Origin of the sequence: Mesorhizobium sp. CA16 (assembly GCF_020165175.1) — a bacterium.
Lineage (GTDB): Bacteria > Pseudomonadota > Alphaproteobacteria > Rhizobiales > Rhizobiaceae > Mesorhizobium.
The window spans coordinates 1-50898 of sequence record NZ_JAIUHP010000026.1; the positions used below are offsets into that span (position 1 = coordinate 1).

Consider the following 50898-nt stretch of genomic DNA (forward strand, 5'->3'; position numbering starts at 1 on the left):
GCCGTGCCAACGCCGTTGCCGAACGCCACAAAGCCACCGCCACTGCTTACCGCCCCGCCGTTCGAAATCGTTAGCGCTCCGGTGCCGGAGCCGCCGATTAAAAGCTCCAAGCCGGCGGTCCAGGTCGAGCCGGCGCCGCTTACCGTTACCGCGCCAGCAGAACCTAAGGAAAAGCCAATATAGCCTGAGTCGCCACTCACCCCACCGCCGTTCAAGACGTTCAGCGTGCCAGCGCCAGCAGACCCGACAGCGAGACTCAAGCTGTTTGTCCAGGTCGAGCCCGTGCCATCCACGGTCACCGCACCGATCGAGCCCGCTTGCGCGCCAATAGTTCCAGAGTCATTACTGACTGTGCCACCGTTCGAAATCGTCAGCGTGCCCGTGCCGAATTCGCCGACATCAAGGTCGCCGGTGTTGGTCCAGGTCGAGCCAGCGCCGTCGACCGTCGCCGTGCCAACGCCGTTGCCGAACGCCACAAAGCCACCGCCACTGCTTACCGCCCCGCCGTTCGAAATCGTTAGCGCACCGGTGCCGGAGCCGCCGACCAGAAGCTCCAAGCCGGCGGTCCAGGTCGAGCCCAGGCCGCTTACCGTCACAGCGCCAGCAGAACCTAAGGAAAAGCCAACATAGCCCGAGTCGCTAGTCACCCCAGCGCCGTTCGAGACATTCAGCGTGCCAGCGCCGGCATAGCCGACAGTGAGGCTCAAGTTGCTGGTCCAGGTCGAGCCGGCACCGTCGACGAACACCATGCCGGTCGAGCCGGCATTCGCGCCAATAACCCCAGAGCCGTTGCTGACGGCGCCGTGCGAGATCCCCAGCGTGCCCGTGCCCAAATCGCCGACGGTCAGCGATCCGCTGTTTGTCCAAGTAGAGCCCGCGTTGTCGACAAACACCATACCGGTCGAGCCTGCCTCCGCGCCAATAGTCCCAGAGACATTGTTGACCGTGCCGCCATGCGAGATCGCCAAGGTGCCTGTGCCTTGGTTGCCGACGAACAGGTCGAAATTGTTTGTCCAGCTCGAGCCTGAGCCATCGACGAACACCGTGCCGGTCGAGCCCGCCGAGTTGCCGACGTAGGCCGTGTCGTTGCTGACGGCGCCGCCTTGGCTGATCGCCAGGGCGCCTTTACCGAAATCGCCCACAATCAGCTTGGAGCTGTTTGTCCAGGTCGAACCGGCGCCATCGACCGTCGCCGTGCCGGTGGAGCCTTCATGCCAACCAATCGTACCGATCGCGGTGGTGGCTGAACCGGCGTTGGTGATTGTCAGATGGCCAATGCCGTTGTCGCCCACGGTCAGCGAGCCGCTGTTGGTCCAGGTGGAGCCGGCGCCGTCGATCGAGACCGTGCCGTTCGAAGCAATGCCCTTGCCGATGGACCCATCGGTGTCGCTGACCGTTCCGCCATTGGAAATGTTGAGCGTGCCGGTGCCGAAACGCGCAACCGCCAAGGTTGAGCTGTTGGTCCAGGTCGAACCCGCGCCGTCGACGGACAGGACCGCAACGGCGTCGTCGCTGTCGCCCAGGATGCCTCCTACATTGCTGATCAAGCCACCATTGAGAATGGAGACCGTCCCGGTGCCTTCGGCCCCGACATAGAAATCGTCGGCATGCAGCCATGCCGATCCCGCGCCGTCCACCATGACCGTACCGGTAGAGCCTGCGAATCGGGCAACGGCCCCTTGTGAATCACTGAGAGTTCCGCCGTTGGTGATTGTCAGCAAACCGACGTCACCGGCATTCCTCCCCACGAAAACCACGAGCCCGTTGGCGCTAAGCCCGCTTATCACGGTGGGGTTCGGCGTGAGCGTGCCGAGCGTAACCCAAGTAGCTGCGTCGGGCACCCCATTCGGAGTCCAGTTGCCGGGATCGGACCAATCGCTTGACGTTGCGCCGCTCCAGACCGCGTCCGCCGCCGCTGCCGGCAGCATCGCTCCCGCGGTGGCGATCATCAGCGCGAGCGAACTGACGCTGGCCATATGCTGAGGATTGCGTAAAGGATTGAGGTAACTCGTCAGCGCGGTCGAAGTTGGCGTGGCCTTGCGGCCGGCAAATGTATTCCGCAGCATTCAATCCCCTGAGATGACTGTTGTTTCGCCCTGAGGTCGATATGTCATTGGAGCCAGATACTGTCTTGGGCGGGACAGCACCGGAATTGGACTGGAGAGAAGTGCCATGGACTTTCTGCGCGTCGTGGTGGTTCTGCATCATCGATCGCGTTAGCGTCGCCCATTGCCTCGGCGCAGAGGGAACCTGAATCGCGTCGCCTGGCCATTGCCGGAGCCGTCCGCATCTATCTGGCGCTCGTCGGCGTGTAGCCGAAGCGACGGCGGAAGCAGCGATTGAAGTAGGACACGTCGCTGAAACCGCTCATCATCGCAATTTCGCTGACCCGCATACCGTCTTTGTGTCTTTGGGCGAGCATCTTATGTGCGCTTTGCAAGCGCAGCTCGAGCACACGCTCGGAGAAGCTGATACCCGTCTCCTGGAGGATGTCGTGGATATAGCGCGTCGACAGACGGAGTTCCTTTGCGATGCCCTGCGCGGAGATTTCTGGATCGGTGAAGCCGCTGCGAATTTTAGTCAGAATCGCTTGCGTCCGTACCGCACGTAGACCTCGCGCGTCCGCATTGTCGTCCGCCGTCACAGGTGCGGTAGGGGAAGCGGTGGCGGCGATCAGATCGGCAATATGATCGGCCACGAACTGCATGGTCAGTTGAGACTCGGCTTCTTTCTCATGGGCCAGAACGCCGACATAGGCACGAACAAGGGCGTTGATCATCATGGAGCTAGACACGGCCGTCATCAGGCGATCCTCAAACCCTGCACATCGCTGATGCACGCGTTCGCGATCGGTCTGCACGGCGATCAGGCCGCATTGTCCGTCGCTCACTCGGATGATTGACGGAGCGCTCTGCTCGACAAGAACGGACGCGCCTGGACTCAGATCGACGCTCCTTCCCGACTGGTCGACGCTGAGCGCGGAGTGTCCGGCATTGAGAAGCAACACGACATTGTTGGTACTCTGGGCCACAATGTCTTCAGTGGTTCTCGATATCGATTTGACAGTGCCGTGGATCGTGCCCACCGAAACGTCGCAAGTTCGAACAATCCTGAGTTCGCCTTCGAACGATCTGCCGACGGCCGGATCGGCACGCAGACGGGCGTAACCGGATGACAGCGTTGAGATCCACTGCTCTTTCTGGATTTGTTCGCCGCCGATCAGGTCGCTGGAATTGTAGATAATCCTGTGCAAGCATCCCTCATACTGCAAGCACGTTCCCCTGCCTGCATCGTAACAGCATCAAGACCTCAACCGGCGAGCCGATGAAAACACCGTCTTTCGTGACAAGGAAGCGCCCGCTAAAACCCGCAGTCTCAAAAAAATCGAACGCGACACTTTCCATTCCAGGAGTTACCAGCAACATTGAGCGGTCGGCGTTCAGCTGATTGAGCCCCTTAATCGAGCCCACCACGCTTGGCGTCACCCGAAAGTATGACGCCAGCAAAATCCTCCAGGCGGGATCGGTGTCCTTGCACCGGGCCGCTGTCAAAGTGCTGGTTTCATTTTTGCCCGCCATCCATCCTGTGAGGGGCGGGGCATGCCTGGATTAGGAGAAACGGTGGAAAGGCTTAGCAGCGAAGTCCTTTATTCGATTATCGGTGAAATTTATGATTGCGTTTTGAATCCGGAAGGCTGGACCGGAGTGATGACCCGGATCACCGAAGCTGTAGACGCTGCCTATACCACTGTCGCGCTGGCCAGCACTGCTGACAATCAGGGCCGTTTCGCGGCTCAATCAGCTTGGGATCCGGTGCAAATGCGCGCGCTCCAGGAGGATTATGACTTTGACGAAATTCCCGGATTGAAGGCCGCGGTCATTGGCGACATCGACACGCCTGTTGCGACGCTGTCGCATATGAGCGAGGCCGAGCTCCAGCAAACGCCGTTCTTCCAGAATTGGGCCGGACCGCAGGGATTGCGCGAGGCTTGCATCACCAAATTCGTTCACACGCCGGACCGGATTGGTCTCATGGGCTGCACCACGCGTGCCAACAGGGGTATCATAACCGTTGAAGAGCAGCGGTTCCTGGCATTGCTCTCGCCGCATCTGCGTCGCGCTTCCCTGATTGGAGATCTGCTCGATCAGACCCGCATTACCGCCAATTTCTATCGCGAAGCGCTCGACCATCTCGCCGTGCCTATCGTTTTTGCCGGCGCCGACGGAGCAATCCTCCATGCGAATGGGGCTGCCGACCGGATGTTTTCCGGGCAGGGTCCCATTCTTTCCAGGAAGGGCCTGCTCCAACCGCAGAATCCGGTGGTCGCCCGCGCTTTGGCGGAAGCATTAGCCAGCGCTGCCGGCGCAGATGCTTCGCTTGGCTCTCGCGGCATAGGGCTGCCCGTTTCAGCGCCGGGTCAACCGCCCGCCGTAGCCTATGTGTTGCCGCTGACCGAAGGAACTGCGCGCGCGGCTTTCCGGCCCGCCTGCGCTGCCGTCTTCGTATCGACCACGACGTCCTCTTCTCCGCTGCCGGAGGCCGTTCTCACGACGCTGTTCGATCTTACTCCCGCGGAGGCACGGGTCCTCCTGCGGATCGGCAGCGGATTGCCCGCGTCCAGGAGCGCCTCGTTGCTCGGCATCAGTGAAAACACGTTGAAGACCCATCTCAACCGGATATTCGCCAAGACCGGCACGAGGCGCCAAGCAGATCTCGTCAAACTGATTTCGGACATAGGCATGCCTTTCGTAACTGATCAGGCTGCCGCCCGCCGCTGAGCTGGCCGCGCCGAATTCCTCGTCGGCGCCGGGCGGTGCCAGGTAGAGTCTCACCCAACCGTTGCGTCCAGACCGGCAATCGACTGAGGCTGTATGGCCACACCGACCGGGAAAGCGTTGCGGCGCTCTCCAGGACAATTCAGGTGCGGTCCAGCCCAAGACGTCGCTGGCGAACAATGCAAAACCTCGACGACACCCGGATCGCCGCCGAGCATTTCGCGGCTGGGGAAGCAACATTGGGATAGCAAACAGTGAAAACGGTTCTTCTCGCCACGGCCTTCATTCTCGCGCCTGTCGGCATCGCGTCGGCGGCGGACATCAATGAAACCTTGCCCGTTGCCGCCGACTACGACTGGTCCGGCCTCTATGCTGGCGCTCACTTCGGTTACGTAGCGGCAAACTCCGATCTTACCGTCTTCAACTATGGCGGCGGGAGTGCCGATGTTGTCACCCCCATGGATTCGGACGGTTTTATTGGCGGCGTCCATATCGGCTTCAATCAGGAAATGGCAAACCGCTTCGTGCTCGGTGCCGAGGCTGACCTTGCGTACAGCAATGCAGAGGGACTGACGATGTTCGCCGGCGGCAGCACGTTGCTCAAGAGCGAACTCAAATGGTCGGGCTCGGCGCGGCTGCGGGCTGGCTATGCCTTCGATCGGACATTGCCTTACATCACTGGAGGCGTAGCAGCGGCAAAGTACGAAATCACCGGGACTACCGGCAGCGACAGCACGCTACTCCACGACGAAACCCATGTCGGCTGGACGGTTGGAGTTGGCATTGAGCACGCCTTCACCGAGAGGTGGATCGCTCGGGTCGAATATCGCTACTCCGACTTCGGCACTAAGGATCTCTCGGCATCGGATGGTATCAACACGGTGGCGGATGTCGATCTCCAGACGCACGATCTGCGGGTCGGCCTCAGCTACAAGTTCTGATCTGACAGACCGAACAAATCCCGGCCTCGCGCCGGGGTTTTGCTCGTGTCGTAAAGGCATTCACGCCGCCGACGCGGGCCGAGAAGATGATGCCGCGCGCTCGGCCCGTCGGCGCGACACCTGCCGCCGGCCAGGGCGGAGGCCGTCCCTGGCGTCGACCTCAGATCAGCTTCTCCAGCGTGATCGGCAGATCCCGCACCCTTTTCCCTGTCGCGTGGAACACTGCGTTGGCAATCGCCGGCGCGATGCCGACGATTGCCAGTTCGCCCACGCCCTTGCCCCCAAGGGCGGAGGAGTGCGGGTCGGGGATGCCGACCGAGATGGTCTGGATGTCTGGGATATCGGCATTGGTCGGCAGCATGTAGTCGGCGAAATTGCCGTTGACGATGCGGCCGTGGCGACGGTCGATGATGCCTTCCTCGAGCAGCGCCTGGCCGATGCCCATGATGATGCCCCCCTTCCACTGGCTTTCCGCCAGCTTCGGGTTGTAGAGCCGGCCTGAATCCAGCGCCGACACCACGCGCGACACGCGCACCGTGCCGAAATCCTCGTCGACGCGCACCTCGACGAAATGCGCGCACCAGGAATGGCGCGAATAGTCGCCCTCGGTGTGCGGGATCGACATGGCTATAGTGGTGTAGTTCTTGTAGCGCTCTTCCGGCGTCGTGCTGGCCGGCAGCGTGTCGCCCTTGGCTTCGATTTGGTCGCGGCCGATCGCCATCATGAAGTCAGCGATCGACAGGTCCGGCCCTTCGCCGCGCGGCGAGGCGATGCGGCCGTCCCTCACTTGCAGCGTGTTCGCCTGCAGCTGCTGGAACGGCGAGCGCGGGTCGGAAAGCGCCAGCCCGATCAGCTCGTCCAGCGCCTGGCCTGCCGCCTTGTGGACGGCGCCGGTCATGACGCCGGCAAGTCGCGAGCCGCCGGTGACGCCGGCGCGGGCGAAATGCGAGTCGCCGAGCTTCACCGACACCCGCTCCACCGGCACGCCAAGCGTCTCGGCGGCGGTCTGCGCCAGGATCGTGTAAGTGCCTTGGCCCATGTCGATAGACGAGCTTTCGACTTCGACCGAACCGTCGGAAAGCAGCTTCACCACCGCCTCGCCATGCGCGCGTCGCACCGGATAGGTGCCCGCCGCGACACCCCAGCCGATGAGCTGGCGGCCGTCGCGCATCGAGCGCGGCGCGTTGCTGCGCTTCGCCCAGCCGAACGCTTCCGCGCCGGCGGCAAAGGCCTCGCGCAACTGGCGTGTCGACCACGCCTTCTTCGCATGCGGGTCCTGCTCGGCATAATTGATCAGCCGCATCTCCAGCGGATCGATACCGAGCTCATAGGCAAGCTCGTCGATGGCGCTTTCGATACCGAAGGCGCTCGGGTTCTCGCCCGGCGCGCGTTTTGCGCCCGGCACCACCGTATTGACCCGCACCACATTCTGCTTCGAGGAGAAGTTGGGCGTGGCATACATGATCGAGGTGACCGACCCGAGCGGCTCAACCCACATGCCGTCGACCGCCGTCTCGTTGACGCCGCGATGCACGATCGATTGGATTTTGCCATCCCTGTCGGCGCCGATCGCAACGGTCTGACGCGTCGCCGCGCGACCGCCATAGGACGTAAAATTTTGCGGGCGGGTGAGCACCAGCTTCACCGGCCGGTCGAGCATCCTGGCGGCAGCCGCCGCCACCGCGCTGTGCGCCAGGGCCAGCGCCTTGGAGCCGAAACCGCCGCCGATATAGGGCGAGACCAGCCGCACATTCTCGAACGGCAGGCCGAACCACTCGGCATAGGTGCGCGCCATGCCATCGAGCCATTGGCTGGGCTCCCAGATGGTCAGCTCGTCGCCTTCCCAGCGCGCGATCAGCCCATGCGGCTCCATCGCGGCTTGGAATTCGCGCGGCGTGTTGTAGGCCGCGCAGATGCGCACAGGCGCTTCGGCGAAGGCGGCTTCAGCGTCGCCCCATTCCTTGGTCATGGCGTCGATCGGGATGCCGTCGCCCGCCTTGCCGTCGCTCAGGTCGACGATGGCCGGCGTCTCGTCATACCACACCTTGACCAGCGCCGCGGCGGCGACCGCCTGCTCGAATGTCTCGGCCACCACCGCCGCGACATGCTGGCCGGAAAAGGTGACCTCGCGCACGAGCGGCGCGTAGGTCGGCTGCGACGGCGGGTTGCCGAGCCAGTCCGATGCGCCCCTCAATTCCATGATGGTGTCGGGCGTCAGCACGGCGAGCACGCCGGGCGCGGTCTCGGCCGCGCGGGCGTCGATCGCCGTCACCTTGCCGGCGGCAATCGTTGCGCCGACCAGCACCGCATGCGTCAGCCCTTCGAGCTGCTGCTCGAAGGCATATTTCGCTGCGCCCGTGATCTTGGCCGGGCCGTCGACGCGCGACAGCCGCCCGCCGACCGCTTCGAGACGCGCGCTGTCGGACGCGGCGTGTTTCATGTCATGAACGGTCATGCCGTCTCTCCCAATTTGAGGATGGCGCGCGCGATCACGCGCGGCGCCAGCGCGATCTTGTAGTGGTTGGCGCCATGATCGACGGCGCCCTCCATGGCGAGCTCGCTCGCCTTGCGGATCGTGGCTTCGTCGAGCGGCGTGCCTTTCAGCGCCTCTTCGACGGCGCGCGCCCGCCACGGTTTCGTGGCGACGCCGCCAAGCGCGACGCGGATGTCGCGCACGGTGCGGCCGTCGCCTTCAAGCTCCAGTCCGACCGCCGCGCTTGCCGCAGCGAACTCATAGGACTGGCGGTCGCGCACCTTGATGTAGGTCGAGCGTCTGGCCGCGGCCGAGCCTGGGATCTCTATTGCGGTGATCACTTCGCCGGGGCGGATGTCGTGCTCCTGCTCGGCGGTGGCGCCCGGCGCAAGGAAGAAGTCCTCGACCTTCAGCTTGCGCCCGCCAAGATCGACCTCGGCGTCGAAGGCGACGAGCGCCACGGCGAGATCGCCCGGATAGGTGGCGATGCAGGCCTCGCTGACGCCGAGTACCGCATGGCTGCGCGTCGCCCCGCCGATCGCCGAGCAGCCGCTGCCGGGCGCGCGCTTGTTGCAGGCCGGGAAGTTTTGCGGATCGCGGAAATAGGGGCAGCGCGTGCGCTGCATCAGGTTGCCGCCGATGGTCGCCATGTTGCGCAACTGAGCAGAGGCCGCCTGCCACAGGGCTTCCGATACGGCCGGGAAGCAGCTCTTCACGGAGTTGTGGTCAGCGACATGGCTCATCCTGGCCAGCGCGCCGATCACGGCGCGGTCGGCGGTGACATCGATGGCGTTGAGCCCTTCGATGTGGCTGATGTCGATGACGGTCGAGGGTTCGGCGACGCCGCATTTGGCGAGGTCGATGAGCGTGGTGCCGCCTGCAAGCAGCATGGCGCCGGGAAGAGCGGCGGCATTGCGCGCGGCCTCGACGCTGTCGGCGCGTAGATAGGAAAAATCTCTCACGAGCGCAGCTCCTGTTCGGCTTGGCGAATGGCGGCGACGATGTGCGGATAGGCGCCGCAGCGACACAGGTTGCCGGCCATGTATTCGCGGATCTCCTCGTCGGAGCCGGCATGGCCCTCGCGGATGCAGGCCACCGCCGACATGATCTGTCCCGGCGTGCAATAGCCGCACTGGAAGGCGTCCTGCTCGAGGAACGCGGCCTGCACGGCATGCAGCGTGCCGTCCTCGCCGGCAAGGCCCTCGATAGTGGTGATCGAGCGCCCTTCGACTTGGGCCGCGAGCGTCAGGCAGGCCAGCACGCGCTCGCCGTCGACGTGCACGGTGCAGGCGCCGCACTGGCCCTGGTCGCAGCCTTTCTTGGTGCCGGTGAGGTGGAGCCGTTCGCGCAGCGCATCGAGGAGCGTCACGCGCGGTTCGATTTCCAGCGCTTGGGTCCGGCCATTGATGGTGAGATTGAGGGAAAGGGTGGTGGGACTGATGGTGACTTGGTCATTCATGGGGCGTCGGGCTCCGATTGCTGGACGCTTGAGCGGATGGAAATGGGGCTTGGGAGGACAGGGGCAAGGCGTGGAAGCTGCCAATCTCCCCCCTCGTGGGGGAGATGCCCGGCAGGGCAGAGGGGGGCGCGAAGGAACGAGGCGTTTTGCGATTTATGTTCGCGAAGAGAAATCTGCCGGAAGGGAGCGCTTGTTATCGATTGATATGACGGCGGGACAGCACCCCCCTCTGTCCTGCCGGACCCCGCAAGGGGGGAGATCAGCAGCCTCATCGCCGCGCTCCACCAACCAGGGTGCGCTTCCCGTCCTTCTCTACGTGACATACCGCTTCCCCTGGTTATATGATAAAAGCACTCCACAAAAACGGAGGCGCCTCCGTTTATTTACGTGGGGACTGGCCGGTCATGGTTCAACCCCCATATTGCGTTCGGTGGAGAAAAAAGTGCCTGACCGGGAAATGACCGCTGGAGCGAAGCGCGACGCGCAGGCGCCAAAGCCGCTGCGCGCCGATGCGCAACGCAACCGCGACAGGCTGGTCGAGGCGGCGGCGCAGGCTTTCGCCACCGATGGCGTCGACGCCTCGCTGGAGGAGATCGCCAGGCGGGCAGGGGTCGGCATCGGCACGCTTTATCGCCATTTCCCAACCCGCGAGCATCTGGTCGAGGTCGTCTATCGCCGCGAGGTGGAAGGACTTTGCCACGCCGCCGAGGAACTCGCCCGGGAGCACACTGCCGATGTCGCATTGGAGCTCTGGATGCAGCGCTTCGTCGACTATATCGCCACCAAGCGCGGCCTCGCCACCAGCCTGCGCCTGTTGCTCACCACCAACTCGACGCTGTTCTCCGACACGTCCGGCCGCGTCTCAGGCGCTATGCGAAGCCTGATCGAGGCCGCCGCCGCCTCGGGAAAAATCCGCGCCGACGTCGACGCCTCCGATGTGATGCATGCGCTGGGCGGCATCTACTCGGCGCCGAACACGCCAGACTGGCGCGAGCGGTCGGGGCGGCTGGTGAAGCTCTTGATGGATGGGCTGCGGTTCGGGGCGAGGGGCTGAGGCGCGGGAACTGCTAATCTCCCCCCTCGTGGGGGAGATGTCCGGCAGGACAGAGGGGGGCGCCGTAGAGTAGAAACGTTGGTGACCCAACCCTTAGCCTGGTTGCGACCATGCCGCATACACCTCTTCCGCCCACACATCGCAACAACGCGAAATCTATGCGCAAGGTCATGACCGACGCAGAGTTGAAGCTTTGGAATGAGCTTCGTGCCCATCGGCTGATGGCCTGGGTTTCCGAAGGCAGTCCCGATAGCTGGTTTTATTGTCGACTTCGCCTGTCCGGAGAAGAAGCTGGTCGTAGAAGTCGATGGCTCGCAGCATAGTGATGCAGGCCGTGCTAATGCCGACGAGATCAAAACCAAGCGCTTGGAGCAAGATGGCTGGATCGTTCCGTTCTACGTTTCTGGAATGACGACGTCATCCGTAACATCGACAACGTGTGCCAGCATATTGTTATAACGGCGGGACTGGCATCGGCGACCTGAGACGCTGGCGGGACAGCGCCCCCCTCTGTCCTGCCGGACATCTCCCCCACGAGGGGGGAGATCAGCAGCTTCGGCGCCGCGCCATCTTCCCTCTCCCTGACTGGCATTCCCCGACCCGTGGCCTACATAGTCGGCACCACCCTCCCTTCCAAAAGGAACCTCCCATGCCCGAACAGGTCAAATTGAACGACGGCGCCACCATCCCGCAGATCGGGCTGGGCGTCTGGCAGGTCGATCCGGAGATCACGGCCAAGGTTGTGCGCTGGGGCATCGAGGCCGGCTACCGGCTGATCGACACCGCCGAGGGTTATCGCAACGAGGAAGGCGTCGGCGAGGCGATCCGTGCTGCCGGCGTCCCGCGCGCCGAGCTGTTCATTACCTCCAAGCTGCGCAACGGCGCGCACCAGCGTGACGCGGCGCTGCGCGCCTTCGACGATACGATGCAGAAGCTGGGCATTGACCAGATCGACCTGTTCCTCATCCACTGGCCGGTGCCCAGCCAGAACAAATATGTCGAGGCCTGGAAGACGCTGGTCGAACTGCGGGAGGCCGGCCGTATCAAGTCTGTCGGCGTCTCGAACTTCAACCAGGACCATCTGGAGCGCATCATCGGCGAGACCGGCGTGACGCCGGTCGTCAACCAGATCGAATTGCATCCGCGCTTCCAGCAGCGTGACAAGCGCGATTTTCACGCCAGGCACAACATCCGTATCGAGAGCTGGAGCCCGCTGGGCAGCGGCCGGCTGCTGGCCGATCCGACGCTGGAGAAGATCGCGAAGAAGCACGGCAAGTCGGTGGCGCAGGTCATCATCCGCTGGCACCTGCAGGAGGGGCTGGTCGTCATTCCGAAGTCGATCCACCGGGAGCGCATCGCCGGCAATTTCGACATCTTCGGCTTCGAGCTGGACGCGGACGACATGCAGACCGTTCACGGTCTGGATTCGGCCGACGGCCGGACGGGACCCGATCCGGCCACGGCGGCGTTCCTGTTCTGAGGACTGCGCCCCTTTTGGCGCGGCGTCGGAACCGCCAATCTCCCCACGGATGGGGAAATGAGCAGTTCTGCCGACGACATGCCGCCGCTCATCCGGTGAGCGCAGAGATGGTCTTTCGGGATATCGATCCGGTGACGAAGCTTCGTATCTCGTCAACCAGACTGTCGCAATCTTCACCCCAGATCACGTGGTCTCTGCCGGCCAGCTCGACGTATCTGGCGCCTTGGATGTGGGTTGCCAAGTAACGCCCTTCCTCTGGGCGCACCCAGCGATCGCCCGTCCTCTGCACGATCAGCGTCGGCACGCGGATCGCCGGCAGGATGTCGCGAACGTCGACTTCGGTACCCCAGCGCCAGAGCGCGATTGCATCGGCGGGCGAGGCCGAATTCCTGAGATAGGCGGCGAACCATTCGCGTTCGACCATGTTTTCGGTCAGGCTCGGCGCTGCGTTGCTCATGTCGGCTGGCTTGCCCCATTGTCTCTCGACGGCCGCTACGTCGTCGTCCACCTGCGCCACAGTTCTGGCCCACGGATACTCTTTTGACCAAGTGCCCTTGGCGTAGGTTCCGTTAAGCACCAGCGCGGACGTACGCTCGGGATAGGTGGCGGCGAAAAGCATGCACATCGGACCGCCCTCCGAGCTGCCGAACAGCACCGCTCGTGTGGAGCCGACTGCGTCCAGCACCGCACGCACATCCTCCATGCGCTCTTCCAGCGTCGGCAGGCCGACATTGCGGTCGGATAGACCGGTGCCGCGTTTGTCGAATCGGATCAGGCGTGAAAAGGTGCCGAGCCGCTTGAGCACATGCGCGAAGCGCGGCGAGCCCCAGGCAAGGTCGAGATTGGAGACCCAGCCGGGCACGTATATGAGGTCAATCGGCCCTTCGCCGGTCACCTGATAGGCGATGTTGATTCCTGCCGATTTGACGTAGTGGGTGGTCGGCGGCATCGGCTCGCCGCCGGAAAGGCTCCCATCGGCATTTGCCCCCGAACCGGCCGCCGGCGCGGCGGCCGCAACCAGACGTGTCGAGTGAGGCGATGAACTCATCCGGCGTGTCCGCAGAGCCTCGTACAGTTGGCGCGTCTCCAATTCTGGCTGCAGCCCAAGATCTCTCTCCAGCGCCTCACGGCAGAGCTCATACTGTTTAAGAGCAAGGTTGATGCGGCCCTGCGCGGCATAGGCCCTCATCAATGCCCGGTGGATATCTTCGCGCAGAGGCTCCATTGCGAGCAGTCGCGCAGCCGTCCGCGCACAGGATGAAAGGTCGTTCGACGCGCTGTAATGCGCCACCAGCCTGTCCAGCGCTGCAACCGCGATCGTTCTCAGGCGCTCGCGTTCAATTCGAAGCCAATCTTCGAACGGCTCCTCTTTCACGCCAAGACCGTCGAGCAGGTCGCCGCGGTAGACGACGAGTGCCTGCTCGAGGTGTTCGGGCGAGGATCCTGTCGCAAGCGTCTCGAACCGGGCGACATCGAAGTCGATCTCGTCGAGATACAGGCCGACACTGGCGCCGTCTGTCAGAAACCGTCCGCTGCCGCACTTATGCATGGCCTTTCGGATGGCCGAAACGGCTTGCCTGAGGCTCATCCGGGCCTGGGTTTCGCCATTCAGGCTCCAGAGCAGGGCGGCCAGCTTCTCGCGCGATTGTGCCTGTCCGGCTTGCAGCGCGAGATAGGCCATCATCGCCCGTGCCTTGCGGCTCAAGGTTGGAGCAGCCGCGCCAGTACCGGCGAGATCAAATCCGCCCAGAAGATAAAGATGAGGCCCTTTCATTGAGTTCGGCCCCGGCCACGATTATGGCAATTCTTTCGCTTCGCCCCTGGTAATTCAACCGCTATCTGTCCCAAGCGGTCTTTTTCACGTTTCGATCACGCTGCCATCTCCAGCTTTATCACGGTCGCGCCAGAGAGTTGGCCGAACCTGAAACGTGGGAGAACCTCAATGCTGCCATTCAGCCCGACCGACTGGCCCTTCCGGCAAGATGACAGTTTCTACCGGCTCCAAGGCCTACCCGCAATTTTTCGTCACGACATCGCCCAGGCGCGGTACTTGGAGCAGCAGTTAGCGCAACGGTTGCCCGGTGCTCCCAGGATAAGTCTACCAATGCTCGTGAGCAGGCTTTTTGCCGTGGCAGCGTCGGCCCGTGCAGCGCTCTCTCGCCGGCATGCCGGGCGAGGACCCGCCTCCTTTCGGCTTTGAAAGCCGGCCTTCCGAGCCACGGCGGGCTTGACCTTAAATTCCCTCCCCGTCCACCAGCGGCACGTCATCTCCCTCCCACGGGCTGGGCATTGTCCCGCGTCCTGCGGTCGGCAGCGGCATCCAGCATCTGAGTTCCGGTTCTGCATATTCGACGATGCGGCCGGGCGAGGAGTCCGACGCCCGCCAGCCTTCCTCGCCGAACTGGTCGGCGCGCGACCAGTAGGCCATGTCCACCTCGGCCGGTCCCTGCTCGGAGGAACGCACCGTCACCAGGATGCGGCTGCCGTCCCGCGGCGCGCTCGCCATATTGCGCCACTGTTCGGTCTCGTCCATGCGATCTCCTCCTGCTGAACCAATTCCAGAAAACCGGCCGTCGCAATAGTCGCCGCCCGCCGGGAAGGGGTCAACCCGAACTTGGAGCGCGACAGGCAATTCATTCACAGCTAATATGTCATTGGCCGCAATCGGACAGACGACGATGGATGATGGATTGCTGTCTCCGGTGACCCGTCTCGGGCCGGTCCATCTCAAGGTGACCGACGTGCCGGCGGCCTTGAATGTTTGGCGCGACGCGCTTGGGTTGGCGCTGCTTGGCGAGGACGCCACCATGGCGAAGCTTGGCGCCGGCGGCCGGACGCTGATCGTGCTCCATGCCGGCGCGGAGGCACCGCTGCCGCAGAAGGCGCGCGATCTCTTCCACGTCGCCATCCATATCACCAGCCGCCGCGATCTCGCGCATACGGCCGCCCGCCTCAAGGCATCTGGCCTACGGTTCAGCGCCCAGGATCACCTGGTTTCGGAATCGCTTTATGTCTCCGACCCCTCCGGTAACGGCATCGAGATCTGCTTCGACACGCCGCAGCGCTTGCTGCGCCGCAACGTGTCGCCCAATGGCCGCGTGACTCTGATTGCCACCGACGGCAGCGGGCATTCGGGGCTCGAGCCGCTGGACGTATCGGGCTTGCTGCGCGACCTCGGCAATTCCGGCCATATCGAGCCGAAGATGGCGCAGGAAGCCTTTATCGGCCACATCCATTTGCGCGCCCGCGCGCCCGAGATGCTGATGAAATTCTATCTCGGGGTGCTCGGCTTCCGGCCGCATATCCAGTCCCGGACTTTCGGCATGTTCGACTGCGGCACGGCGCGCCGCGCCCATATGGTGGCCTTCAACATCTGGGCGCGCGACGAGCTGCGCGAGCCGCCGCCGGGTGCAGCCGGCCTCGACCATTTCACCATCGAGCTTGGCTCCGCGCAGGAGCTCGCCGCCGTGGAGCGCAGGCTCGAAGCGGCCGACATACCGGTGAAAAGGGACGGTCGCATTATCTCGACCGCCGATCCGGAAGGCAACCGCCTGCGGCTCGTGGTCCAGGGAGATTGATCGCAACGAAGGAGGAGGGGAAATGTCGCTCAAGGTGATTGGAACCGGCTTCGGCCGGACCGGGACGGATTCGATGCGCGAGGCGCTGACCATGCTGGGTTTCGGCCCTTGCCATCATATGTCGGAGGTGATGGCGCATGAGGAGCAGAAGCTGCTCTGGCGGGCGCTGGCCAAGGGCGCCGCGCCCGACTGGGACAAGCTCTTTGCTGGTTATAAATCCTGCGTCGACTGGCCCTCGGCGCATTACTGGCGCGAGCTGATCGAAATCTATCCGCAGGCGCGCGTCATCCTGACCTGGCGCTCGCCTGAAAGCTGGTGGGAGAGTTTCGAAAAAACCATCCTGCCGGCGATCGTCGGCAGCACGGACCAGGAGTCGCTCGGCATCTCGCTCATTTCGAAACAGGCTTTTGACGGCCGCCCGCAGGATCGCGCCCACGCGATCGCGATCTATCGGGACAATGTCGAGGCGGTGCTGAGTACCGTGCCGGCCGAACGTCTGCTGGTCCACAAGCTCGGCGACGGCTGGCCCCCGCTTTGCGCCCATCTAGGCGTTCCCGTGCCGGAAGAGCCTTATCCCGCCCGCAATTCGACCCAGGAGTTTCGGACGGCGCTGTCGCTGTAGGTGAGGGAGTAGGGGAGTAGGTCAAGAGTCTCAGGCCACGTAGACGCCGCGAACTCCCATCGCAAACTTACTCCCTACTCACTACTCCCCTCCCTCACACATGCACGTCGCCGAAGGACAGCTCGCCGTCATCGGCGCGGACCAGGAACGCCGCGGCGAGCAGCGCGAGGTAGCAGCCGGCCACGCCGCACACGACGACGACGCCGGGGATTGGGCCGAGCGTCGCCACCCGGAACGTGTCGACGAGCGAGGCGCCGAAGCCGAGGGGAGAGCCTTCGCGCGACAGGCTCGGCGTGGTGATCTTCAGGATCCAGGCAAGCAGCAGGATCGTGTACATGAAGATGTAGTTGCGGCGCAGCCGGCGGATCAGCGCCGCGCGCTGCGTGATCAGGAAACGCGGCGAGCGCAGGCCTTCGCCGAGGATCGCGAGCCAGTTGGAAGCATAGTCCGGCTGCGGCGAAAAGATCTGCGCGAAGTAGTAGCGCTCGAATTGCCGCACACGGGCGCGGTAGACGTCGAAGAAGCGGTAGCGCCTCGCCTCGATCCACAACAGCAGCGTGATCAGGAGCATGGCGAACAAAAGGACGCCATGATGCGCGCTGGGCGTCGACAGCGATACCGACAGCATCGCCGCCACCACCGTGATCGCCCAGTTGCTGGTGCGGTCGAGCCGGTCGCGCCAGCCCGCCATGCGCGCGATCTCGGCGCGATGGAAATGCGACAGCGTCGTGGTGAATTCAGGGGAGCTGAGCTTCAGCGCCAGCGTGTCGGAAGCGCGCGGCGGCGCGGCCTTCTCGGTGGATCTTGCCGGCGCAGCTGTCTCTGTCGGCCTTGCCACAGCTGCATCTGTGGATTTTGCGGCATTCGTCTGGGACATTCTGCCGGGCGCCTCCCACCGCCATGGCCGGTCCTCGCCTTGACATCGACCGGCCACACCCCTGTCGCTTCAACGTGCGGCCGGCCGGAATGTTCCCGCCTTTTCAGGCAGATAAGTCAGGTTGCAAGCGGGGGACACCACCATTCGCGCGCCGTGGAAAGGGCAGCACATCGGCCATCGGCCTGGCATGCTGGGCTGCCGCCACTGCCTCGATCACAAGGTCGAGCGCCGCAAGCGCCGCGCGGCTCGTTTCATCGTCGCCGCGCAGGTAGTGGCAGGCCCGGTCGAGGTGCAGGTGGGCGGCGGCAAAGTCGCTTTTCATTAGCTTCTCCTTATTGCCCGCCACGGCGCGAACATCGCCGAGTCGCTTTACCGGGAAGCAAAAATCCGCGGCGGCATTTGATTAGAATTGTAGGAAACGGCGCCCGAACTGCTGATCTCCCCCTTGTGGAGGGCAGAGGGGCGCCGTCTTGCTGCATGTCGCACGCCGGACCTGCAGATGTTAACGCTTCTGGCTGTGAAGCCGCGTTCCTTCGCGCCCCCCTCTGTCCTGCCGGACATCTCCCCCACGAGGGGGGAGATTGGCAGCTCCGACGCCGTGCAACCGAACCACCGGGCAAACCGTTATGACGCGAAATCGAGGGGAGACAGCTTGTCCAAAATACTCAATCGGCGCCGGTCGGTCGTGTTAGCCGCCGCTGCACTTCTGCTGATGCCCGTCGTCGCCTTCGCCGCCGAGAAGACCGGCATGTCCTCGGAAGGCATTTTCGTCGCCGAACTCATCCTGCTCCTTGTCGTCGGTCGCGGCATCGGCGAGGTTCTGGAAATACTGGGCCAGCCGGCGGTGATGGGACAGCTGATCGGCGGCATCCTGCTTGGGCCTTCGCTGCTTGGCTGGGTCTGGCCGGCGGCCGAGCGGCTGGTCTTTGCCGGTGACGCCTCGCAAAAGTCGATGATTAACGCCATCGCCCAGCTGGGCGTGTTGATGCTGCTCCTGCTCACCGGCATGGAAACGGATCTGCGGCTCGTGCGCCGCGTCGGCCGCGCCTGTTTTTCCATTTCGGCCGCCGGCGTGGCGGTGCCCTTCGCGCTCGGCTTCGTCGCCGCCCAGTTCATGCCGGCCACGCTGCTTGCCGCAGGCAGCGAACGAATCGTCGCCGGGCTGTTCCTCGGCACCGCGCTCTCCATCTCCTCGGTCAAGATCGTCGCCATGGTGGTGCGCGAGATGAACTTCATGCGCCGCGACCTCGGCCAGATCATCGTCTCGTCGGCCATCATCGAGGACACGATCGGCTGGGTGATCATCGCCATCACCATCGGCATCGCCACCCAGGGGCGGATCCAGATCGGCAACCTGGCCTTCACGGTTGCCGGCGTCGCCCTCTTCATGGCGTTTTCCTTCACGCTCGGGCGCCGCATCGTCTTCGACGCCATCCGCTGGACCAACGACACTTTCCGCTCCGAATATGCGGTCGTCACCGTCATCCTCGCCATCATGGGCGCCATGGCCTTGATCACCGATCTGATCGGCGTGCACACCGTGCTCGGCGCCTTCGTCGCAGGCATCTTGGTCGGCGAGTCGCCAATCCTGTCGCGCCACATCGAAGGGCAGCTGCGTGGCATCATCACCGCCCTTTTCATGCCGGTGTTTTTCGGCGTCGCCGGACTATCCGCAGACCTCACTGTGCTTCTCGATCCTCAGCTTGCGCTGCTGACGGTGGCGCTGGTCATCATCGCCAGCATCGGCAAGTTCGGCGGCGCCTTCATCGGCGCCGAGTTCGCGGGCATGAGCCGCGCCGAGGGCGTCGCGGTGGGCTGCGGCATGAACGCGCGCGGTTCCACGGAGGTCATTGTCGCCTCGATCGGCCTGTCGATGGGCGTGCTGTCGCACAACCTCTTCACCATGATCGTCACCATGGCGGTCATCACCACCTTGGCCATGCCGCCGACATTGCGCTGGGCGCTGCGCCGCCTGCCGATGGGCGAGGGCGAGCAGAAAAGACTGGAGCGCGAGGAGATCGACCAGCGCGGATTCGTCGCCAATCTGGAGCGGCTGCTGGTTGTGGTCGACGAGGGCGTCGTCGGACGCTTCGCCGCCTATCTCGCCGGCGTCATCGGCGCCGGCAAGCCGATGACGGTGCTGCATTCGAGCGGCGAGACCGATGCCGAACCGACCGAAGGGTTGCATCTGGAGGAAATCGAGAAAGGCGCCGAAGACAGCCGTGAGGCGGCGAAGCAAGGCGACGAGACGCCGGTGCGCGAGGCCCCGGTCACCCGCCGCCAGCATGAGGAGCTCTCGGCCGAAGCTGTCACCAAGGAGGCGCGCAAGGGCTACGGCATGCTGCTCGTCGGCCTCGGCCGCGCCGTCACTTCCAAAGGGGCCTTCTCGCATCGGCTGAACGAGGTCGCCGGCGCCTTCGACGGGCCGCTCTGCCTGGTGTTGAAGCCGGCCACCGCCGGCCGCCAGATGCCTCGGCTCGGCCCGCGATCGGGCAAGATACTGGTGCCGGTCAACGGCACGGCCGTTGCCCGGCGCGGCGCCGAGTTGGCTTTGGCCGTCGCCGCCGTCACCGGCGCGCCCGTCAAGACGCTCTATGTCGCACGGGCCGGCCGCGACGAGCTTCGCGACACCGTCTCCCACCGCCGCAGGGAAGCCGTGCTGAAGGACATTGTCGCGCTTGCCGACCGCTACGGCGTCGAGATCGAGACGGCGATCCGCAGCAGAGCCGCCGCCGCCGACGCCATCGCCCGCCAGGCCGGCCGCAACGTGGCGTTGATCGTCATGGGCGTGGCTCGGCGCCAGGGCGAGGAACTGATCTTCGGCGAGACGACGACGGCCGTCCTGCAGCGCAGCCCATGCCCGGTGGTGCTGATCTCCGACGAGCGGGTGAAGCGCGACGAGAGCGACCGCGAGGCGGTACGCACGGGCACGGGGACCGGGTGAGAGGACTGGCTAATCTCCCCCACAAGGGGGGAGACCATCAGCAGTTCTCAAGCCATCTGCAGTTTCTGCCGGCTCGGCTGCGGCGGGAAGGCAATCGCGATGCCGGCGGCGCCCAGCCCGATCAGCGCCGAGCCGATGAACAGCCAGCGATAGCTGGCAGTGGCGTCGTAGATCATGCCGCCGGCGAGCGGCCCGAGCGACATGCCGAGGCTGGAGAGCATCGTGGCCGCGCCGAGGACGGTGCCGATGATGCGCAGGCCGAAATATTCGCGCGCCAGCACCGCGTAAAGCGGCATCACGCCGCCATAGGTGGCGCCGAAGATGACGGCCAGAAGGTAAAACTGCTCGATCTGGCCGACGGTGAGATAAGCTGCGATCACCAGGCCTTGGATAGCAAGCCCGGCGACCAGCACAGGCTTGACGCCCAGCCGGTCGCCGAGCACGCCGTAGAGCACGCGCCCGCCAAGGCCGGCCAGCCCCTCGACGCTATAGATCGTCACGGCCGCCATCGGCGCCACGCCGCAGGACATGGCATAGCTCACCATGTGGAAGATCGGGCCCGAATGCGCCGCGCAGCAGGCGAAGAAGGTGAGGCCCAGCACGATGAATTGCGGCGAGCGCAGCGCCTGGCCGACGCTCATGCCGGGATCGTCGGTGACGGGCGCCGGCGTGCCGTCGCTGGCTGCGACCGCCGCCGGTGGCTGGCGCACCAGCAAGACGGCGGGCAACAAGAGCACCCAGGCCATGACGCCGATGTCGAACATGGCGGTGCGCCAGTCATAGGCCGTGATCAGCCAGCGGGCGAAGGGCGAGATCGTCATCGGCGCGACGCCCATGCCGGCCGAGACCAGCGAGACGGCAAGGCTTCGGTTGGTGTCGAACCAGGCGGTGGTGAGCGCGATCATCGGCGCGAAGAAGGCGCTGGCCGCCAGCCCGACGATGACACCGTAGCTGAGCTGGAAGACCAGCAGCGAGGTCGCCCGGCTCGCCACGACCAGCGACAGTCCAAGCAGCACCGCGCCCGCAAGCACCACGGGCCTGGCGCCGACCCGGTCATAGATCGCGCCCCAGGCGAAGCCGCCCAGACCCATCACCAGGAAATTCAAGGTCATGGCGCTGGAAATGCCGGTGCGCGACCAGTTCGTGTCGAGCGACATCGGCTCCAGAAAGATCGCCAGCGAAAACATGGCGCCGAGCGCCACGCAGGTCATCAGCGCGCCGGCCGCGACGATGACCCAACGATAAGAATGGTTCATGGTTTTCTCCATGCCATAAGGCATCCTGTTTGATGCGGCACGGTTTTTCCAGTCCACCGGGCCGCTTGCGTCCGAAGGACGCCGGAGCGAAGGCCGATCCTACAATCTGGTTGCATTTTTTATCCGGATTTTTTTTGAGGGCCGATTTCGTTGTCCCAGCCGCTGTCCCGCGAGTGGCTGAAGTGTCAGCAGCCGGCAGTACCCGTCATTGACCGCACACCCGTCCCATCTAGATTTACCCTCTCAACCAGGAGCATCCCATGGAACTCTATCGCGGCCGGCTCATCGATCACCTTCACCTGGTGGTGCGCGACATCGAGGCCAGCCGGCGCTTCTACAGCAGCCTGTTCGAAGTGCTGGGCATCCCGATCGGCGGCGGCGCTGAGGACCATTTCTGGGCCGACGAGCTGTTCGTCTCGACCCCCGACAGCCGTTCCGCCCAAGGCGTGCTCACCGGCCGTCACCATCTCGCCTTCCAGGCGAAGGACCGCGCCATGGTCGACGCCTTCTACCAGGCCGGGCTCGCCGCCGGCGGCAAGGACAATGGCGCGCCGGGCGAGCGCCCCTACCACCCCGGCTACTATGCCTGCTTCCTGCTCGATCCCGACGGCAACAACATCGAGGCGGTGTTTCATGGCCAGGCGAAGCGAAGTGCCGCCGCGGTGGAGATCAGTTTTTAGCGAGCAGCGGGCCGTCGCTGTCCCAGCCTGCCAGCTCGAGACCCTCGCGTATTCTTTCGCGGTCCTCGGATCGCTCGATGCGCGTTTCCTCGATGATTTGCGCGATGGTGAGGCCGGGCTCGAGGGCGCGTCCTTCACGCACGCAGGCCAGCGCCTTCCCGGCATCACCGGCCAGGGCGTGGCACGTTGCCAGTCTCGCCCATTGCCAGGCGCTCTTGCGGGGCAGGCATGAGAAGGACGCAGCCGCTTCGCGGTAGCGCCCGAGGATCAGCAGCGCTTCGCCCCGATCGTAATAGTACCAGGTCGGATGCATCGGATTGAGCTGGATGGCCTTGTCGAGCAGGGCCAGCCCGGCCTCGCCGTCGCCACGCAGCGCCCGGAAGAAGCCGGTTTGGGCGAGCGTGTCCGCATCGTAAGGGTTGAGATCAAGCGCGCGGGCGAAGTGCTTCTCGACTGCGTCGTATTCGTCGCGCCCGCGATAGAGAAGCGTCAGCGCCAGCATGCGGTGGCAGCGCGCCTCGTCCGGGCTGAGCGCGATCGCATGCAGCGCACGGTCGCGCGCCTGGTCGAGCGCGGCGCGCGGCGCGTCGTTATAGCCGCCGATAATCACTTCGGCGAGGGCAAGATAGGCATGTGCCAGCCCTGATTGCGGATCAAGCTCGATCGCCTTGAGGAAATGCTCGCGCGCATCCTGGTTGACCCGTTCGCCGTAGCTGCGCAGCAGCTCCTTCCCCCGCAGGAAATGCAGATAGGCTTCGACATTGGCCGCGGCTGCGGGTAGGCCGCGCCGCATCACTGCGCTTTCGATATTGGTAACCAGGGCCGTCACGATGCGTTGCGCCACCATCGTCTGGAACGTGAAGATCTCGCCTTTGGCGAAGGTGAAGCTCTGGCCCCAGACGCGTCGCCCGGACGTCGTCTCGGTAAGCACCACGCGTGCGCTGTATTCCGCTTCGGAAGTCCCGACGCTGCCCTCGGCGAGGTAGTCGGCTCCGAAGCGCACGGCGGTCGCCCGGATGTCCTCGCGCGAATGCTCGGCCAAAGCGAAAGCGGAATGACGCGCCAGCACGGCGACAGTCTTGAAGTAGGAGAGCGCATTGGTGATCTCCTCGACCGCGCCGTCGAACAATGCCTTGGCAGTGCCGTCGACCGGATCGACCTGGAACGGCAAAATAGCCACCATCGGCTCCGCCCGGGCAGCAGGCATGGCGCCGACGGGCGCTGGTGCCGCCTCGATCTCCGGCTGGAACAGGTAGCCTCGCCGCGGTACCGTGCGGATCAGCGCCTGCGCCTCGTCGCCAATGGATTTGCGCGCGTCGCGGATCGATTGGGTGAGCGAGTCCTCGGTGACGATGACGCCCGGCCAGACTGCCTGCAACAGCTCGTCCTTGCTCAGCACCCGTCCGGGATTGCGCGTCAGGAAGGCGAGCAACTCGAGAGTTTTTGGCCGGACGGGCACAATCTCGCCGTCGCGCCGGAGCGTACCCCGGTCAAGATCCAGAACCGCGCCGCCGATCCGTAGCGCCAACCCGCCGCCTCATCGCCGCGCCTCATTGCGCGCCGTTCATGGGAACGGCAAATGCGGCTGAGGTCAAGCCGGAAACAGGTGCAAGCGTGAGACAATGCCGCGAAGGCGCAGCCGCGGCCGGGGGCGTCCGAAGGTCGGATCAGCCGATGTCTCGCTGGATGCCGCCTTTTCGAGATAGTTCAGCACCTCGTTGCTTTCGCCGAAGCACGGGCCGGCGAAACCGGTCGAGAGGAAACGAAGCAATTCCTCTCGCGCCAACTGGGCGGGAGGGAACGGCGCGTCAGCGTTGATGTTCATGACCAACCTCCAGTGCTCGTCGCAGTGATCGAAGCGCAAGCATTGCCGCGGCGAGCTTATTTGTCCTGAACGGCTGCTGATATTTTGCTGAATTCGATCGCCGCGGCCGCTTTACGATGGCGGACAAAGTCGGTTGTGACGCGTCGAAACACCCGATACTTTCGGCGTGCCGATGGTCTGGCGTCGGGCGATGCCATCGATGGCCTATCTGGCGGGCGGCTTAACGCGGAACTCTCGTCGTGTCCGCACCATCCGCGACGCGGCGACGCAGGCGTTGGTGCGCTTCTATTCCTTCACCGCGCCCGTCATCGATGAAACATAGTGCTCGACGAAAAAGGAATAGAGCACCACCACCGGCAGCGAGCCGATCAGCGCGCCGGCCATGAGCGCGCCCCATTCATAGACGTCGGAGCGAACGAGTTCGGTGAGCACTCCGACCGGCACCGTCTTCTTCTCCGAAGACTGGATGAAGGTCAGCGCATAGATGAACTCATTCCAGGACAAGGTGAAAGCGAAGATGCCGGCCGAGATCAGGCCGGGAACCGACAGCGGCAGCACGATCTTGGTGAGGATCTGCCAGCGGCTCGCGCCATCGATGAGCGCGCATTCCTCCAACTCGAAGGGGATCGAGCGGAAGTAGCCCATCAGAAGCCAGGTGCAGAACGGGATGAGGAAGGTCGGATAGGTGAGGATCAGCGCGAACGGCGTGTCGTAAAGACCGAGATTGAACACCATCACCGATAGCGGAATGAACAGGATAGAGGGCGGCACGAGATAGGCGAGGAAGACGGCAAGGCCAACCTGCCGCGCGCCCGAAAACCTCAGCCGCTCGATCGCGTAGGCGGCAAGCACGGCAGCCGCCAGCGACAGGAAAGTTGCGGCGGTCGAGATGATGATCGTGTTGAGCAACCAACCTGGATAGGAGGTCTCGAAGAGTAAATAACGGATGTGCTCCAGCGTCGGATGCACGACCCAGAGCGGATTGTAGTTCACATAGTCGGTCATCTCGAGATTGGGCTTAATCGCCGTGATCGTCATCCAGTAGAACGGAAACAGGAGCACGATCAGGAACACCAGCAGCGGCAGATAGACCGTCACCACACGCCGCGGAAGGCTTTGCAGGTATCCCATGCCGCCTTCGTCGGTCTCCAGGCGCTCGACTTCCTTGATCGCGGCCATGTCAGTCTCCGCCGCCTTGCTGCCATCTGCGCCGTTGCAGCCCGAAATAGCTGAACAGGATCGCGGCCAGCAGGAAAGGAATCATGGCAACCGCGATTGCCGCGCCTTCGCCCAGTTGGCCGCCCGCAATACCGCGCTGGAAGGACAATGTCGCCATCAGATGCGTGGCGTTCACCGGCCCGCCGCGGGTCAGCACGTAGATCAGCTGGAAATCGGTGAAGGTGAACAGAACCGAAAACGTCATCGTGATGGCTATGATCGGCGTCAGCAACGGCAGGGTCACGTAGCGGAACAGCTGCCAGCGGCTGGCGCCGTCGAGCGTAGCGGCCTCGTAGAGCGATTGCGGAATGGTCTGCAGACCGGCAAGCAGCGTGATGGCGACAAAGGGAATGCCGCGCCACACATTGGCCGCGATGACCGAGGCGCGCGCATTGGTCGGGTCACCGAGAAAATTGATGCGGTGGTCGATCAGGCCCATCTGCTGCAACGCCCAGGACAGGATCGAAAACTGCGAGTCGTAGATCCACCAGAAGGCGATGGCCGACAGCACCGTCGGTACGACCCAGGGCAGCAGCACGACGGCGCGGAAGAATGACTTAAAGGGCAGCTTCTCGTTGAGGATGAGAGCCAGCCAGAGGCCGAGCACGAATTTTAGGATCGAAGCGCTGACCGTGTAGAGCAGCGTGTTGAATACCGAGAGCCAGAAGACGCTGTCGCTCCACAGATATTCGTAGTTCTCGACGCCGATGAAGATGCCCGGCCGGCCGATGCGCGTGTCCGTGAAGCCGAGCCAGACACCGAGCCCGAGCGGATAGGTGAGAAAGACCAGGAGCAGCGCCGCCGCCGGCAGCATGAAGCCGAAGCCGAGAGCGTTCCTGCTCTCGGCGAGCCTCGAACGGATCGACGGGCGCGTCTGAACGGCAACGGACGGCACGGCCATGGCGCGGGCTCCTTGTTATGCGGGTGGAACTGTGGCTGACCGCGCTTGGCTCGAGTAAGCCGCAAAGCGCGGTCATCCTGCTTCAAACTGCGCCAGGATCAGACGCGGTAGTAGCGATTGGCGCGTTTTTCGGCCTCCTCCATCGCTTCCTGCGGCGTCGCCTGGCCCGTCACCGCCTTGGCGAACATGTCGACCAGCACGTAGTCAGCCATTGTCGCGGCGGATGCATAGCCGAGCGGCCCGGCGTAGCCGTTGGGGCGCAGCGTCGCCGAGGCTTTCGCGTAGGCTGCATTGTTGGGGTCGGCCTTCCAAACCGGGTTGTTGTCGAAGGCTTTCAGCGTTTGGCAGCAATAGCCCGCCGACGAAGTGATCCAGTCGGACATTTGCGGGTCCTCAAACATGAACTGCAGATAGGCTTTGGCGGCATTGGGGTAGGGCGTGTAATTGAAGATGACGGCCGTGGTCACCTGGAAAAGCTCGACCGATTTGCCGACCGGCCCGATCGGCATGTTGGTCGTGCGGATGTCCTTGGCGATCTCGGCCAGCTTCGGGTCCTTGTCCTTGTTGATCTTTGCTGTGTTGTAGGCTGAGATGCCGTTGGCGATCACGCTCACTTCCCCAGCCAGGAATGCGCGGTTGTTGTTGACGTCGAGCCAGCTTTCGGTGCCGGGGATGAAGGTCTTGTAGAGCTCCTGCGCATACTGGATCGCCTTGAGCGTCTCCGGACTGTTGATCGTTACCTTGCCGGCTTCGTCGACCATCTGGCCGCCGTGGCTCCACAGCAGCCAATGCGCGTAATTGTTGCCGTCGCCGACGCCGTGGCCATGGGTGAAGCCGGCGGGATGGCCTTTCGCCTTCAACGCCTTGCAAAGTTCCAGGAAACTGGCCGTGTCCTTTGGGAATTCGGAGAAGCCTGCCTCCTTGACCCAGCTTTCGCGGTAGACGATGGCGTTGCCGATGGTGGCCAGCGGCAAGCCGATGAACTTGCCCTCGCGCGTCGCATATTGTTTCGGGCCGTCGTACCAGCCGCCATACTTCTTGCCGAGATGATCACCGAGTTCCGTCACATCGAGCAGCTTGTCGGGATACTGGTGCGGGTCGTCGAACCAGACGAACATCAGGTCGGGGCCGGAGCCGACATTGGCGGCGACCGCCGCCTTGGGACGGATGTCTTCCCAGCTTTCCTTGTCGACGCGCACCTCCACGCCCGTCGCCTCGGTGAACCTCTTGGTATTCTTCAGCCACTGGTCCTCGTCGCCCTGCACGAAGGGCGACCAGCGCAGCAGCCTGAGCTTGGCGCCTTCCTCGGGCTTGTAGGTCACGCCTTCCTGGGCGAATGCGCTCGAGCCGACGAAGCGGCTGCCCAGGGCTCCGGCCGCCGCGGCTGCGGTCGTGCGGATTACATCGCGTCTGGTGAACTTCATACTCGTTTCCTCCTGTTGCTCTGCCGTTGCCTGGTTTTATCGCGCCGTCTCGATTCGCTTGCCGGTCTCGCCGTGGAACAAGTGGATCGGACCGGGGTCGACCGACAGCCGAATGGTTTCTCCCGGCGCGAAGGAATGGCGCTCGCGGAAATTGGCGACGATGTCCTCCCCGCCGGCCGTGCGGCCGATGATCTGCACTTCCGACCCGGTCGGCTCGATCACCGCCACCTTGACTGGAATGCCGTCGTCGGCCAGCCGCAGATGCTCGGGTCGTACTCCGAGCACCATGGCTTCGCCGTTGCCGATGGAGGGAGGCTTCCGCAAAGGCACGGAAATGCCTCCTGCACCCCTGAACGACGGTGGGCCATCATTGGCGAATGCGCCCTTGAGCAGGTTCATGGCGGGCGAGCCGATAAAGCTTGCCACGAACAGGTTGTTTGGCCGGTCGTAGAGCTCGAGCGGCGGTCCGATCTGCTCGACGAGGCCGTCATGCATGACCACGATCTTGTCCGCCATGGTCATAGCCTCGATCTGGTCGTGGGTGACATAGACCGTCGTGGTCTTCAGCCGCTGGTGCAGTTCCTTGATTTCGGCCCGCATCTGCACCCTCAGCTTGGCGTCGAGATTGCTGAGCGGCTCGTCGAACAGGAACACCTGCGGATTGCGCACGATTGCCCGGCCCATCGCGACGCGCTGGCGCTGGCCGCCCGAAAGCTGGCGGGGATAGCGCGACAGAAGCGGCACCAGCCCGAGGATTTCGGCCGCCCGCTTCACCCCGGCATCGCTTTCAGCCTTCGGGACACCCTTGAGCATGAGCGAGAACGCCATGTTCTCGGCAACCGTCATATGCGGATAGAGCGCGTAGTTCTGGAAGACCATGGCGACGTCGCGCTCCTTCGGCGCAACGTCGTTGACGATACGGCTGCCGATCGAGATATGGCCGCGCGAAATCTTTTCCAGGCCGGCGATCATCCTGAGAAGGGTCGATTTTCCGCAGCCTGAGGGCCCCACCAGCGTGACGAACTCGCCGTCGTCTATGTCGACGCTGACGCCATGCAGGATCTGGGTGGCCCCGAACGATTTGTAGACATCGCCAATCGCGACAGACGCCATCGAACTCCTCCCGATGGTCCCTGCGAATCTCGCGGGGAGCCGTTCCAATCAAGGTGTGGCTGAAACGGATGCCGGCAAGCACCCACCACTGGCGTCGGCGACGTTTGCCCCAGCTCCCCCCAGGTCACGCGACTGTGAAACGGTAGCGCTACCACATCCACCTGTAAAGCGGCGGCGCGCCTTGCTTACTACCATCGTCGAAGACAGTTTGAGCGAAGGCTGCGCTGAAGCGAAGTGGATCCAGCCAGTCGCCGGAGGGCGGCCGATTGATCTTCAAACGCCACCGATGGATATTAGGAATCGTTAATGTAATAGATTTCAGCGTGTCCGAGAAAAGCCGAATCCTGCTGATTTACGTCGCCAACGGGATTGGTCGTTATCCATCCAGGACGCGCGCATTACTTCCGCCATGGCGCAGGGAGCGGGGCTGTCGCTGCCGCTCTTGCCTTCGTTCTCAGCCTCCGCCCAGAAACGCCGCGATCAGCTTCAGCATGTTGCCGTCCTGCCCGAACTCGATCTTGTCGAAATCGCGGCTGCCCTGGCGCTGCGCCTTGGAGAGCTGGTCGAGATAGGCCGTCAGCTCGGCCCGGACCTTCTTGCAGCCGGGATCGTTCTGGGCTGTGAGGCCGGTGCTGAAGGCGACGATCTTGTCCACCATGTCGACGATGCCGGCGCCATGCACCTTCTCATGCGCGATCAGCCCGGCGGCGAAGGCGTCCCAGCGCGTTTGCAAGGCTGAGCCAAGTTTCCCCGCCGGCTTGGGCAGCGTATAGGTGATGATCAGCTTCGGCCGCGCCGCCCTCAGCACGCAGGCGCCGCCTTGCGGCTGGTAGTCGCGCTGCCAGGTCAGCTTGAAGAAAGTGTGCGCGATGACACGCCGTTCGTTGCCGGCCGAATCCTTGCCGATCACCGGGCCTTTCTTGCCGATCGAGAGATAGAGCTGCTCCGCGCTGTCGCCCGAGACGGCATAAGTCTCGATTTTCTCGATAGGTTTCCAATCGGCGAGCGCCGGCGTGGACGAAAGCAGGGCGGCGAGGAGGAGGGCGGGCTTCATGGGCGAGCCATAGCATTGGGCCTCGTTTGGTAGAAGCCGGCCCGCGGATTTTCGGAACCGGCTTCACCGGTCGATCGTTTTCCTGGGCAATCGACCCATGGGGAAGGACAAGATGACCCGCAACGAGATCATTTCCGTGCTTGGACCGGTCGACGAGGCCGTCATCGCCGATATCGCGCTCACCGGCGCCAGCCTCGAGGAACTGCGCGAGGCCTTCGCCTGGATCGGCGCCGACGAGGCGCTGGTCAATGAGGGCCACGCCATGCCCGGCGCCCGTGTGGCGAAACTGATCGAGATCCTCGAACCGCCCGAGGATGAGCCCGAGACGCCGGGCGCGATGGAGTAGGGCGGCTGCCTGTAGGTGCTTCTCCCTACTTGCCCCTCGAACCCCTCCTGTCATAGCTTTTGCCGCTTTGGCGGGAGGAAAGCCATTTGGATACCAATGTCGTCATCGTCGGCGCCGGTCCTGCCGGGCTCGCCGTTGCTGCCTGCCTCAAACAGGCGGGGCAGGACTTCATCATCCTTGAAAAGGCCGATGAGGTTGCGCCGTCCTGGCGCCGGCATTACCGGCGACTGCACCTGCACACGGTGAAATCCTTCTCGTCGCTGCCGTTCGTGCCGTTCCCGAAAAGCCACCCGCGTTACGTGCCGCGCGAGAAGGTGGTCGCCTATCTCGATGCCTATGCCGGGCGTTTCGGGCTCAAGCCGCGCTTCGGCGTCACCGTCAAATCGGTCCGCCGCGAAGGCGAACGCCTGCTGGTCCAGACCGATGCCGGGCTGTTCAATGCCCGCAAAATTGTTGTCGCCACTGGCAACAACGCCCAACCGGTCATGCCGAGCTTCCCCGAACTCGAAGCTTTCGGGGGCAAAGTGCTGCACAGCGCCGCCTACACAGAGGCAGCACCCTATGTCGGCAAAAACGTGCTGGTCGTCGGCATGGGCAATACGGGCGCGGAGATCGCGCTCGACCTGGCTGAAAGCGGCGCCAGGCCCACAATCTCGGTGCGCAAGGGTGTTCATATCGTGCCGCGCCAGCTGTTCGGCGTGCCGATCCAGATGGTGGGGATCGCCAGCCGGGCAATGCCGCAGGCGCTGAACGACTGGGTGTTGCCAAAGATCCTCGATCTGGCGCTGGGCCGGCTGGAGAGATACGGCATCGTGCGGCCGCGGCAGGGCATCATGCAGGGGATCGAAGCCGGCCGCATTCCGGTGATCGACGTCGGCACGGTGGCGGCGATCAAGGCCGGCCGGATCGGCATCGCACCGGATATCGCAAGCTTCACCGGGGACGGCGTGAAATTCGCCGACGGGGTGGAGAAGAAATTCGACGCGGCTATTTTCGCCACCGGCTTCCGCCCGGCCTATGACGGCTTCCTGCCGGCGCAGCTCAGGCCGGACAAGAGCGGCGTGAACGCCCGCGCGACGGAGCTCGGCGTCTATCTCGTCGGCTTCTACAACCCGGTCACCGGCCTGCTGCGCGAGATCGGCATCGAGGCGCAGGCGGTGGCAAAGGATATTGCGAGACGGTGAGGGTTCACGCGGCCACCATGATAGGCCGAGTTCCGTCACGGCGCAGACCTTTCTGCGTTGATCTGCGCCCCGCCTGAATCGGGTGGCGCCGTCATTCGCCGCATGGCAAGCCAATCCACCAACGAGGAATGCACTCCATGCTCACGCTCTACGATTATCTCCCGTCGCAAAATGCCTGGAAGGTTCGCGTCCTGCTCGGGCTGCTCGGCATCGCCTACGACACCCGTATCATCTCGATCTTCGAGGGCGAGAGCCACACTGAGACGTTCCTGAAGCTCAACCCGGCAGGCGCAGTTCCGGTGCTCGGGCTGGGCAATGGCGAGGCGATCGCCGAGTCGAACGCGATCCTCGCCTATCTCGCCGAGGGCACACCCTACCTTCCCTCGGACCGCTTTGCCCGCGCCAAGGTGATGCAATGGCTGTTCTTCGAGCAGTACCATATCGAGCCGGTCATCGGCTCGCTGCGCTACTGGACGCTGACCGGCCGGCTGGAGCGTAACCAGGCGATGGTTGCCGGCAAGCGCGAGGCGGGCGTGCGCGCGCTGGGCGCGCTGGAGCGCAGCTTGGCCGACACCCAATTCCTGGTCGGCAACGCGCTCACCATCGCCGACATCGCCGTCTACGCCTACAGCCACCGCGCCGAGGACTGCGGTTTCTCGCTCGCCGACTATCCCGCGGTCGATGCTTGGATGGGACGCGTCAGCGAGACGATCGGCCCGGATTATCCGGTGCATCCCTACAGCATCGATCCGCATTCGCGCGCCTGAGCCGCCGGAACACAGCGGCGGACAGGGCGTTTTCCAAAGGCAGCGTGTCGTGCGTCGCCCAATCGGCGCCCGCCTGTTTCGCGTTGCGTTCCAACCAGAGCCATGGAGGTCCGCAATGGTTCGCACCATCCTCGCCGCAATCCTCGCCACCGGCATCATGAGCCTGCCGGTCATGGCAGCCGAGCAATACTGGGTCGCCAGGGACGCCGTGTCGAAGCAATGCGAGATCGTGCCGAAGAAGCCCGACGGCACGCTTGTCGTCGATCTCGGCAAGAAGAAATACGCCAGCGAGGGTGAGGCGAGGAAAGCGATGGAGGCGATGTCGGACTGCAAGAAAAAGTAGGGCCGTTGCCCAATCCTCCCGAGGGAGATTAGCCAGCTTCTACCGGTCCACCAGAGACATCGTCCGCTCGTTGTAGCGCGGCCCTGACACCTTGTCGGGCGTCAGCGCCATGTCGAGCCCCAGCATCTCGGTGGCGTCGAGCGCAATGTCGGCCGCCGCGACATTCTCTTCCAGATAGGCCCGGCGCTTGGTGCCGGGAATCGGCACGATGTCGATGCCGAAATCCGGGCCTTTGGCGAGCAGCCAGGCGATCGCGATCTGGCCGGGTTTGACGCCCTTTGCCGCGGCGATGTCGCGCACCGTGGCGGCCGCCGCGACATTCAGGTCGAAATTCTCGCCTTGGTAGCGTGGATCGCCGCGGCGGAAATCGCCTTCGGGATACTCCTCCGCGCGCCTGACGTCGCCGGCGAGGAAGCCACGGCCGAGCGGCGCGAACGGCACCAGGCCGATGCCGAGCTCCTTCAGCGCCGGGATGATCTCGGGCTCGAGGTTGCGCTCCCAAAGCGAATATTCGCTCTGCAGCGCAGAGACCGGATGCGCGGCATGCGCGCGGCGGATGTTGGCAATGCCCGCCTCCGACAGGCCGAAGAACCGCACCTTGCCCTGCGCCACCAGTTCGCCGACCGCGCCCGCGACATCCTCCATCGGCACTGCGGGGTCGACGCGGTGCTGGTAAAGGAGGTCGATGCGGTCCGTGGCGAGCCGCGAGAGCGAAGCGTCGACCACCTCGCGTATATGCTCGGGCCGGCTGTCGAGCCCGGCCTGCTTGCCGTCGGCGATGCGGAAGCCGAACTTCGTCGCGATCGTCACCTGATCGCGCCGACCTTTCAGCGCGCGTCCAAGCAGCTCCTCATTGGCGAAGGGGCCGTAGACCTCGGCCGTGTCGAGAAAAGTGCAGCCGAGTTCGATCGCCCGGTGGATCGTCGCGATCGACTCCGCCTCGTCGGCCGGGCCGTAGGCCTGGCTCATCCCCATGCAGCCGAGGCCGATGGCAGAGACTTCGAGTCCCTGGCTGCCGAGTTTCTGTTTGCCGAGGCTCATGCGTCTTGCTCCGAAGGAAAATCAGCGCTCGCGAATATAGGGGCCTAAGGCGGGACGTCCAGCCGGCACATGCGCTTGATCCGGATCAAAGCTGGGCCGGGCACAGACTCGTATCGTCCATGCGTCTTGGGAAGGACACAAGGCGGGCGGGTGGTTCCGGCTGGCTGCACTCCCTCGGAGCTCTGACGGAACCACCTGGACCGTCTCGAATCTGGCGGAGCGCCGCCTGGCTGTGACGCGATCGGCATTGCCGCCGAGGGCCGCCAAAAAAAGCCGATAGTTGTTGTCCCAAGCGTGGCAGCTGCGTCGCAAGCACCACCGCATAGGCAGGCAATGCCCGCCAGGTCAGCAAGGGGTGCTTTCATCAACTTCATAACCTCTAAGCCATCGGCAGCATGCGGCGCATGATCAGCGAGGCGTGACCGCCGACGCCGTGGGCCGCTTCCCGGCGTTCGACCACTTCGAAGCCGTGCTTGCGGTAGAAGGCGATCGCGCGGTCGTTGCCTTCTATCACCTCCAGCGCGATGCTGGGGATGCCGGCATGCGCGGCAAGCACCGCATGCAGAAGGTCGACCGCAAGGCCGCTGCCGAAGGCCTGCGGCTCGATGTGGAGCCGCTGCAGCATCACATCGCCTTTTCCGTCCATTGCCGCCATCGCATAGCCGGCAATCGAGCCATCGGCGCGCTCGGCGACGAAGGACATCTTGTCCTCGTCATCGAGCTCAGCCGCGAGCCTTTCCGGCGCGTGCCTTTCATCGGAGATCCTGGCCACGGTCTCGTCGCCCATGATCGGCGCATAGGTCCGCCGCCACGATTGGCCGAGCAGCCGCGACACATGGGCCAGGTCGTTTCTCGTCATCGCCCGGATGCGGGTCATGGTCGCCATCCTTGTTGGAGTCTGAAGATAGGGCGAAGCGATGGGTACAGCCAATCTCCCCCCTTGCGGGGAAGATGCCCGGCAGGGCAGAGGGGGGCTGTCCCGCCAGCTTGTCCGCGCTTGGAATCTCCGCTTTACGCCGCGCTCGGCGCCGGCAATTCTTCGCGACGGCTTATCTTGCGGCCCAGAATCACAAGCTGGCGCGCGGTGTTGTTGTGCAGGCGGCCCAGCCGCCATTCGAGCCCTGTTTCCATGGCGATGCGCCTGGCGTAGATGCTGGAACGCATGCTGGCTTTGCCGGTCGCGACCTTTACCGGGTCCTCGTAGGATAATCCGCTTTGTGAGAGTCGCCATTCGATAGCCCGCCGCCGAACCGATAAAGGTGGCAGCGGGCCATTGGAGCGACGGGAGTGCTGTCCCGCCGAGCAGGAGACACTGCTCGCCACGATCTAAACCGGCTTTGCCAGGGACCGCGACTTACGGATTGGTAAGATCGCTCACGATCATGTTCCCAAGCCGGCCGGTGCCTTGCTGGTTTGCTCGAAAGCAGTTCCCTCTGGGCCAGGTCCGGCGTCACCCGATTTTCCCGCCTCGCGGAATCGACGGGCAAAGATCATCAAGCGCCGCGCGGTGTTGTTGCGCAAGCGGCGCAGCCGCCATTCAAGCCCCGTCTCGGTGGTTATCCGCTTTGCATAGATGCTGGCGCGCATGGCCCTGGCGTCGGCGGCGATCTTGGCAGGATCGTCGTAGAAGGCGCAGATCTTGTCGGCCGCCATGCCGGGCGTCTCGAGCCAGGCGGGGATATGCGTCGAACTGAGGCAATAGACATCGGTCAGTACCCGGTGGATGCCGTCGCCTTGCGCCGGGCAGGTCGTGGCGAACGCATCGCCGATGAAGACGACACCGTCGCGCCGATGCCCCTGCGTCGTTGTCAGGCCGACCTGCCTCACCTCGACCTCGCTGGCGACGGCGAAGTTGCCGCATCGAGCCGCGATCTCCGGCATCAACTCCAGGAGCATCCTTTGCGGATCCTCGCGGAACGACCGCACCCACGGATCGGCGACGGTCCGGTAGACGAACATGTTCGCGCGCATCCGCTCGCCGATCCGGAAGATGGTAAGAAAGGCAATGCGATCGGCGATCCGCCTTCCGTAGAAGGTGAGGGACGACAAGCCGAATTCCTGCGGCGTCACCGCGAGATCGAACCCCAACGTCAGCGAATGCGCCTTCGATTCCTCGACGCGCTCGACGCCGATCGCGCGCCGCACCGCCTCGCCATAGCCGGTGGCCACGACCAGTAGCCGGGCATCGATCACGGAGCCGTCGGTGAGCACCAGCCGCTGCCGGTCCGGTCCCGTCGAGACCTCCGCGACCTTGCCGATCGTCAGCGGCACTTGCGGAGGCAGCGCCGCGCGCAGGCCGTTGACCAGCGGCGTGTAGGAAAAGGCGTACTCCCAGCTTTGCTTGCGCTCGAACAGCTGGCCGAAGCGGAAGACATGGACGTCTGTCATCGGGGTGACGAGAGACCTGAAAACCGGGCCGAGGCCGAGTTTCTCGAACAGTCCCATCTGCTCCGCCCGGGTTTTCTCGGCCCGGAATTCGTCATGATGGATACGATGCGGATCGACCAGCGCGATCTTGCGGCCCGCCTTGGCGAGCGACAGCGCCAGCACGGTTCCGGCGAGCCCCGCGCCGACGATCGCCACTTCGACTTCGGTCCGGTCGGCCGGCACGGCGGGCGCTTTGCGGTCCTCTATGATGCTCATTTGTGGTCTCCACGGCCCGCAGGCATGACGTCGCGCCGTTGGATCTGCTTCCAGCGCGGCGCCATTGCCGAACCATCTATGAATTCCAGCCCGCCCGCCTCGTTGAGCGTGTGCAGCTTGCGGCCGGCCCAGCCGGCACAGGGGTTGAGGATCGTTTCGACGACCTGTCCAAAGCCGCTCTCGTCAAGCTGAGTGACGCTCGCTATGCCGAGCGCGGCGCCATAGCTCCTGCGGCAGTCCTGCACCGGGCGAAGGAGTTGGCCGCCGCGGCTGACCATGCGGCCCGCCGGCCGCGCCGAGGCGATGTCGATCATAACGGGGTTCTTCGGGTGCGGCGTCCACGGCCCGCGGAAATCCGGCGCCGACCACAGATGCAGTTGGTCCGAGAAGGCGCCGCCGCCGTCGCGCACCGTGGCGAACATCCACCAGCGCCCGCCATGCTCGACAAGCGTGGCGTCGCTGGCGATGATGTCCGACAGGAGCGTCGCTTCCTTGACCCAGCCGCCCGGGAAGGCGGTGGCGCGGTAGAGGTCGACGGTCCGGTTGGCCGAGCTTTCCGGCACCATCCACATCTCGCCGTCGCGCTCGAACACGAAGGGGTAGGAGAGGTGGTAGGGCAGCTCCAGAACCGGTTTCGGAGTGCCGACTGGGCCGGACGGGCCAAACGCCACTGCCGACAGGATCGCCTTCCCGGTGCGGTGGATGTAGTCCTCGACGAACAGCGTCACCTGGCCGCGGTGAAGCACCGGGAACGGGTCGGCGTAGAAGCGGCTGCCGTCGTCCGGCAAATCGCGCCAGCCGGATTGCGGATGAGCGCGCTGCTCGTAGAGATCCTTGCCGCCGGTCTCGCGCCAGCCGACCCGCCAATGCGGGGCGTTGTAGCACAGATGGTAGATCTGCTGGACGATGCGGCGTGCCGTCGCCTTGGCCGCACGCACACCGAGCTTCGTGGCCGACGGCATGGCTGACGGCGCCGTCTCGGATGGCGGTTCGGGCAGCACCGGAAGCGATGAGCGGGCGGCGCCGTTGACCGCCGCGACGATCAGGCTGGCGCTGCGCGCCAGCATGTCCTGGAAGGAAGCCAGCGCGATGCCGTGATATTCGGTGCCGAGCCGGCCCTCGGCGACTGTCGCGCCGTTCTGTTCCAGGCGGGCCAGCGGCGTGCGGCCGGCAAGGATCAGCGCCAGGAGGGCCTGCTCGCCGCAGACACCGTCATAGGCGAGCCGCCAGACCCGTCTGCCCTGCGGCTCGACGTCGCCGATGAGATCGATAGTGAGGTCGGCCGGCGCGGACGCTCTCGCATGGCCGGCCAGTGCCGAAAGCGGCACACGCCTGGCCGTCCCATTGGCGGGCAGGCGATGGATCAGCGTCTCAAGCTGGAACAGCGCTTCGGCTTCGCGCGGCACGCCGCCCGCCGCCGGACGGCCATCGACCGCAAGCTCCACGCCGGGCAGCAGCGACAACCGCTCGGCCAGCGCCACATGAAAAGCGCGCACGCAATCGCCGTCGAGGCGCAGGGTCAGGCGCATCGCCAGCCCTGGGCACATCCGGTGCCGCCGACCCGGCTGGCCAGATCAAATTCCCGCCGCATGCGCACGATGTCTCCAATTTAGGCTGCACTTAGATTCTACTGCGTTGGTGCAAACTTCGTGCCAGAGCGGCCTCAATTTATGAACATAATTAACAGTGTTTTAATCGTTGCCGGGAATAGCTAGACCAACGCCGCATTTCTCGTTTGCCGGCCGATGGAGCGTTCTCGGAGCGACCTTTGCAATCACCCCTGCTCATGGTGCCTCAGCAGAACGCTCCGGAGGCGATCGCGCCGGCGCCGGCCTATCACGCGCCTGCGCCCGCGCCCGCCACCGTCGAGCTTGGCGATCTCGGCCGCATCCTGTTGCGCCGCCGCAAGCTGATCTTCGCCACCGTCGCGTTGCTCACTATCACGACGCTGATCTACGCCTTCCTGACACCGGCGCTCTATTCCTCGACGGCGCAGATCATCATCGATCCGCAAGACCTCCAGGTCGTCACCAACGATGTCAATCCCAGTCGCATCTCGCCCGATGGCGGCATCACTCAGGTCGAAAGCCAGGTGAGTGTGGCGCAATCGAACGGCGTCCTGCTGCGCGCCATCAAGGCGACCAACCTGACCGAGAACCCGGACTTCAACGGGCAGGGCGGGCTCGGCGGCTGGCTGGGCATGTTCTTCGGCGCCAGCGACGGCGATAGGACGGCTGAAACGCTCGACGCGCTGCGCCGCCGCCTGGCGGTGAAGCGAGACGACAAGGTGCTGGTGCTCAACATCATCATCACGGCCAAGAGCGCCGACCTAGCGGCCGAACTCGCCAACGCCATCGCGCAGGCCTATCTCGACGACCAGGCCGAAGCGCGTTCGAAGGCCGCCGCCGACGCCTCCGATGCAATCAGCGCCCGGCTCGAAGCCCAGCGCAAGCGCGTCGAGCAGGCTGCCAACGCCGTCGAGACCTACAAGGCCGAGCACAACATGGTGATGGCGGGCGGCAATCTGGTGAGCGACCAGGAACTGACCGATCTCAACACGCAACTGACCGCCGCCCAGACCCGCACGGCGCAGCTCAAGGCGCAGGTCGACCAGCTGCGCCGGCAGGGCGGCGCGCCTGACGCGACATCGGAGGCGATGCGCTCGCCGGTCATTGCGAGCCTCAGGGCGCAGGAGGCGACGCTGGTCGACCAGATATCGCAGTTCGGCACCGAGCTCGGGCCGCGCCATCCTTCGATGATCTCCGCGCAGCAGCAGCTCAGCGATCTGCGCAAGCTGATTTCGCGTGAGCTCGGCCGCCTCGTCACCGCCGCCGAGACCGATTACGAGCGCGCGTCGGCCAACCAGAAGACCCTGGAGGCCAAGGTGGCGTCCCTGAAAGGCAAGTCGCTCGACACCGACCAGGCCTCGGTGAGGCTGCGCGAGCTGCAGCGCGATCTCGATGCCGTGCGCACCGTCTACGCCAATTACCTGCAGCGCGCCCAGGAAACGCGCGAGCAGACCAACGTCAACAGCACCAATGCCCGCATCATCTCTGAGGCGATGCCGGCGCTGAAGAAGAGCTGGCCGCCGAAGGGGCTGCTTATCTTCGGCGCCATCTTCGGCGGGCTGGCGCTGGGCATCGGCATGGCGCTGATCGCCGAATATCTGTCGCCGACCGTGCTGTCCGCCAATCAGATGCAGTCGGCCATCGACGCGCCGGTGCTGGGCGTGCTGCCGGGCAGGGGGCGCCGCCGCTCCGGCGCTGCCGCCCAGAAGACCGACGCCGTGGCCGGGCTCGCGCTGCAGCGCATCGCCGCCGCCACCAGGCGCCCGCCGGACTGGCCGCTGGTACCATCCATCCTGGTGGCATCGCCGCCCGAGGATAAGGCTGAGCGGTCGAGGGTGGCATGGCAGCTCGCCAACGCGGCGGCGGCCAGGGGGCGCCGCGTGCTGTTCATCGACATAAATGCCGGCAAGGGCCAGAAGGACCCGCAGCCCGGCGTGCTCGACGTGCTGCGCGGCGAATATCCGCTCGACGCGGTCAGCCGTTATGCGCCCGGCAGTTCCGTGGCGCTGGTCAGCCGGGGGCGGCCGACCGCGGTGTTCCAGGAAGCGCAGGCGCTCTATTTCGCCCATCGCATGTTGGCCGAGGCCAATCACAGCTTCGAGCTCGTCGTCATCGACGGCGGCGCGCTTGCCGACGACCTCAACGTCCTGCCGCTGGTCGCCATGGCCGACGAGATCCTGCTCGTCGCCCGGCTGAATGCGACGCCGATGCGCGACGTCGCCGCGACCTCGGAAGCGGTATCCGTCATGGGGCGGCTGCCGACCGGCGCCATGCTGGTCGACGAGGCGGCCTGACATGGCCTCGATCCTGGCTGGTACCGCCCGGCCTGTTTCGGCTTCGGGCTATGGCATGGCGGGCCCGCGCACTGTCCCAGTCGACACGCTGACCCGTCTTGGCCTGACTATCGCGGTGCTGCTTCTGTTTTCCGTCTCCGGCGGCATGCTGTGGCTCGCCGGCTATAATTACGACGGCTTGCAAGGCAGTCCGCTGAGCAAGATCCACCCTTCCACCTATCTCTTCGTGCTCGTCTTCGTCTGGCGCTCCTGCATCTTCGGCAATCCGGTCGGCTATGTGATCCATGTCACGAACAGGCGGCCGGCCACGATGCTGATGGCGGTGATCTCGACCGTGCTTCTCTTCGTCGTCATCCTCAGGCAGCGCCCCGGCATGGCCGGCATGATCGACACTTTCGTCGCCCCGGCGCTGATCGTGCTGCTGCTGAGCGAGGATGACGAGAAAACCTTTGCCTGGCTGCAGGCGGTCATCCATGTCGTCATGACGGCGAACGCGCTGCTGGCGCTGTTCGAGTTCGGCACCAAACATCTGGTGTTCCCCTACAGGTTCGACGGCGCGGTGTTCGTCAACGATCTGCGCTCCACCGCGCTGCAGGGGCACCCGCTCTCCAATGCCACGGTCACCTCGATCTATGTGCTGTCGCTGCTATCCGGCTCGCGTTCCCTGTCGACGCCGCTCAGGCTGGCGCTTGTCGGCCTGCAGTTCTGCGCACTGGTCGCCTTCGGCGGCCGCTCGGGCATGGTGCTGACGATCCTGCTCGGCGGCGTTTATTTGCTGATCCAGGGCCTGGCGCAGCTCAGCACCGGACGTGTCAATCTCTTGGGCGCCGCGCTGGTGATCATGCTCGCCGCGCTGTTGCCGCTGGCCATCGCGCTTGCCGGCTATTATGGCTTCTTCGACGCGCTGCTCGAACGTTTCGTTTCCGACAGCGGCAGCGCCAACGCCCGCGTCGAGATGTTCGATCTCTTCAGGCATCTGGAATTGCGCGACCTGATCGTCGGGCCCGATGTCGACCTGCTCGACAGCATGCGCCGCATCACCGGCCTTGAGCAAGGCATCGAGAACCCGATCCTGCGCCTGACGCTCTACCAGGGGGCGTTCTTCACGCTTCTGATCTTCTTCGGCTTCGCGCTGTTCATGCACGAGGTCGCGCGCCGCTGCCATTCGGGCATCTGGCTGCCGATGCTGGGTTGGCTCATCCTGCTCAACACCTCCGAAAGCATCGCCTCCAAGACGACGCTGATGACCAAATTCGTGGTCATCGCGCTGGCGCTTTATCGGCCGGCGAGGCCTGTTGCGCGTCAAAGGACGCAGGCGTAGGAACGCGGCGAGTCTCGCTACGCATTCGCCGCCAGATGGAAACCAAACCCTTAGCGCGGTTTGGTGATTCAGCAAGTCAAGCGCGCGGCATCCTCAGCCCGAGCGCCTCGACCATCGCGGGATCGAGAGCGCGCGTGGTGTCGTCCATCATGCCCATGCCGTCGAACAGGTCCCAGAATGCCCAGGGAAAGCCGAATGCCTCGGCGCTCTGCCGGACATCGCCGATGTAGCGGGCGCGGTCCGGGTTGGGCGCGGCTGTGTATCGTGCATCGGTTCGCAGCGCGCCGAACTCGCCCATGATGATGCGCTCGCGCGCGACGCCATGGGTCTGCGCCCAGTCGCTCACCTGCTTGAGGTAGCGGTCGATGAAGCGGCGGTCGGGCTGCGCATCGAAATAGACCTTTAGCACCTTCTCTGTCTCGGCATAGGCGGCCTTCTTGGCTTCGTCGGACCTCTCGGAATCCTGCGCCATCCTTGTCCTAACAGAGGCCAGCGTTCTTTCCAGCGTCCCGGCGGAGGCTGGCCACGGCACATTGTTCAGCGCCCGGTAGACCGGCTCGCGCATCCACGGCGCGCCTTGATGGCTGAACAGGTAGGGCTCGTAGAAGTGGAAGGTGAACAGGATCGGCTCGAAGGCCGCCAGCGGCGCCGGATCGAGCGCGGCGAGGCCCCGCACCATCGAGCCGCAGCCGCCGGTGGCGAGCAGCGGCAGGTTGCGCGCCGAGACCCGAGCCGCGCTCAGCAGAGCCGCCTGCACCTTGGGCCACAGCCCGGAGGAGCAGTCCTGCGGCGGCTCGTTGACCGGCTCCAGCGCTATCCTGCCGGGCGCCATATCGTCCAGCATGCCGGCCACTTCGCCGACAAAGACCTGGTAGCGCGCGAATTCCGGCGCGCCGGTGCTCGAATACATGCGGTCGGGATTCCAGTAATGCGTGGCGCCGTTGGCTTGTATATTGACGATGACGCCGAGATCGGCGCTGAGCGCTGCCTCGACCGCCGCGCTCAGCATTGCCATGAGGTCGGCGCGCTGGCCCGCGTCGGCGGCCAGGAACGGCCCCGGATCGACAGGCAGGCGGATGAAGTCGAGCCCGCTGGCGCGCAGGCGGGCAAGGTCGGCCGGCGTCGGCACCGGCCGCTGCGACTGGAAAGGCGGCCAGTCATAGTCGGTGCGGGGTGCAGGAAATTCGCGCGTCAGTGCAAACCAGGGCCAGGTATTGACGCCGCGCCTGAAAGGCCATGCCCCGGCGGCACGCGCTGGAGATGACAGTGGCGGAAGCGCGCTCGCCAGCGGCGCTATTGCCGCGACCAGCGCCGCGCCGAGGAGCCGGCGGCGCGACCAGCCGGTCATGCGTGCTTGGCGCGGTCGGCTTTCGCCGGCGCGGCGGTGGTGACGCCGAGTTGCCGCAGCGCTTCCTTCTCGTAGGCAATGAGCACGTCTTCCCAGCGGAAAGCCTCGCGGGCCCGCGTTCGCGCCGCCTTGCTGCAGCGCGCCACCAGCGCGTCGTCGGCCAGCGCCTCGTCGATCCGCTGGCTCAGGCTGTCGGCATCGCTGAAGTAAATCGCCGCCTCGCCGGCGACCCAGCGATTGTAGCGGTTATCATGCGCGATCACCATGTTGCCGGCGGCAAGCGCCTCGACCAGCGAGGGGTTGGTGCCGCCCACGGTGTGGCCGTGCATATAGGAGCGCGCGTGGTAGCGCAGCGCCTTCACTGTCGCCTGATCGTAGATCGCGCCGGGCATGATCACCGTGCTGCCTGCCGCCGCGCGCACGGCGCGGTGGTAGGGAATGTCGTCGTTGAGCGTGCCGAGCACCACCAGCTTCATGTCGCCGCGATCGCGGCTGCGGAAGGCTTCGATGATCGGCAGGATGTTGTTGTCGGGTTCGACCCGCGCGATCGAGATCAGGTATTTACCGGGTTCGAGCCCGAGCGCGCGAACGGGTTCTTCCGGCGCTGAGGTCACCGGGTCCGCGCCATAGGCGATCGTGGCGATGGCGCCACGCGGCCGCCTTGTTGCGAGATGGTCGGCAATTGCCGGGTGGTCGGCGATGAGCCGATGCGAGACCCAGGCGCCGATCCATTCGTTGAGCCAGAACCAACTGCGCGCCGCCGGGCCCCATTTCGGCCGCCGCCACTCGATGCCGTCCATATTGGTGAAGATCTTGCGCCGCATGAGCCTGAGCCAGGTCAGGAACACCGCGCCATTGTAGCCGAGCACCAGGCACACGCCCGGCCGCCTGGCGGCATCGAGCACGCATTGCCAATCGAATTCCAGTGTCGCGCGGGGACCCTTGGAGGCGACCTCGATGGTGATGAGCTCGATGCCGCGCCAGGTCTCGCTCGTCACCCTTTGCCCGACGCGCTCGACCTCCTTCTGGCAGTAGACGCCGACCTTCCAGCCGCGTCCGGCCAGGAAAAGCGCCAGGCGCTCAGCGAAAGTCTCGAAGCCGCCGTGAGAAGCCGGAATGCCGCGCGTCCCCAGGATCAGGATCGAAGGCTTTTCGATCAGGGTGGAAGGTCGTTCCGGTTTCAAAATAAAGAAATCCCCAGGGTCCGGTCATAGTTGTTGTTACGGCAATGACACGCCCAGCAACTTCCGTGCCAGGGTACCCCCCAGGGCGAATATTCACATGAAGGTGTAAAATTTCTCTTCAAGCTACATGGCTTGCTTCATCATCGGTCAACTTTCGCGACGTATCTGTATCGATATGGGGCACGGCTGGGGTTCGTGGGTCGCGGCCGGACATTCGAGACCCGGCATGATCCTTGCTCCCGGCCTGCAGTGGCCATCGCCGGGTAGAGCGGCGTGCGGATTTGGCATGAAGTTCCTTCCGCGCTTTGAAAGGTCCGGTGCTGAGCGGACTCGGGGTGCAAGGTGGAAAGATAGCAATGCGCATAGCCTGCGTTCATCAGGGCTACGAGCTCTATGGTTCGGACCGCAGCTTCGCGGAGAGCGTGGCTGCGCTGCGCGCCGCGTTTCCGGCCGCCGAGATCGAGGTCGTGCTGCCGCGCGAGGGACCGATTGTCGATATCCTCAAGCCGCATGCCAGCCGCATCGTGTTCGAGCCGCTCTGGGTGCTCAGGCGCCAGGCGATGCTCAAGCTCGCCACCGTCGAGATGGCGCGATTGCCGGCGGCGCTCTGGCGGGCCTGGCGGCGCATGCGGGGCAGCGACCTGACCTATATCAACACCTCGATCATCGCCGATTATGCGCTGGCCGCGCGTCTCCTGCCACGCAAGGCGCTGCTGCACATCCACGAGATTCCCGAGGGCGTCCTGCGCAAGGTGCTTGTCGCGCTGATGCGCTGGAGCAAGGCGGATCTTATCTTCAACTCGCGCGCAACGCGCGCCACCTTCGGCGATCCGCCGGCCCTCGATGCCAAGGGGCGGCGCACGCATGTCGTCTATAATGGCGTTGCCGGTCCCGTCGCGGCACTGCCGATGACTTATGACGGCAACCGGCCGCTCAAGGTCCTGCTGCTTGGCCGCGTCAACCGCATAAAGGGGCAGGAGGTGCTGCTCGAAGCCGTCGCCTCGCTCCCCGCCGAGTTGCGCGACCGTGTCGAGGTCCGCCTCGTCGGTGGCGCCTTCGAAAGCGTCGAGCGCGAGCAGGCGTTGGCCGAGCTGGTTGGGCGCATGGGCCTGACAGGGCATGTCGAGGTGCTGCCTTTCGTCTCCGACCCAACTAACCATTATCGCTGGGCCGACATCGTCGCGGTGCCGTCGCGTCGCCCGGAATCGCTCGGCCGCGTGGCCATCGAGGCGATGGGCTGGGGACGGCCGCCGCTGGTCTCGGCGATCGGCGGACTGGTGGAAGTGGTGGCCGACGGCGAGACCGGCTGGCATGCGCCACCGGGCGACGCGGTCGTCCTCGCCGGCAAGCTCGGCGAGATCATCCTGCGGCCGGATCTGTGGCGCGGCTTCGCCGCCGCCGGTCGCGCGCGCTACGAGGCGCTCTTCAGCGAGCCGATCGCCGCCGCCGCGATCGTGGCGATCGTGGCCGACAAGCTGAAGGCGACGCCGCCGCGGCAGGGGCGGGCGCGTGTCGCCCGCGAGGCGGAGACGAGCCCGTGAAGTTTACCTTCCCGGCCCATCTGGTGCGGCGCCTCATATTGATGATCGGCGGCGAGGCGATGCAGAGCGGCTTCCACTTCGCCCTGAACATCGCGCTGCTGCATCTTTTGTCGGCCGAAGGTTACGGGCTCTTCGCGCTGGCCATGGTGATGGGCGGCGTCGGCTTGTCCTATATCCGTTCGCTCACCGCCGTTCCCGCCACCATATGGATGAGCAAAAGCGCCAACAGCGCCGGCGTCGACGCCTACGACGTGACCTTCGGATCGGCGGCGCTTGTGGTGGCGCTGCTGATGGGATTGGGCACCGGGCTGCTGATGCGCCTCCTGGGCGACCCGAGCGGCATCGGCGCCGCCTGCTTCGTCGGGGCCTGGTCGCTGCGCAGCCATATGCGCACCGCCTTCTTCGCGCGCCGCATGCAGCTCGTCGTCTCCATCAGCGACGCCGCGTTCACGATTGCGGGCATACTGCTCGCAGGAGCGGCGATCTGGTTCTTCGCGGACGCGCTTCAGGTCACCTTCTACGCGCTTGCCGTGGCCAATGTGGTCGGCATCGCCGTGCTGGTGAGACTGGCGCGCCGCAGGCTGCGCATCTCCTTTCGTGCGCCGACCTTGCGGCGCTATGCAAAGCTCTGGCCGCAGCTTCGCTGGTCGGGGTTCAGCGCCACAACCACCAACATCCAGGGGCAATCCCTGGCCCTGCTGGTCGCGGGCATTGCCGGACCCGCGGCCTATGCGCCGCTGGCGGCGGTGCTGGTGCTGTTTGCGCCGCTGCGCATCTCCAGCCTTGCCTTCTCCAACATGACCCAGCCGGAACTCGCAAAGCTGGTGCGCAACAAGGAGTTCGACCGCGTGTGGACGCAGGCCAAGATATGGGCGCTTGTCATGGGGCTCGGCAGCCTGGCCTATGGTTGCGGCATCCTGTTCATCTTGCCGATGATCAAGTCCCAGGCCCTGCAGCATGCCTCGGTCGGCCTGATCGGGCTTTTCGCCATCGCCAACTTCGTGCCGATCATGGCCTATATCATGCCGCGCGTGGTCCTTGAAATTCTTGGCGATTTCCGCATCGTCGCCTTCATCACCATGGCCGGCGCGATTATCGGGCTGGCGGCGATCGGCATCCTGTTGGCCGTCGCCCCGCCGACATGGTCGCTGGCCGGCGCCGCGGTGTCCGAGACCTTTGTGCTTGTGGCCTCCTGGTATTTCGCTGCTCACCGTATGTGGAACGCCAAGCACCCGAACGAGCAGCGCCCCAGCGTGTTCGGCGCCTGGCGCCGTGCGGCCACGCTGGCAGTGCAGAGACGATAGGAGAATGATGTGGCAAGCCAGGCAATGCCGATGGCCGCGATGACGACCGGCTTGGTCGGCGATGAGGCTGCAGTGCACGCCGCCGGCGGCGCTTATGTGGCGCAGCTGCACACCAGCCTCGAAGCGGTCAAACCGCTCTGGCTGCGTCTCGAGACAGAGGGCGTGTGCACCGGCCACCAGCATTTCGCCTGGGCCGAAGGGATCGTCGAAGGGCTTGTGCCGCCAAAAGCCGATCTCGCCATCGTCGAGGTGAGGGACGCCGCCACGGGCGAGCTGAGAATGCTGGTGCCGTTGATGCGGCGCCGTGCATTCCAGCATTGGGTGATCGAGTGGCTGAGCTGCGGGGTGTGCGATTATTCCGCGCCGTTGCTCGCCGACGCGACACCCTGGACCAGGCAATCCGCCGAGGCCGCATGGGCGGCGGTGCTTTCCGTACTGCCGCCGGCCGACCGCATCCATATCGTCGGTATCCCGAAGCAGATCGGCGGCATCGCCAATCCCCTGGCGCTGCTTTCTCCGGCGCGCGATTCCGTACATTCCCACTACGGCATCGCCATGGATGGCGACGCCGAAACCGTCGTCAAGCGCATCTGTCGCCCGTCCTTCGTCAAGGCGCTCAACAAGGACCTGCGCCGGCTCGATCGCAATGGCGGCCTGGCCCTGGTCGAGGCCGACACGCCAGCCCTGGTGGATTCCACCTTCGACAAGCTGGTCGAGATGCGGCTTAGCCGTTTTCGCGAGCTCGGCCGCTTCGATCTGCTGGCGCAGCCGCCGGTCGTCGATTTCTACCGCAAGGCCGCGCATCGCGGCCTGACCGACGGTTCGGTGCGGATCTTTGGCCTGCGCGCTGGCGACGTGACGGTCGCGGTCCAATATCTGGCGGTCCATCTGGGCACCCTGCACGCGCTACTGGTCGCGATCGACCAGGGTGCGGTTCCCAATGTCTCGCCGGGACTTTGCATCATGGGCGAGCTGATCAGATGGGGGCGCGGGCAGGGGTTCGACTATTTCGACCTGTCGGTCGGCAACCAGAGCTACAAGGAACATATGGGCGCAGTGAAGTCGGTTCTGTCCGAACTTTGCTACGGCATCACGCCGATGGGCATGGCGGCGAGCGAGGCCATCAAATACCGTGGCTGGGGTGTGGCTTTCGTGCGCGCCAACCCGCGCCTGTTCAAGGTCGCGCAGGAGGCGATGCAGCGCTGGCGGCGGCTGCGTGCGGGGCGGTGAACGGGCCGCCTTCACCCGGCAAATTGACTCACATCCCGCTCTCCGCCATCCTTATGGGCAGCCGCTGTCGGAGCGGCAGCGTGCTCGAGTGAGGCCATGGCCAGTCCCGTTGCCAGAGAAAAGTCCCGCCGCGCCGCGGTGAAGACCGCGCTTGAGCGCCACAAGGTCTATGTCACCGCGCAGCGCTTTTCCGGCGGCTCCTACAGCGCCCGCGTGCTGGTCGATGGCGAGGCCTACTGGGTCGACGAGTTCCGGCTTTCGCAACTGAGGCAAGGGCTGACGCCGGCGGAGCTGGAGCTGACGCCGGCTGTAGACGATTGAGGGTGGCGCCTCTCGCAGCGCGCTGGGAATCTGAGATGCTGGCGGGACAGCACCCCCCTCTGTCCTGCCGGACATCTCCCCCTCAAGGGGGGAGATTGGCTGTCACGCCGGCTTTCGCCAATCGCCGACGGTGTAAGGGGAGCGCGAACGCGCGGTCTGCTAATCTCCCCCCTGGAGGGGGAGATGTCCGGCAGGACAGAGGGGGGCGCGAAGGAACGAGGCGTTTGCCATTGTCCCGTCTGCGCCTCGGAACTTAGTTCATGCCCGCCAACCTCAAACCCTACCGCGCGAAGCGCGAATTCTCCCGCACCCCCGAACCGGCAGGCACCCTGTCCGCCGGTGCCGGCAACCGCTTTGTCGTTCACAAGCACCACGCCACCGCCGACCATTACGATCTGCGCCTGGAAGTCGGCGGCGTGCTCAAAAGCTGGGCGGTGCCGCGCGGGCCCTCGCTCAATCCGGCCGACAAGCGCCTCGCCGTCGAGACCGAGGACCATCCGATCGAATATATCGATTTCGAGGGCGTCATCCCCGAGGGCGAATATGGCGGCGGGCCGATGATCGTTTGGGACACCGGTACCTGGGCGCCGATGGAGGATGTCGAGAAAAGCCTCAGGACCGGCGCGTTCAAGTTCCGGCTGGCCGGGCAAAAACTCAATGGCGGCTGGATGCTGACCCGGCTGAAGCCGAAGCCGGGCGAGGATGAGAACAAGAAGAACTGGCTGCTCTTCAAAGAGCGCGACCTCGCCTCCGATACAAAGCTCGACATTCTCGATGCGCGCCCGGAAAGCGTGAAGACCGGCCGCCGCATCGAGGAACTGGCGGCGCCGCCGAGGAAGCGCGAGCGCCTGCCGCCGAAAGCCGGAACGCTCAAACCGGGCGAGCTGCCCGGCGCCGTTAGGGCCGAGCCACCCGCCCGCATCGAGCCGCAACTCGCCAGCCAGGTGCCTAAGCCGCCGGGCGGCACGAGCGTTGCCGAGGACACGGGCGAGCTCTGGTTGCATGAGATAAAGTTCGACGGCTACCGCACCATGGCGCATGTCGTGGGCGGCGAGGTGCGGTTGATCACCCGCGGCGGCATCGACTGGACGAAACGCTATGGCGATCTGCCGCAGGCCTTTTCGCGGCTGCCGATCGGCCAAGCAATCATCGACGGCGAGATCATGGTGCTCGACGACAAGGGCATCTCGCGCTTTGCGCTGCTGCAGGACGCGCTGGCCGAGGGCGCCGGCTCCAAATTGCATTTCTACGCCTTCGACCTGCTCCATCTCGACGGCTGGGATCTGCGCAAGGTGCCGCTGCAGAAGCGCAAAGCCCTGCTCGCCGAGCTGCTCGCCGGTCAGCCCGCCAATTCCGCCATCCAGTACAGCGATCATGTCGAGGGCGACGGCCAGGGCCTGTACGATCAGGCTTCGGACCTTGGGCTGGAAGGTGTCGTCTCCAAGCGCGCCGATGCAATCTACCAGAGCGGCCGCACCAAGAACTGGACCAAGGCCAAGGCGCAGAAGACGGACGATTTCGTCATCGCCGGCTATACCGTCTCCGACCAGGCGGAAGGGCTGGCGGCGCTCGGCATGGCTGAATTCGAAAACGGTGAACTGCACTATCGCGGCAAGGTCGGCACCGGTTTCGACGCAGACATGGCGACGGACCTGCTCGCCCGTCTGGAGCGGCTGACCGCCGGCGCGACCCCGCCCGAAGGCGTGCCGCGCGAGATCATGCGCGAGATGCATTGGGTGAAGCCGCTGCTGTCGGCACGCGTCCGCTATTCGAACCGCACCGCCGACAATGCGATCCGGCACGGCGTCTTCCGCGGGTTGCGCGATATCGGCGGGCTGACCACGCCGGTGCCGGTCAAGCGCAAACGGCTGATCGCCGAATCCGACCTCGCCACCATCTGGGTCACCAATCCGGAGCGGCGGCTATTCGGTAGGACCGGGCCAACAAAACTCGACATCGCGGTGTATTACGCGCTGGTCGGCGATTTCATGCTGCCGCATATCATCGGCCGACCGGTGTCGCTGGTGCGCTGCCCGACTGGCAAGCCGCAGGACTGCTTCTTCCAGCGCCACGCCTTCACCGGCATGCCGCCTTCGGTTGCCGTGTTCGAGTCGATCAATTCGGAAGGCGAGACAAAAACATATCTCTCGGTCGAGGACGCCAAGGGCTATCTTGCACTGGCGCAATTCGGCGTGGTGGAATTCCACACCTGGGGCACGCACCGGTCAAAACTCGACAAGCCCGACCAGATCGTCTTCGACCTCGACCCGGGCGAGGGGATTTCCTGGCGCGAGGTGGTTGAAGCCGCGGTCCACATCAAGGCCGGGCTGGAGAGCCTGGGACTGGTCCCATTCGCCAAAACCTCCGGCGGCAAGGGCATCCACATCACCGTGCCGGTGACCCGAAAGCAGAACTGGAAGAAGCTGCACCAAGCTTCGAGCGCGATTTCCACTTTGCTGGCGGCAAGCGCGCCCGACACCTTCACCACCACGATGGGCAAGGAAAACCGCAAGAAGCGCATCTTCATCGACTTCCACCGCAACGCCCGCGGTCACACCTCCGCCGCCCCCTATTCGCTGCGCGCCCGCACCAATCTGCCGGCCTCGACGCCGGTGAGCTGGACCGACCTGGAGACGATCGACGCGCCGGAGGACCTGAATTACGCCTCGCTGCCGGGGCTGTTGGAGACATCTGGTGATCCCTGGGCGGAGATCGACGAGGCGGCGCGGGATTTGCCTGTGTTTGAGCGCTAGTTCCTCGCCCCCACAAAGTGGGGGAGAGGTGGCTCG

Annotated in this window: 43 protein-coding genes and 2 pseudogenes; 20 read left to right on the plus strand and 25 right to left on the minus strand. The window is 64.8% G+C overall.

From position 1 onward, the window contains the following. The 3 genes and pseudogenes from LB525_RS26030 to LB525_RS26040 all read right to left on the minus strand — a co-directional run. A pseudogene (locus LB525_RS26030) lies at positions 1-2066 on the minus strand (autotransporter outer membrane beta-barrel domain-containing protein); the annotation flags it as partial. A gap of 224 nt (positions 2067-2290) precedes the next feature. Continuing rightward, on the minus strand, positions 2291-3253 hold the full coding sequence (locus tag LB525_RS26035) for an AraC family transcriptional regulator (RefSeq protein WP_224548906.1): 963 nt from the start codon (positions 3251-3253) through the stop codon (positions 2291-2293). A 7-nt stretch (positions 3254-3260) separates the two neighbouring features. Beyond that, on the minus strand, positions 3261-3578 hold the full coding sequence (locus LB525_RS26040; protein ID WP_224548908.1) for a hypothetical protein: 318 nt from the start codon (positions 3576-3578) through the stop codon (positions 3261-3263). 42 nt (positions 3579-3620) lie between these two features. On the opposite strand from LB525_RS26040, the gene LB525_RS26045 reads away from it, so the two are divergent. Then, positions 3621-4778, plus strand: coding sequence for a helix-turn-helix transcriptional regulator (locus tag LB525_RS26045; protein ID WP_224548910.1), 1158 nt, complete (start codon positions 3621-3623; stop codon positions 4776-4778). A gap of 251 nt (positions 4779-5029) precedes the next feature. After that, a complete protein-coding gene (locus LB525_RS26050; protein ID WP_224548912.1) occupies positions 5030-5716 on the plus strand; it encodes an outer membrane protein in 687 nt (228 codons plus the stop codon). Between the two features lie 160 nt (positions 5717-5876). Here LB525_RS26050 and LB525_RS26055 read toward each other — a convergent pair whose 3' ends face one another. From LB525_RS26055 to LB525_RS26065, 3 genes are read right to left on the minus strand one after another with little or no spacing between them, the layout of a single operon-like run. Then, positions 5877-8171, minus strand: a complete 2295-nt coding sequence (locus LB525_RS26055; protein WP_224548914.1) for a xanthine dehydrogenase family protein molybdopterin-binding subunit — start codon at positions 8169-8171, stop codon at positions 5877-5879. Then, complete coding sequence (locus LB525_RS26060) at positions 8168-9151, minus strand: FAD binding domain-containing protein (RefSeq protein WP_224548915.1); 984 nt, start codon at positions 9149-9151, stop codon at positions 8168-8170. The genes LB525_RS26055 and LB525_RS26060 overlap by 4 nt, the downstream gene beginning before the upstream one ends. Continuing rightward, positions 9148-9648 (minus strand): (2Fe-2S)-binding protein, encoded by a 501-nt coding sequence (locus tag LB525_RS26065; RefSeq protein WP_224548917.1) that lies wholly within the window; start codon positions 9646-9648, stop codon positions 9148-9150. The genes LB525_RS26060 and LB525_RS26065 overlap by 4 nt, the downstream gene beginning before the upstream one ends. 457 nt (positions 9649-10105) lie before the next feature. Here LB525_RS26065 and LB525_RS26070 point away from each other — a divergent pair, with 457 nt between their 5' ends. From LB525_RS26070 to LB525_RS26080, 3 genes and pseudogenes are all read left to right on the plus strand, one after another. Continuing rightward, positions 10106-10702 carry a TetR/AcrR family transcriptional regulator gene (locus tag LB525_RS26070; protein WP_224548993.1) on the plus strand — a complete coding sequence of 199 codons (597 nt, stop codon included), beginning with the start codon at positions 10106-10108 and terminating at the stop codon, positions 10700-10702. Positions 10703-10812: 110 nt separating this feature from the next. Then, a pseudogene (locus LB525_RS26075) lies at positions 10813-11187 on the plus strand (endonuclease domain-containing protein). A gap of 164 nt (positions 11188-11351) precedes the next feature. Continuing rightward, positions 11352-12182, plus strand: coding sequence for an aldo/keto reductase (locus tag LB525_RS26080; RefSeq protein ID WP_224548919.1), 831 nt, complete (start codon positions 11352-11354; stop codon positions 12180-12182). An 88-nt stretch (positions 12183-12270) separates the two neighbouring features. Here the strand turns inward: LB525_RS26080 and LB525_RS26085 are convergent, their stop codons facing one another. Both LB525_RS26085 and LB525_RS26090 read right to left on the minus strand, forming a co-directional pair. Continuing rightward, positions 12271-13866 carry an alpha/beta fold hydrolase gene (locus LB525_RS26085; protein WP_224548921.1) on the minus strand — a complete coding sequence of 532 codons (1596 nt, stop codon included), beginning with the start codon at positions 13864-13866 and terminating at the stop codon, positions 12271-12273. Positions 13867-14415: 549 nt separating this feature from the next. Continuing rightward, positions 14416-14715, minus strand: coding sequence for a hypothetical protein (locus LB525_RS26090; protein WP_095768322.1), 300 nt, complete (start codon positions 14713-14715; stop codon positions 14416-14418). Between the two features lie 145 nt (positions 14716-14860). Between LB525_RS26090 and LB525_RS26095 the strand changes: the two genes are divergently transcribed. Further along, the gene (locus tag LB525_RS26095) at positions 14861-15760 is read left to right on the plus strand and encodes a VOC family protein (RefSeq protein ID WP_224529514.1); all 900 of its coding nucleotides are present in this window, start codon (positions 14861-14863) and stop codon (positions 15758-15760) included. A gap of 22 nt (positions 15761-15782) precedes the next feature. Then, positions 15783-16382 carry a sulfotransferase family protein gene (locus tag LB525_RS26100; protein ID WP_224548923.1) on the plus strand — a complete coding sequence of 200 codons (600 nt, stop codon included), beginning with the start codon at positions 15783-15785 and terminating at the stop codon, positions 16380-16382. A gap of 94 nt (positions 16383-16476) precedes the next feature. On the opposite strand, the gene LB525_RS26105 is transcribed toward LB525_RS26100, so the two are convergent. Together LB525_RS26105 and LB525_RS26110 are read right to left on the minus strand one after the other, a co-directional pair. Further along, positions 16477-17259, minus strand: coding sequence for a DUF2270 domain-containing protein (locus LB525_RS26105; protein ID WP_224548926.1), 783 nt, complete (start codon positions 17257-17259; stop codon positions 16477-16479). A 103-nt stretch (positions 17260-17362) separates the two neighbouring features. After that, positions 17363-17581, minus strand: coding sequence for a hypothetical protein (locus LB525_RS26110; RefSeq protein ID WP_224548928.1), 219 nt, complete (start codon positions 17579-17581; stop codon positions 17363-17365). Positions 17582-17971: 390 nt separating this feature from the next. On the opposite strand from LB525_RS26110, the gene LB525_RS26115 reads away from it, so the two are divergent. Continuing rightward, entirely contained in the window at positions 17972-20203 is a 2232-nt protein-coding gene (locus LB525_RS26115) for a cation:proton antiporter (RefSeq protein ID WP_224549005.1), read from the plus strand. 47 nt (positions 20204-20250) lie between these two features. On the opposite strand, the gene LB525_RS26120 is transcribed toward LB525_RS26115, so the two are convergent. Next, positions 20251-21459: an MFS transporter gene (locus LB525_RS26120; RefSeq protein WP_224548930.1), complete on the minus strand. Its 1209-nt coding sequence runs from the start codon at positions 21457-21459 to the stop codon at positions 20251-20253. A 260-nt stretch (positions 21460-21719) separates the two neighbouring features. Between LB525_RS26120 and LB525_RS26125 the strand changes: the two genes are divergently transcribed. Further along, positions 21720-22139, plus strand: coding sequence for a VOC family protein (locus tag LB525_RS26125; RefSeq protein ID WP_224548932.1), 420 nt, complete (start codon positions 21720-21722; stop codon positions 22137-22139). Here LB525_RS26125 and LB525_RS26130 read toward each other — a convergent pair. From LB525_RS26130 to LB525_RS26160, 7 genes are all read right to left on the minus strand, one after another. Then, entirely contained in the window at positions 22129-23667 is a 1539-nt protein-coding gene (locus LB525_RS26130; RefSeq protein ID WP_224548934.1) for a winged helix-turn-helix domain-containing tetratricopeptide repeat protein, read from the minus strand. The two genes, LB525_RS26125 and LB525_RS26130, sit on opposite strands and share 11 nt — an antisense overlap. 63 nt (positions 23668-23730) lie before the next feature. Then, the gene (locus LB525_RS26135) at positions 23731-23964 is read right to left on the minus strand and encodes a hypothetical protein (protein WP_224548946.1); all 234 of its coding nucleotides are present in this window, start codon (positions 23962-23964) and stop codon (positions 23731-23733) included. Positions 23965-24249: 285 nt separating this feature from the next. After that, positions 24250-25143: a carbohydrate ABC transporter permease gene (locus tag LB525_RS26140; RefSeq protein ID WP_224529496.1), complete on the minus strand. Its 894-nt coding sequence runs from the start codon at positions 25141-25143 to the stop codon at positions 24250-24252. Position 25144: 1 nt separating this feature from the next. Next, positions 25145-25996 (minus strand): carbohydrate ABC transporter permease, encoded by an 852-nt coding sequence (locus tag LB525_RS26145; protein ID WP_411909051.1) that lies wholly within the window; start codon positions 25994-25996, stop codon positions 25145-25147. A gap of 185 nt (positions 25997-26181) precedes the next feature. After that, a complete protein-coding gene (locus LB525_RS26150; RefSeq protein WP_095768332.1) occupies positions 26182-27507 on the minus strand; it encodes an ABC transporter substrate-binding protein in 1326 nt (441 codons plus the stop codon). 36 nt (positions 27508-27543) lie between these two features. After that, a complete protein-coding gene (locus LB525_RS26155) occupies positions 27544-28620 on the minus strand; it encodes an ABC transporter ATP-binding protein (RefSeq protein WP_224548948.1) in 1077 nt (358 codons plus the stop codon). A 454-nt stretch (positions 28621-29074) separates the two neighbouring features. Beyond that, positions 29075-29674: a DUF922 domain-containing Zn-dependent protease gene (locus tag LB525_RS26160; RefSeq protein WP_224548950.1), complete on the minus strand. Its 600-nt coding sequence runs from the start codon at positions 29672-29674 to the stop codon at positions 29075-29077. Between the two features lie 112 nt (positions 29675-29786). Here LB525_RS26160 and LB525_RS26165 point away from each other — a divergent pair, with 112 nt between their 5' ends. The 4 genes from LB525_RS26165 (at position 29787) to LB525_RS26180 (ending at position 32314) form a co-directional block, all read left to right on the plus strand. Then, positions 29787-30020 carry a hypothetical protein gene (locus LB525_RS26165; protein ID WP_040980613.1) on the plus strand — a complete coding sequence of 78 codons (234 nt, stop codon included), beginning with the start codon at positions 29787-29789 and terminating at the stop codon, positions 30018-30020. An 86-nt stretch (positions 30021-30106) separates the two neighbouring features. Beyond that, positions 30107-31204, plus strand: a complete 1098-nt coding sequence (locus LB525_RS26170; protein WP_224548952.1) for a flavin-containing monooxygenase — start codon at positions 30107-30109, stop codon at positions 31202-31204. Between the two features lie 137 nt (positions 31205-31341). Next, positions 31342-31971, plus strand: coding sequence for a glutathione S-transferase family protein (locus LB525_RS26175; protein WP_224548963.1), 630 nt, complete (start codon positions 31342-31344; stop codon positions 31969-31971). Positions 31972-32086: 115 nt separating this feature from the next. Continuing rightward, positions 32087-32314 carry a hypothetical protein gene (locus LB525_RS26180; protein WP_140631530.1) on the plus strand — a complete coding sequence of 76 codons (228 nt, stop codon included), beginning with the start codon at positions 32087-32089 and terminating at the stop codon, positions 32312-32314. A gap of 39 nt (positions 32315-32353) precedes the next feature. On the opposite strand, the gene LB525_RS26185 is transcribed toward LB525_RS26180, so the two are convergent. From LB525_RS26185 to LB525_RS26205, 5 genes are all read right to left on the minus strand, one after another. Further along, positions 32354-33355 carry an aldo/keto reductase gene (locus LB525_RS26185; protein ID WP_224548965.1) on the minus strand — a complete coding sequence of 334 codons (1002 nt, stop codon included), beginning with the start codon at positions 33353-33355 and terminating at the stop codon, positions 32354-32356. 379 nt (positions 33356-33734) lie between these two features. Beyond that, positions 33735-34232 (minus strand): GNAT family N-acetyltransferase, encoded by a 498-nt coding sequence (locus tag LB525_RS26190; RefSeq protein ID WP_224548967.1) that lies wholly within the window; start codon positions 34230-34232, stop codon positions 33735-33737. 134 nt (positions 34233-34366) lie between these two features. Continuing rightward, positions 34367-34519: a hypothetical protein gene (locus tag LB525_RS26195; protein ID WP_224548969.1), complete on the minus strand. Its 153-nt coding sequence runs from the start codon at positions 34517-34519 to the stop codon at positions 34367-34369. A 216-nt stretch (positions 34520-34735) separates the two neighbouring features. After that, on the minus strand, positions 34736-35998 hold the full coding sequence (locus LB525_RS26200) for an FAD-dependent oxidoreductase (protein WP_224548971.1): 1263 nt from the start codon (positions 35996-35998) through the stop codon (positions 34736-34738). After that, on the minus strand, positions 35995-37527 hold the full coding sequence (locus LB525_RS26205; protein WP_224548973.1) for a formyl transferase: 1533 nt from the start codon (positions 37525-37527) through the stop codon (positions 35995-35997). Before LB525_RS26205 ends, LB525_RS26200 begins: the two co-directional genes overlap by 4 nt. A gap of 239 nt (positions 37528-37766) precedes the next feature. On the opposite strand from LB525_RS26205, the gene LB525_RS26210 reads away from it, so the two are divergent. Further along, positions 37767-39860 carry a GumC family protein gene (locus tag LB525_RS26210; protein ID WP_224548975.1) on the plus strand — a complete coding sequence of 698 codons (2094 nt, stop codon included), beginning with the start codon at positions 37767-37769 and terminating at the stop codon, positions 39858-39860. Position 39861: 1 nt separating this feature from the next. Beyond that, entirely contained in the window at positions 39862-41181 is a 1320-nt protein-coding gene (locus LB525_RS26215; RefSeq protein ID WP_411971051.1) for a VpsF family polysaccharide biosynthesis protein, read from the plus strand. A 76-nt stretch (positions 41182-41257) separates the two neighbouring features. On the opposite strand, the gene LB525_RS26220 is transcribed toward LB525_RS26215, so the two are convergent. Then, a complete protein-coding gene (locus LB525_RS26220) occupies positions 41258-42529 on the minus strand; it encodes a glycoside hydrolase family 5 protein (protein ID WP_224548977.1) in 1272 nt (423 codons plus the stop codon). Then, positions 42526-43713 (minus strand): DUF1972 domain-containing protein, encoded by a 1188-nt coding sequence (locus LB525_RS26225; RefSeq protein ID WP_224548979.1) that lies wholly within the window; start codon positions 43711-43713, stop codon positions 42526-42528. Before LB525_RS26225 ends, LB525_RS26220 begins: the two co-directional genes overlap by 4 nt. A gap of 356 nt (positions 43714-44069) precedes the next feature. Here LB525_RS26225 and LB525_RS26230 point away from each other — a divergent pair, with 356 nt between their 5' ends. The 5 genes from LB525_RS26230 to ligD all read left to right on the plus strand — a co-directional run bounded on the left by LB525_RS26230 (position 44070) and on the right by ligD (position 50862). Continuing rightward, positions 44070-45254, plus strand: a complete 1185-nt coding sequence (locus LB525_RS26230) for a glycosyltransferase family 4 protein (protein ID WP_224548981.1) — start codon at positions 44070-44072, stop codon at positions 45252-45254. After that, positions 45251-46558: a hypothetical protein gene (locus LB525_RS26235; protein ID WP_224548983.1), complete on the plus strand. Its 1308-nt coding sequence runs from the start codon at positions 45251-45253 to the stop codon at positions 46556-46558. Before LB525_RS26230 ends, LB525_RS26235 begins: the two co-directional genes overlap by 4 nt. A 9-nt stretch (positions 46559-46567) precedes the next feature. Further along, the gene (locus tag LB525_RS26240; RefSeq protein ID WP_411971052.1) at positions 46568-47788 is read left to right on the plus strand and encodes a GNAT family N-acetyltransferase; all 1221 of its coding nucleotides are present in this window, start codon (positions 46568-46570) and stop codon (positions 47786-47788) included. 96 nt (positions 47789-47884) lie between these two features. After that, complete coding sequence (locus tag LB525_RS26245) at positions 47885-48109, plus strand: hypothetical protein (protein ID WP_140840603.1); 225 nt, start codon at positions 47885-47887, stop codon at positions 48107-48109. A 260-nt stretch (positions 48110-48369) separates the two neighbouring features. Beyond that, positions 48370-50862, plus strand: coding sequence for a DNA ligase D (gene ligD / locus LB525_RS26250; protein ID WP_224548985.1), 2493 nt, complete (start codon positions 48370-48372; stop codon positions 50860-50862). Positions 50863-50898: the final 36 nt, after the last annotated feature.

What these genes read in the sequence shown, in the direction of transcription:
- LB525_RS26040 (WP_224548908.1), bottom strand. Translation starts at nt 3,578, where the DNA reads ATGGCGGGCAAAAATGAAACCAGCACTTTGACAGCGGCCCGGTGCAAG.
- LB525_RS26055 (WP_224548914.1), bottom strand. Translation starts at nt 8,171, where the DNA reads ATGACCGTTCATGACATGAAACACGCCGCGTCCGACAGCGCGCGTCTC.
- LB525_RS26065 (WP_224548917.1), bottom strand. Translation starts at nt 9,648, where the DNA reads ATGAATGACCAAGTCACCATCAGTCCCACCACCCTTTCCCTCAATCTC.
- LB525_RS26070 (WP_224548993.1), top strand. Translation starts at nt 10,106, where the DNA reads ATGACCGCTGGAGCGAAGCGCGACGCGCAGGCGCCAAAGCCGCTGCGC.
- LB525_RS26080 (WP_224548919.1), top strand. Translation starts at nt 11,352, where the DNA reads ATGCCCGAACAGGTCAAATTGAACGACGGCGCCACCATCCCGCAGATC.
- LB525_RS26085 (WP_224548921.1), bottom strand. Translation starts at nt 13,866, where the DNA reads ATGATGGCCTATCTCGCGCTGCAAGCCGGACAGGCACAATCGCGCGAG.
- LB525_RS26090 (WP_095768322.1), bottom strand. Translation starts at nt 14,715, where the DNA reads ATGGACGAGACCGAACAGTGGCGCAATATGGCGAGCGCGCCGCGGGAC.
- LB525_RS26095 (WP_224529514.1), top strand. Translation starts at nt 14,861, where the DNA reads ATGGATGATGGATTGCTGTCTCCGGTGACCCGTCTCGGGCCGGTCCAT.
- LB525_RS26100 (WP_224548923.1), top strand. Translation starts at nt 15,783, where the DNA reads ATGTCGCTCAAGGTGATTGGAACCGGCTTCGGCCGGACCGGGACGGAT.
- LB525_RS26105 (WP_224548926.1), bottom strand. Translation starts at nt 17,259, where the DNA reads ATGTCCCAGACGAATGCCGCAAAATCCACAGATGCAGCTGTGGCAAGG.
- LB525_RS26110 (WP_224548928.1), bottom strand. Translation starts at nt 17,581, where the DNA reads ATGAAAAGCGACTTTGCCGCCGCCCACCTGCACCTCGACCGGGCCTGC.
- LB525_RS26115 (WP_224549005.1), top strand. Translation starts at nt 17,972, where the DNA reads ATGCCCGTCGTCGCCTTCGCCGCCGAGAAGACCGGCATGTCCTCGGAA.
- LB525_RS26120 (WP_224548930.1), bottom strand. Translation starts at nt 21,459, where the DNA reads ATGAACCATTCTTATCGTTGGGTCATCGTCGCGGCCGGCGCGCTGATG.
- LB525_RS26125 (WP_224548932.1), top strand. Translation starts at nt 21,720, where the DNA reads ATGGAACTCTATCGCGGCCGGCTCATCGATCACCTTCACCTGGTGGTG.
- LB525_RS26135 (WP_224548946.1), bottom strand. Translation starts at nt 23,964, where the DNA reads ATGAACATCAACGCTGACGCGCCGTTCCCTCCCGCCCAGTTGGCGCGA.
- LB525_RS26140 (WP_224529496.1), bottom strand. Translation starts at nt 25,143, where the DNA reads ATGGCCGCGATCAAGGAAGTCGAGCGCCTGGAGACCGACGAAGGCGGC.
- LB525_RS26145 (WP_411909051.1), bottom strand. Translation starts at nt 25,996, where the DNA reads ATGCTGCCGGCGGCGGCGCTGCTCCTGGTCTTTCTCACCTATCCGCTC.
- LB525_RS26150 (WP_095768332.1), bottom strand. Translation starts at nt 27,507, where the DNA reads ATGAAGTTCACCAGACGCGATGTAATCCGCACGACCGCAGCCGCGGCG.
- LB525_RS26155 (WP_224548948.1), bottom strand. Translation starts at nt 28,620, where the DNA reads ATGGCGTCTGTCGCGATTGGCGATGTCTACAAATCGTTCGGGGCCACC.
- LB525_RS26160 (WP_224548950.1), bottom strand. Translation starts at nt 29,674, where the DNA reads ATGAAGCCCGCCCTCCTCCTCGCCGCCCTGCTTTCGTCCACGCCGGCG.
- LB525_RS26165 (WP_040980613.1), top strand. Translation starts at nt 29,787, where the DNA reads ATGACCCGCAACGAGATCATTTCCGTGCTTGGACCGGTCGACGAGGCC.
- LB525_RS26175 (WP_224548963.1), top strand. Translation starts at nt 31,342, where the DNA reads ATGCTCACGCTCTACGATTATCTCCCGTCGCAAAATGCCTGGAAGGTT.
- LB525_RS26180 (WP_140631530.1), top strand. Translation starts at nt 32,087, where the DNA reads ATGGTTCGCACCATCCTCGCCGCAATCCTCGCCACCGGCATCATGAGC.
- LB525_RS26185 (WP_224548965.1), bottom strand. Translation starts at nt 33,355, where the DNA reads ATGAGCCTCGGCAAACAGAAACTCGGCAGCCAGGGACTCGAAGTCTCT.
- LB525_RS26190 (WP_224548967.1), bottom strand. Translation starts at nt 34,232, where the DNA reads ATGACCCGCATCCGGGCGATGACGAGAAACGACCTGGCCCATGTGTCG.
- LB525_RS26195 (WP_224548969.1), bottom strand. Translation starts at nt 34,519, where the DNA reads ATGCGTTCCAGCATCTACGCCAGGCGCATCGCCATGGAAACAGGGCTC.
- LB525_RS26200 (WP_224548971.1), bottom strand. Translation starts at nt 35,998, where the DNA reads ATGAGCATCATAGAGGACCGCAAAGCGCCCGCCGTGCCGGCCGACCGG.
- LB525_RS26205 (WP_224548973.1), bottom strand. Translation starts at nt 37,527, where the DNA reads ATGCGCCTGACCCTGCGCCTCGACGGCGATTGCGTGCGCGCTTTTCAT.
- LB525_RS26215 (WP_411971051.1), top strand. Translation starts at nt 39,862, where the DNA reads ATGGCCTCGATCCTGGCTGGTACCGCCCGGCCTGTTTCGGCTTCGGGC.
- LB525_RS26220 (WP_224548977.1), bottom strand. Translation starts at nt 42,529, where the DNA reads ATGACCGGCTGGTCGCGCCGCCGGCTCCTCGGCGCGGCGCTGGTCGCG.
- LB525_RS26230 (WP_224548981.1), top strand. Translation starts at nt 44,070, where the DNA reads ATGCGCATAGCCTGCGTTCATCAGGGCTACGAGCTCTATGGTTCGGAC.
- LB525_RS26245 (WP_140840603.1), top strand. Translation starts at nt 47,885, where the DNA reads ATGGCCAGTCCCGTTGCCAGAGAAAAGTCCCGCCGCGCCGCGGTGAAG.
- ligD (WP_224548985.1), top strand. Translation starts at nt 48,370, where the DNA reads ATGCCCGCCAACCTCAAACCCTACCGCGCGAAGCGCGAATTCTCCCGC.